Origin of the sequence: Pseudomonas fluorescens, from assembly GCF_001307155.1 — a bacterium.
Classification (GTDB): Bacteria; Pseudomonadota; Gammaproteobacteria; order Pseudomonadales; family Pseudomonadaceae; genus Aquipseudomonas; species Aquipseudomonas helvetica.
In genome coordinates this window covers 4,079,665-4,137,335 of sequence record NZ_CP012830.1, presented here as the reverse complement: position 1 = coordinate 4,137,335, position 57,671 = coordinate 4,079,665, and the positions used below count along the sequence as shown (strand labels likewise).

Below are 57,671 nucleotides of genomic sequence, written 5' to 3'. Positions count from 1 at the left end.
CCAGTTGCGACGGATCACCCAGGTTGCCCATCACATGAATCAGGCCCATGACCGCACCGATGATACCGATGGTCGGCGCATAGCCGCCCATGCTTTCAAAGACTTTGGCGGCTTCGATGTCACGGCTTTCCTGGGTGTAGAAATCCACTTCGAGGATGCTGCGAATCGACTCGGGTTCAGCGCCGTCGACCAGCAACTGCAAGCCTTTGCGCGAGTAGCTGTCGGGTTCGCTGTCCGCTACCCCTTCAAGCCCGAGCAAACCTTCCTTGCGCGCGGTGAGGCTCCAGTTGACCACACGGTCGATACCACCGGCGAGGTCGACGCGAGGCGGAAAGAGGATCCAGCGAAGAATCTGCATGGCGCGCTTGAAGGCACTCATCGGCGACTGCAACAACGCAGCGCCAATGGTCCCGCCGAGCACGATCAGTGCCGCCGGGCCATTGGCCAAGGCACCGAGATGCCCGCCTTCCAGGTAGTTGCCACCAATAATGGCGATGAACGCCATGATGATCCCGATGAGGCTTAAAACATCCATCAGATGCACGCCTCGGCCAGGTGCTTGCCGATATCGTCGAGGCCGTAGATCGCGTCAGCCAGATCGGCTTTGACGATCGCCATCGGCATGCCGTAGATCACGCAACTGGCTTCATCCTGGGCCCAGACCGCGCTGCCGCCCTGCTTGAGCAGACGCGCGCCTTCGCGACCGTCGGCGCCCATGCCGGTAAGGACTACCGCCAGAACTTTGTCACCGTAGGACTTGGCCGCTGAACCGAAGGTGATGTCCACGCACGGCTTGTAGTTCAGACGCTCGTCACCCGGGAGGATTTTCACCGCGCCACGGCCGTCGATCATCATTTGCTTGCCACCCGGTGCCAGCAAGGCCAGGCCCGGACGCAGGATGTCACCATCCTCGGCTTCCTTGACGCTGATCCGGCAGAGCTTGTCCAAACGCTCGGCGAAAGCCTTGGTGAAGGCCGCCGGCATGTGCTGGATCAGCACGATCGGCGCCGGGAAGTTTGCCGGCAGCTGTGTCAGCACCCGTTGTAACGCAACCGGGCCGCCGGTTGAGGTACCAATGGCAACCAGCTTGTAGGCTTTGCGTTTCGGGGCCGGCGACGATGCGCTGGCAACCGGCGCACGCGCAGGAATCGGCGTCGGGGCCGGACGCACAGGCGCAGGCGCACTGCTGCCGAAACTCGAAGGTGCCGGTGCCGGGGCTGGCGCGGCGGCTGGAGCCGGGGCGCTGTAGGCGCTGAAACGACGGTTACTGCGCGAAATGCTGTGGACCTTTTCGCACAGCAGTTGCTTGACCTTCTCGGGATTGCGCGAGATGTCTTCGAAATTCTTCGGCAGGAAGTCCACCGCGCCGGCATCCAGTGCATCGAGAGTGACCCGAGCGCCTTCGTGCGTCAGCGAGGAGAACATCAAAACCGGGGTAGGACAGCGCTGCATGATGTGCCGCACCGCCGTGATGCCATCCATCATCGGCATCTCGTAGTCCATGGTGATCACGTCTGGCTTGAGGGCCAGGGCCTGATCGATCGCCTCTTTACCGTTGGTCGCCGTACCGACAACCTGGATACTCGGATCTGCTGAAAGAATTTCCGAGACGCGGCGGCGGAAAAAACCAGAATCATCCACCACCAGGACTTTGACTGCCATAAACACTCCGTTAGACGGAGCGAGGCTCAGTCGCCCCGCTCCGCCAGAATCAAATACGCCGTGCGGCGTAACGCTTGAGCATGCTCGGAACATCGAGAATCAAGGCGATGCGACCGTCACCGGTAATGGTGGCGCCGGACATGCCCGGGGTTCCCTGAAGCATTTTGCCCAATGGCTTGATGACCACTTCTTCCTGGCCCACCAGCTGATCGACGACGAAGCCAATCCGCTGAGTGCCCACTGAAAGGATCACCACATGGCCTTCACGCTGCTCTTCGTGAGCGGCGGAGCTGACCAGCCAGCGTTTGAGGTAGAACAGTGGCAGCGCCTTGTCCCGTACGATCACCACTTCCTGACCGTCGACCACGTTGGTGCGCGACAGGTCGAGATGGAAAATCTCGTTGACGTTGACCAGCGGGAAAGCAAAGGCCTGGTTGCCGAGCATGACCATCAGCGTCGGCATGATCGCCAGGGTCAACGGGACCTTGATGACGATCTTCGAGCCTTTGCCCTTGGTCGAGTAGATATTGATGGTGCCGTTGAGCTGGGCGATCTTGGTTTTCACCACGTCCATGCCCACGCCACGACCGGACACGTCGGAGATCTCGGTTTTGGTCGAGAAACCCGGCGCGAAGATCAGGTTGAAGCAGTCGGACTCGCTGAGACGGTCCGCCGCATCCTTGTCCATCAAGCCTTTCTTCACGGCGATACCGCGCAGAACATCAGCGTCCATGCCCTTGCCATCATCAGAGATGGACAGCAGGATGTGATCGCCTTCCTGCTCTGCGGACAGAATCACTTTGCCGCTGCGAGGCTTGCCCATCGCCTCACGATCAGCCGGTTCTTCGATACCGTGGTCGACCGAGTTACGCACCAAGTGGACCAGCGGGTCGGCCAGAGCCTCGACAAGGTTCTTGTCGAGGTCGGTTTCTTCACCGACCAGCTCCAGGTTGATCTCTTTCTTCAACTGGCGCGCGAGGTCGCGAACCAGGCGCGGGAAGCGCCCGAAGACTTTCTTGATCGGCTGCATCCGGGTCTTCATCACTGCGGTCTGCAAGTCGGCCGTGACCACGTCGAGGTTCGACACGGCCTTGGACATGGCTTCGTCGCCGCTGTTGAGCCCCAGACGGACCAAGCGGTTACGCACCAGTACCAGTTCGCCGACCATGTTCATGATTTCGTCGAGACGTGCGGTATCCACACGTACGGTGGTCTCGGCTTCACTGGCCGGTTTTTCCGGTGGCGGTGACGCCGCTGCGCGGGCGGGAGCCGGTGCAGCAGCGGCAGCAGGCTTCGGCGTTTCAGCCTTTGGCTCGGGCGCTTTAGCCACAGGTGCTGGCGCTGCAGCCTTGGCAACTGGTGCCGCCACAGAAGCAGCAGAACCCGTGCCAACCTCCGTGAACTTGCCTTTGCCATGCAATTCGTCGAGCAGCGATTCGAACTCGTGATCGGAGATCAGATCGCTACCAACGGCTGCAGCCACAGGTGCCGCAGGTGCCGGAACGGCAGCAATTGCCGATTCCAGGGCATCAACGGCGAAGTTGCCTTTGCCATGCAACTGATCGAGCAGTGCTTCGAATTCGTCGTCGGTAATGTCGGAGCTGTCGCCTGCCGCTTTCGGGGCAGCCGGTGCGGCAGGCGCTGCCGCCACTGCATCAGGGGCGAACTGGCCTTTGCCGTGCAATTGGTCGAGCAACGACTCGAACTCGGCATCGGTGATTTCATCGCTGCCGGCAGCCGCTTCAGGTGCCGGGGCTACAGGCGCCCCCGACTCAGCTTGCGCCTTGACCGCGTTCAGCGAGTCCAGCAGCAGTTCGAATTCATTGTCGGTGATGTCGCCCGATTCGCTTTCAGCGGCGGGTGCTTCAACCACCTCTGCAACTGGTTGCGCCACATCGGCTGTTTGAGGCTCGGCCAGGCGGGCCAGAGCCGCCAGCAGTTCCGGTGTAGCCGCAGTGATCGGTGCTCGTTCGCGGACTTCGCTGAACATGCTGTTCACGGCGTCCAGCGCTTCGAGAACCACGTCCATCAGTTCCGAGTCGACGCGACGCTCACCCTTGCGCAGGATGTCGAACACGTTCTCGGCGATGTGACAGCACTCCACCAGCTCATTGAGCTGGAGGAAGCCGGCGCCCCCTTTTACAGTGTGAAAACCGCGAAAAATTGCATTGAGCAAATCCGCATCATCGGGTCGGCTTTCCAGCTCGACCAGCTGTTCGGACAGTTGCTCTAGAATCTCGCCGGCCTCAACCAGGAAATCCTGAAGGATCTCTTCATCGGCGCCGAAGCTCATTAAGGGGGTGCTCCTAAAGGTCTAAAAACCTAAAAAACCTAAAATCCAAGACTGGATAGCAAATCGTCCACATCGTCCTGACCGGACACAACGTCTTCTCTTTTATCGGCATGAATCTGCGGACCTTCACCCTGAGAGAGATGTTTTTGCGGATCTTTTTCAGCCAGCATCGCTTCATGGTCATGTTCGATGCCCGCAAAGCGGTCTACCTGACTGGCCATGAGCACGAGCTTGAGCAGGTTGCTTTCGACTTCAGTGACCAGTTGAGTCACGCGCTTGATCACCTGACCGGTTAGATCCTGGTAATCCTGAGCCAGCAGAATATCGTTGAGGTTGCCCGAGACGACCTGGCTCTCCTCGACGCTACGCGTCAGGAAACCGTCGACACGCCGGGCCAGTTCGCGGAACTCTTCGGCACCGACTTCGCGGCGCATGAAACGTCCCCAGTCGGCGCTCAAGGCCTGGGCGTCAGTGCTCAGGCCATTGACCAGCGGAGTACTGTTCTCGACCAGATCCATGGTCCGGTTCGCGGCCGCTTCGGTCAGCTTGACCACATAGGACAGGCGCTCGGTGGCGTCTGTGATCTGTGAGACTTCCTCGGCTTGCGGCATGTTCGGGTCAATCTGAAAATTGACGATCGCGCTATGCAGCTCGCGAGTGAGCTTGCCCACCTCCTGGTACAGGCCGCGGTCACGGGTCTGATTGAGCTCATGGATCAGTTGCACAGCGTCACCGAACCTGCCCTTTTCAAGGCTTTCGACCAGTTCGTGAGCGTGTTTTTTCAGGGTCGATTCGAAATCGCCCTGTGAAGATTCTCTTTGCTCCATAGCTCCCCCCGTGGCGCAGTGGCTCCGCGCATCAACCGATGCGTTCGAATATTTTTTCGATCTTCTCTTTCAACGCCTGGGCCGTGAAGGGTTTGACCACATAGCCGTTTACACCGGCTTGAGCGGCTTCGATGATCTGCTCGCGCTTGGCTTCGGCAGTGACCATCAGCACCGGCAGGTGCTTGAGCTTTTCATCGGCGCGCACGTGGCGCAGCAAATCGATACCGGTCATGCCAGGCATGTTCCAGTCCGTTACCAGAAAGTCGATGCTCCCGCTGTTGAGGACGGGAATGGCGGTAATACCGTCGTCCGCCTCGACCGTGTTGGTGAACCCAAGGTCACGCAACAGGTTTTTTATGATCCGCCGCATCGTTGAGAAGTCATCAACGATGAGGATTTTCATGTTCTTGTCCAATTCGACCTCCAAGCAGTCTTAAACGCGTTCAGCACCTGAACACGCCATTCAATCAATTCGGCAGAGCACTCGACGACTGTCTGGAGCACAACGGATGAAGACCGGCACAGCGTTACGCCCTGCCTGTTTCGTTCGCAGTGTCCCCACACTGCTGTCAGCGCGCTCGCCACTCCCCCAAACGCCCCCGCAAACGGGCCGCGCACTGGCTGTGTAACTGGCTGACCCGCGATTCACTGACCCCCAGGACCTCACCGATTTCCTTGAGATTCAGCTCTTCGTCGTAGTACAGCGCCAACACCAGTCGCTCACGCTCCGGCAAATTGGCAATCGCATCCGCCAGTGCTGCCTGGAAGCGTTCATCTTCCAGGTCGCGCGACGGTTCGAGATGAGCACTCGCGCCATCCTCGTGCAGCCCTTCATGCTCGCCGTCCTGCAACAGATCGTCGAAGCTGAACAGGCGACTGCCCAAGGTGTCATTCAAAATCCCGTAATAATCGTCGAGACTCAATTGGAGTTCGGCCGCAACCTCGTGATCTTTAGCGTCACGCCCGGTTTTAGCTTCAATTGAGCGAATCGCGTCACTCACCATCCGAGTATTGCGGTGTACCGAGCGTGGCGCCCAGTCACCCTTGCGGACTTCATCGAGCATCGCACCACGGATACGGATCCCCGCGTACGTCTCGAAACTCGCACCTTTGCTCGCGTCGTATTTGGTCGACACTTCAAGCAAACCGATCATGCCTGCCTGGATCAGGTCCTCGACCTGAACACTGGCCGGCAAGCGCGCCAACAGGTGATAGGCAATACGTTTTACCAGTGGCGCGTAACGCTCGATCAGTTCGTACTGCGCGTCACGCGCCGACTTCTTGTACAGGTTGTAACCGCTGGCTGTCATAGAACCGGACCCGCAGTTTGCTGCACCAGACGCTCGACGAAAAATTCCAAGTGCCCACGCGGGTTGGCAGGCAGCGGCCAGGTATCGACTTTCTGCGCGATGGCCTTGAATGCCAGCGCACACTTGGAACGAGGAAACGCTTCATACACGGCGCGCTGCTTCTGCACCGCCTTACGCACGCATTCGTCGTAAGGCACCGCACCGACGTATTGTAAGGCGACGTCGAGGAAGCGATCCGTGACCTTGGTCAACTTGGCGAACAGATTTCGCCCTTCCTGCGGGCTTTGCGCCATGTTGGCCAGCACGCGGAAGCGGTTCATGCCGTAATCGCGGTTGAGCAGTTTGATCAGCGCGTAGGCGTCAGTGATCGACGTCGGCTCGTCGCACACCACCAGCAATACTTCCTGGGCTGCGCGAACAAAACTGACGACCGACTCACCAATACCCGCCGCCGTGTCGATCACCAATACGTCGAGGTTATCGCCGATGTCGCTGAATGCCTGAATCAGGCCAGCATGCTGGGCCGGGCTCAGGTGAACCATGCTCTGGGTACCGGACGCTGCGGGAACAATGCGAATTCCGCCCGGCCCCTGAAGTAATACATCGCGCAGTTCACAGCGGCCTTCGATGACGTCGGCCAGCGTACGCTTGGGCGTGAGCCCCAGCAGGACGTCAACGTTCGCCAGCCCCAGATCGGCGTCCAGCAGCATGACGCGCCGGCCGAGCTCAGCAAGAGCCAGGGACAAGTTCACTGACACATTAGTCTTCCCGACGCCACCTTTGCCGCCGGTCACTGCGATCACCTGTACGGGATGCATGCTGCCCATGTTCGTTCTTTACCTTGTCTTGCTTAGACGCGGACTACATGACTGGCTGCGCGCTCACTTGTGAACAATGCATGGCAGGCCATCGATGTAGATACAAATCTATTCATTATTACCTCAGCCGACACGCTTGGCCGGGCTGTGGTAGAGGTCAGCGAACATATCAGCCATGGCTTCTTCGCTGGGTTCTTCCTGCATCTGCACGCTAACGGCGCGACTGACCAACTGATGCCGGCGCGGTAAATGTAGATCATCCGGGATCCGTGGCCCGTCGGTCAGATAAGCGACAGGTAATTCGTGGCTGATTGCCAGGCTCAACACCTCGCCCAGGCTCGCTGTTTCATCCAGTTTAGTCAGAATGCAGCCTGCTAGCCCGCACCGCTTGTAACTGTGATAAGCGGCAGTCAGCACCTGCTTTTGGCTGGTAGTGGCCAGCACCAGATAATTCTTCGACTTGATCCCGCGACCGGCCAGGCTTTCCAGCTGCATGCGCAACGCCGGATCACTGGCTTGCAGGCCGGCGGTGTCGATCAACACCACACGCTTGCGCAACAGCGGATCAAGGGCTTGCGCCAGGGACTGGCCTGGGTCGACGTGAGTCACCGAGACATTGAGGATACGCCCCAGGGTCTTGAGCTGTTCCTGGGCACCAATGCGGAAGCTGTCCATGCTCACCAACGCGATGTTCTGCGCGCCGTACTTGAGCACGTAACGCGCGGCCAGCTTGGCCAGTGTCGTGGTTTTACCCATGCCGGCAGGGCCGACCATGGCGATCACGCCACCTTCTTCCAGTGGTTCGATCTCGGGAGTCACGATCATCCGCGCCAGGTGCGCCAACAGCATGCGCCAGGCCTGGCGGGGCTCTTCAATTTCAGTAATCAGTTCCAGCAGGTCGCGCGACAACGGACCGGACAGGCCAATGCGTTGCAGGCGACGCCACAGGTTGGCTTGCTGCGGGCGACTGCCTTGCAGCTGGTTCCAGGCCAGCGAACCCAACTGCACTTCGAGTAACTCACGCAGGCCATTGAGTTCGAAACGCATCGAGTCGAAAGCCCGCGGATCGACCCCGGCAGAATGCACAGGCGCTGGAGCAGGACGCGGCCGCTCAGCAAAGGTCGGCTCGATCAAAGGTTCCGCAGCGGTCAGCGGCAGGCCGGCAAACAACTGGCGATTGGTGCTGGCGCTCGCATCACCTTCGCCGTCGCCACGCAGGCTCAATTCAGCCTGAGCCGTGACGATCCGCGACTGGGTCTTGCGCAACTCGTCTTCGAGTTCAATGTTCGATACACGCGGGGCCAGCGCCGACAGCTTGTAATCCAGGGCAGCCGTCAGCTCGACACCACCGGCGATCCGGCGATTACCGATAATGGCCGCATCAGCGCCCAGCTCATCGCGAACCAGCTTCATGGCCTGACGCATATCGGCGGCGAAAAAACGCTTAACTTGCATAAACCACTACCTCAGCCGTTGGGCCCTACTGTCGCAACGATGGTCACTTGCTTGTTGTCAGGGATTTCCTGATACGCCAACACATGCAACCCCGGCACTGCCAAACGTCCGAACCGCGAGAGCATCGCGCGTACCGGACCTGCTACCAGCAGAATCACCGGTTGACCTTGCATTTCCTGACGCTGCGCGGCGTCGATCAACGAACGTTGCAGCTTCTCTGCCATGCTTGGCTCCAGCAAAACGCCCTCTTCCGAGCCTTGTCCTGCCTTCTGAAGACTATTGAGCAATATTTGTTCCAACCTTGGTTCCAAGGTGATCACAGGCAGCTCGGACTCAGTGCCTACAATGCTTTGGACGATAGCGCGCGATACGCCGACGCGAACGGCCGCCACCAGAGCGGCAGTATCTTGACTCTTGGCGGCATTGTTCGCGATGGCTTCGGCAATGCTGCGAATGTCGCGAACCGGAACCTGTTCGGCCAACAAGGCCTGCAGTACTTTGAGCAACTGCGACAGCGAAACGACGCCCGGCACCAGCTCCTCGGCCAGTTTTGGCGAGCTTTTAGCCAGCAATTGCATGAGCTGCTGAACTTCTTCGTGGCCGATCAGCTCGCTGGAATGCTTGTACAAAATCTGGTTGAGGTGAGTCGCCACCACCGTACTGGCATCAACCACGGTGTACCCCAGGGATTGCGCCTGCGGACGCTGACTGATTTCGATCCAGACCGCCTCCAGGCCAAAGGCCGGATCTTTGGCGGTGATGCCATTGAGCGTGCCGTAGACCTGCCCGGGATTGATCGCCAGTTCGCGGTCCGGATAAATCTCCGCCTCGGCGAGGATCACCCCCATCAGGGTCAGGCGGTAGGCACTCGGCGCCAGATCGAGGTTGTCGCGAATGTGCACGGTCGGCATCAGGAAGCCCAGATCCTGGGAAAGCTTCTTGCGCACGCCCTTGATCCGCGCCAGCAACTGACCACCCTGGTTGCGATCCACCAGCGGGATCAGACGGTAGCCGACTTCCAGACCAATCATGTCGATCGGGGTCACGTCATCCCAGCCCAGCTCTTTGGTTTCCATGGCCCGTGCGGGCGACGGCAGCAGGTCCTGCTGGCGCTTGACCTCTTCCAGAGCCTGAACCTTGACGATGTTGTGTTTTTTCCAGAACAGATACGCGCCACCCGCTGCGACGGCGGCCATGCTGAGAAAGGAGAAGTGCGGCATGCCTGGCACCAGGCCCATGACCGCCATCAAACCGGCAGCTACCGCCAGCGCCTTGGGCGACGCGAACATTTGCCGATTGATCTGCTTGCCCATGTCTTCCGAACCGGAAGCACGGGTCACCATGATCGCCGCCGCGGTGGACAGCAGCAGTGATGGCAATTGCGCCACCAAACCGTCACCGATGGTCAACAATGCGTAGACCTTGCCGGCATCGCCGAAGCTCATGCCATGCTGGAAGATCCCGACCGCCATACCGCCAATCAGGTTGATAAACAGAATCAGCAGACCGGCGATGGCATCACCGCGCACGAACTTGCTGGCACCGTCCATCGAACCGTAGAACTCGGCCTCCTGGGCCACCTCCATACGGCGCAGTTTGGCTGCGGGCTGGTCGATCAGGCCGGCGTTCAGGTCGGCGTCGATGGCCATCTGCTTGCCCGGCATCGCATCCAGGGTAAACCGCGCACTGACCTCGGAAATCCGCCCGGCACCTTTGGTCACCACGACGAAGTTGATGATCATCAAAATCGCGAAGACCACAATACCGACCACGTAGTTACCGCCAATCACCACCTCGCCGAAGGCCTGAATCACCTTACCGGCGGCGGCATGGCCGTCCTGACCGTGGAGCATCACCACCCGGGTCGAGGCCACGTTCAATGCCAGTCGCAACAACGTGGCGACCAGCAGAATGGTCGGAAACACCGCGAAATCCAGCGGCCGCAAGGCGTAGACGCAGACCAGCAGCACGACAATCGACAGCGCAATGTTGAAGGTGAAGAACACGTCGAGCAGGAACGGCGGGACCGGCAACATCATCATCGCCAGCATGACCAACAGCAACAGCGGCACACCCAGATTGCCTCGACTGAGGTCTGCCAGGTTGCTGCGGGCACTGTTGATTAACTGAGAGCGATCCACCGGTATTCCCCGTTCCTTGAAGCAAACTTTTGACGCCTGAAGCGGGCGCAGGCCGGCTATTGCAAGAAGCCTTCCAACTTTTGCGGGGAGCTTGAAACAGCGGGGTTTATCGGGAGTTTTTCAGCGACCGGACAGACGCCATCGCGGGCAAGCCTTGCCCGCAAAGAGACCGGAATATTCAACGCCCATCCTGAGAATTCAGCCACAAATCTGGAAAACACCGGGATTTGTCCGACAGGCTTTCAAGGTGCCCCTCGGAAGTGGCATCGCTAGTCTTCGGTGGTCACTGCCAAATCAGCGACCAGGCCTGGAAACCCGATTGAGTAAACGAGGCCGCTCTAACCAGTAAACGAGAACCTCGCCATGAACAAATCTTCGCACCTCCACGATTAAAAAACCGCCAGCCTCACCCCCTTCTCCATCCACAACGATCAAGCCTCGTTCCGCGTCAACAGTGGCGTCTCGATCCACGAAGCCTTGCCCCACGTGTCCGACCTGCTCCACCTCTCCAAGATGCTGGCCGAAGATGCAGCGATGGAGCGCAAAACCGACCGCTGTGCCTGGGCCTCTCACTACTTGCAGGAGATGAGCAAAGCCGTCATCGATAACGCGGTGAAAGTCATAGCCGCATCGAACAACCATCAAAAAGCCGAACATTAACTCACCCACCGCGAATCGCTCCCACGCTCCTGCGCGGAAACGATCTAAAGCCGTTCACGCCCCAACCACTCAGGCCGGCCGGTAGGCCGCCGTGCTGTTGCTGTTGATCTTGATCCACCCGCCCCTATCGGGAGGCCGAGCGCAGGTGTTCATCAGGGGGTGGGCGCGCAGCGCCGTGCGGCGCAGCCGGACACATCGAGAGGAGGTCGTCGCGCAGCAGACCGTAGGCGATGCCCCCTGATGGACACCGGAGCAAGGGGACGCCGAGCCTAGGCGAGGTGCCGGACGCTTGGGGCGAAGACCTTTGCTTCCTTTGGGCTGGGCCGGCACTCCGGCGCTTGCCAAAGGGAGTCGCCGTCAGGGCGAAACCCTAAGTGGCCGTTACCGCAGAAATGGATATGTACACCTGCAAGAGATTGGTCGGCTGTCAGGCCGCCATCGCGGGCAAGCCCGGCTCCCACAGGGGATGGGGGTATATCTGAAAGAGACGGGTCGGCTGTCAGGCCGCCATCGCAGGCAAGCCAACCCGCACAATTTTGATCAGCGTAAGCCGGTCAGGAATCCCGCCGCAGATCCGGCGGAATCGGCAATTCATCCTTAAGCGGATCCGGGCGCTTACCCTTGCCCGCACGGTACTGACGGATCTGATAAACGTAAGCCAACACCTGAGCAACCGCCAAATAGAGCCCACCAGGAATTTCCTGATCAAGCTCCGTGGAATAGTAAATCGAACGCGCCAGAGCCGGCGACTCAAGCAGCAAGACCTCATTAGCCACCGCGATTTCGCGGATCTTCAGCGCCAGGAAGTCGCTGCCCTTGGCCACCAGCATCGGCGCCCCACCCTTCTCCGGATCGTACTTGAGCGCCACCGCGTAGTGGGTCGGGTTGGTAATGACCACATCGGCCTCAGGAATGGCCGCCATCATCCGCCGCTGGGACATCTCGCGCTGCAACTGGCGAATCCGCTGCTTGACCTCGGGGCGACCTTCCTGATCCTTGTGCTCGTCGCGCACTTCCTGCTTGGTCATCAGCAGTTTTTTGTGACTCTGGTAAAGCTGAACCGGCACATCGACCGCCGCGATCAGAATCAACCCGCACGCCATCCACAAGGTGCTCCAGCCCACCAGTTGCACACTGTGAATAATCGCCTGCTCCAGCGGCTCATGGGCGATTCGCAACAAGTCGTCAATGTCCGAGCGCAGCACGCTCAGCGCGACGAACAGTACCAGCAGGAATTTTGCCAGGGCCTTGAGCAGCTCGATCAGCGCCGTGGACGAAAACATCCGCTTGAGGCCGTTGGCCGGGTTCATTCGACTGAACTTGGGTGCCAGGCTACTGCCGGCGAACAGCCAGCCGCCCAGGGAAATCGGGCCGATGATCGCCGCCAGCAACAAGGTCAGCAGCACCGGTTGCACCGCGATAATCGCGATCTTGCCCGACTTCAGCAAATACAGGCCCATGGCGTCCGGAGTCAGCACCACTTCACGCGGCAGGGAGAAGTTCAGGCGCATGATTTCCAGCAGGTCCAGCGCCAGACCGCCGCCGTAGATCAGCAATCCGCCCGCACCGGCCAGCATCACCGCCAGAGTATTGAGCTCTTTGGAGCGCGCGATCTCGCCCTTTTCACGGGAGTCCTTCTTGCGCTTGTCCGTGGGGTCTTCTGTCTTGTCCTGACCGCTCTCGCTTTCAGCCATGACTCAGCGCGCCTGTGCCATATCACGCAACAACTGCAAGGCCTCGGTGGCCAGCGGTTGGTACTGGTTGAGAATGTCCCCCAGGCTGACCCAGAAAATCACCAGGCCCAGCACCAGGGTCAGCGGAAAACCGATAGAGAAGATATTCAGTTGCGGCGCCGCGCGAGTCATGACCCCGAAGGCAATGTTGACCACCAGCAGCGCGGTGATTGCCGGCAATACCAGTAGCATCGCCGCCCCCAGCACCCAGCCCATCTTGCCGGCCATTTCCCAGAAATGATTGACCAGCATGCCACTGCCCACCGGCAGGGTCGTGAAGCTTTCCGTGAGGACTTCAAACACCACCAGATGGCCATTCATCCCCAGAAACAGCAACGTCACCAGCATCGTCAAGAACTGCCCGATGACGGCCGCCGACACGCCGTTGGTGGGGTCGACCATGGACGCGAAGCCCATGCCCATCTGGATCGAAACAATCTGCCCGGCCACCACGAACGCCTGAAAGAACAACTGCAAGGAAAACCCCAGCAGCGCGCCAATCAGTATCTGTTCGGCAATCAGCAGCAGACCGCTCAAGTCCAGCGGATTGACCTGCGGCATCGGCGGCAGGCCCGGCGTGATAACCACCGTTATCGCCAGCGCGAAGTACAACCGAATACGCTTGGGCACCAGGGTCGTGCCGAAGACCGGCATGGTCGTCAGCACCGCGCCAACCCGAAATAGCGGCAGCATGAAGCTGGCCACCCAGGTACTGATTTGCGCATCGGTCAGCGCCAGCAATGACATGGTTTAGCCGATCAACTGCGGAATGCTGGTGTACAAGCGCAGGATGTATTCCATGAACGTTTGTATCAGCCACGGACCGGCAACGATCAGTGTGATCAGCATCACCAGCAAACGCGGGAGGAAGCTCAGGGTCTGTTCGTTGATCTGCGTGGCCGCCTGAAACATCGCGACCAGCAGGCCCACCAGCAAACTCGGAACGACCAATATGGCGACCATCATGGTGGTCAGCCAAAGCGCCTCACGGAACAGGTCTACCGCAACTTCAGGAGTCATATCGCCCTACCCGCCCACTTATGCCTAAACACCGCCGAAACTGCTCGCCAGCGTACCGATGATCAACGCCCAGCCATCCACCAGCACAAACAGCATGATCTTGAACGGCAGCGAAATGATCAGCGGCGAGAGCATCATCATGCCCATGGCCATCAGCACACTGGCAACGACCAGGTCGATGATCAGGAACGGAATGAAGATCATGAAGCCAATCTGGAACGCTGTTTTCAGCTCCGAGGTCACGAAGGCCGGCACCAGAATGGTCAGCGGCGCCTGATCCGGCGTTGCGATGTCGGTGCGCTTGGACAGGCGCATGAACAACTCAAGATCGCTGCTACGGGTCTGCGCCAGCATGAAGTCCTTGATCGGCACTTGCGCCTTGGCCACTGCATCCTGAGCCGTCAGCTTCTCGGCCAGATACGGCTGCAAGGCATCCTGATTCACCCGATCAAAGACCGGCGCCATGATGAACAGGGTCAGAAACAGCGCCATGCCGGTGAGAATCTGGTTCGATGGTGTCTGTTGCAAGCCCAGGGCCTGACGCAGGATCGAGAACACAATGATGATCCGGGTGAAACTGGTCATCAGCATGACAAACGCCGGGATGAAGCTCAGCGCGGTCATGATCAGCAGGATTTGCAGGCTGACCGAGTACTCCTGAGCGCCATTGGCGTTCGTGCCCAGGGTGATCGCCGGAATCGACAACGGGTCGGCGGCGAACGCCAACGGCGCGGCCAGCATCAGGACCAGTGTCAACAGGATGCGCAACGGCATTACTTCTTATCCTTATCTTTACCCAGCAACTCCATCAGGCGCTGGGCAAACTCGGGGGTCGCCTGCTCGGTGCTCGGCACTTGCACCGGTTCCTTGAGCACATGCAACGGGGTAATGGTGCCCGGGGTCAGCCCAAGCAGAATCTGCTCGTTACCGACTTGCACCAGCACCAGGCGATCACGCGGCCCGAGGGCGCGCGAGCCGATCAGCTCGATCACTTGCCCTTTGCCGGCAGGACCCGCCTGCTGGACGCGGCGCAACAACCAGGCGAGGAAGAAGATCAGGCCCAGCACCATCAGCAAACCCAGCACCAGCTGAGTCAACTGCCCGGCCACGCCGCTGCCGACCGCCGGGGTCGCGGCCGCCGCTACCGGTTCCGCTGCCCATGCACTGAGCGGCAAGGCCAGCAATACGCCGAGAAACGCCTTCACTCAGCGCAGCTTCTTGATGCGTTCGCTTGGGCTGATCACGTCGGTCAGGCGGATGCCGAACTTCTCGTTGACCACCACCACTTCGCCGTGAGCGATGAGCGTGCCATTGACCAGCACGTCCAGCGGTTCGCCGGCCAGACGGTCAAGTTCGATCACCGAGCCCTGGTTGAGCTGCAGCAGGTTACGAATGTTGATATCGGTGCTGCCGACTTCCATGGAAATCGACACCGGGATGTCCAGAATCACGTCCAGGTTAGGACCGTCGAGGGTCACTGGCTCGTGGTTCTTCGGCACACTGCCGAACTCTTCCATTGCCAGACGGCTGGAGGACGAGGAACTCGCCGCATCGGCGGCCAGCAAGGCGTCAATATCGTCCTGCCCGGCATCACCCGTTTCCTCGAGCGCCGCAGCCCATTCATCGGCCAGCGCCTGGTCGTCCTGGGTATTCATTTCGTCAGCCATCATTTGTCCTCAGCGGGCAACCAATCAATTGGAAACCGTCAATTAAAAGCGAATGTGTGCGAACGCAGATCAGCGTCGCTCGATCGGCTCGATCACTTGCAACGCCAGGTTGCCCTTGTGGGAGCCCATCTTGACCTTGAAGGCCGGCACGCCGTTGGCGCGCATGATCATCTCTTCCGGCATATCGACCGGGATCACGTCCCCCGGCTGCATGTGCAGGATGTCCCGCAGGCGCAACTGGCGACGGGCAACCGTGGCACCGATCGGCACGTCGACATCCAGCACGTCCTGACGCAGGGCGTTGACCCAACGCTCGTCCTGATCGTCGAGGTCCGACTGGAAGCCGGCATCGAGCATTTCGCGGACCGGCTCGATCATCGAGTACGGCATGGTCACGTGCAGGTCACCACCGCCGCCGTCGAGTTCGATGTGGAAGGTCGAGACCACCACCGCTTCGCTCGGCCCGACGATGTTGGCCATGGCCGGGTTCACTTCCGAGTTGATGTACTCGAAATTGACTTCCATGATCGCTTGCCAGGCTTCTTTCAAATCAACGAAGGCCTGCTCCAGCACCATGCGCACGACGCGCAATTCGGTCGGGGTGAATTCACGGCCTTCGATCTTGGCGTGACGACCGTCACCGCCAAAGAAGTTGTCTACCAGCTTGAACACCAGCTTGGCGTCGAGGATGAACAATGCGGTACCGCGCAACGGCTTGATCTTGACCAGGTTGAGACTGGTCGGTACGTACAGCGAGTGCACGTATTCGCCGAACTTCATCACCTGCACGCCACCGACAGCGACGTCCGCCGAACGCCGCAGCATGTTGAACATGCTGATGCGCGTGTAACGGGCAAACCGCTCGTTGATCATTTCCAGGGTCGGCATGCGTCCACGGACGATGCGATCCTGACTGGTCAGGTCATAGCTTTTGACACTGCCGGGTTCAGCAGCGTTGTCGGTCTGTACCAGACCATCGTCGACACCATGCAACAGCGCATCGATCTCATCCTGGGACAGCAGGTCCTGCACGGCCATGTCGTGTTCCTACTGCAGTACGAAATTGGTAAACAGCAACTGGTCGATAACGACTTTGCCGACTTCTTTCTGCGCGACTTCCTGCACACTGGCAGTGGCTTTCTGGCGCAGCATTTCCTGACCGACCGGAGTCGCCAGGGTGTCGAAACTCTGCGCGGAGAACAGCATGACCAGGTTGTTGCGAATCACCGGCATATGCACTTTCAGCGCATCCAGATCGGCCTGGTTACGCGCCTGCAGGGTAATGCTCACCTGCATGTAGCGCTGACGGCCATTCTGGTTGTAGTTGGCCACGAAGGCCGGAGCCATGGGTTCGTAAATCGCCGCAGGCTTGGCATTACTGGCGGTTTCGGCTGCAGGCGCAGGCTTGCTCTGAGCGCTGTGCATAAAGTACCAGGTCGCCCCCACGGACAGACCGATCGCCAGCAGCACGGCCAGCACAATCACGAGAATAAGCTTGAGTTTGCCTTTCCCGGCAGGGTCTTTCACTGCTGCTTCGCTCTTCGCCATGCCAATAATCCGTCACTATTCGAGTTTTCACAGGTGCACGGCAAGGCAAGAGCAAGTGTTATGCCAGAAGTGTCAGGAGGGGGAATGGTGTAGCGGTCGGCTAATGCCGATATCAAAAGATCGCAGCCTTCGGCAGCTCCTACAAAGGCGGGGCGTAGGAGCTGCCGAAGGCTGCGATCTGTTCGGGTTGCTGCAGCTTGTCAGGCGTAGTAATCGACTGCGCTGGAGCCGATGACGCTGGTCGTGCTGGCGGCCGCTTCAGCCACGTTTGCCGGCAGCTCTTCATCCGCCGAGCCCAGACGACCACCGCTGGCAGTCGCGCCTGCGCCCTGGCCTTGCTGGGCCTGCTGCTGCCCTTGCCCTTGCCAGCCGCGGGACTGGTCGGACACGTTGACATCGACTTGCCCCATGCCTTGCTGGGTAAACATGTCGCGCAAACGATGCATCTGGCTGTCCAGCGCCTCACGTACACCTACATGAGCACTCATGAAAGTCACTTGAGTCTGCTGATCGGGAACCATGTTCACCCGAATATCCAGGCGACCCAACTCCGCCGGCTGAAGCTGAATATCGGCCGCTTTGAGGTTGGCACTCGACAGGTACATGACCCGATTGACCACTTCCTCGGTCCAGCCGCTCTGATGCATGGCGATCGGCTGATTCACCGGCAACGCATTCGCAGTCTTGGGCGTGGCGGCCTGAGTCAGCGCTGCCAGGCGATTGGCGAAATCGTCAACGCGCGTGTCGCTGGTTGCCGATTTCAGGTCCTTGAGCCCGTCGTCGATCAACCCGCTGAAGGACTTTTCGCCTCCCTGGCTGGTGCTGTCCTTGCTGGTTTGCACATCAAGCATGCTCGCCATGCCATTGGCAAAGTTCTGCGCCACGGTGGGCTCGCTATCAGCCTGATCCGGCGTCGCTTTGGTCGGGGGCTGGCTGGAGGCCGACACGTGACCACTTTGCTCAAGTGCCAGGCGCACCGCTGGCATCGCGTCCAAAGGATCGGATGCAGGATCGAACGAAGGATCAGTCGCAACCAACGGCTGAGCCGGTGCAGGCGTCACTGTCGCCGTAAAAGCCGGATCGACCTGAGGCTGGGTCTGAACCTGAACCTGAGCGACCACTGGCGGTGTTTGTGGATCGGGTACCGGCACTGGCACCAGCGTCGGCATCGGCTGCACCGCCTGCGCCAATGCCGGATCGAGAGTTGGGTCTAGCGGAGTGCTATCAGCGACCGGGGCATCCTTGGCTGCTGCCGAGTCGCTCGCGCCGCTTACGTCGCTGGTGGCCTTGTCGCTGGTATCCGCCGGCTTGTCGGCGGGCAAGGATTTGCCGTTATCGGCAACGGTCGCCTGCGGGGCGGCAGACTTGTCGTCAGGCGCCACTTTTTTGCCGGTGCTGTCCGCCACTTTGTCGCGCACGTTTTTACCGGCCCCGTCAGCACTGGACGCCGGGGTAGCTTGCGCCTGTTTGGCGTAGACCTGAGAAAAGCTGGCGGCCTTATCCCGGGGCTCCGCAGGCGCTGCCGGCGCATTGACAGGCACGCTGGCAGACACGGACTGAGTCTTGGCCTGCGAGGCGGCCTGAAGAAGCGAATTCGGGGCGAGGGGCATAACGGTCTCCGCTGCACTGGGATCGTAGGTACAGTTGAGAAGCAAAGCTGCAAGGGTCGAGCCAGGTTTGCTCAGGTGCTGGAAAAACCTGCAACGTGGGTGCTTTCAACAATGAAAACGCTGGCGCTCTTCACTGTACAAGCGTCGGACGATGGCAAATTCGCCGTCGATTTCGCCGACCAGCTCTTCAATGCCCGCAAGGCTTTTTTGTTTCGCTCGCTGCTCCAGCTCATTGCACAGTTCAGCCAGGCGCGTAGCCCCCATGTTGCTGCTGCTGCCCTTGAAGCTGTGGGCGGCACTGAGCAACTGGTCGGGGTCCTGAGTTTCGCGAAGTTGGGTCAAGCGTGTTTCGGAGTCCTGAAGGAAAGTATCCAGAAGTATCGGGTACTCATCCTCCATGACTTCTTGCAGCGCACTCAGTACGTCGTGATCCAGATGAATGTCAGTCACTTGTTCGCTCCTTGATCAAGAATGCGCGGATTATGCCTGAGCCTCCCAGGAAAACTCCACGCGGGCACGTCGGCCATTGTCCGACCAACTGGCGCTGTGACTCAACTGACGAATCAGACTCACACCGCGACCCGACAAGCGGCCGCTGTCGACAGGTCGAGTCATGACCCGCTCTACGTCGAACCCTGCACCACTGTCTTCGACTTCCACCACCAGACAGCCTCCCGCACCTTGCGGCGACAGCTGCATATGCACCCGCAGGTAGCCATCCTCAAGCGCTTCCAGACGCGCATTGCGCTGCTCGTAATACCGCGCAAACCCGGAGGCATCGCGCTTGATACTCGAATCCAGGCCCAGTACACCATGCTCCAGTGCATTGGAATAGAGCTCGGCCAGCACACTGTAAAGCGCCCCGCTTTGCGCCCGCAACCCATGCACCTCAAGCAACAATTGCATCATATAAGGCAACGGATTGAAGCGCCTGAGCGAGTCTGCACGAAACTCAAAACTCACCGACCAATCCAGCGGGCAAGACACACTGCTGTCGGAATACACCATGGCCGGCGGCGTGAGTTGCGAGGCTTCGAGCAGGCGAACCTCGAGCATGCTGACATCGTCACGCGCCTCGCCACGGAAATCCCGCAGCGCCTGTTCGATCTCCTCGAACAATCGGTCTGGCTGGCGATTGTCGGCAAACACCTGCTGCAACCGCTCGACACCAAATAACTGGTCGTTGGCATCACAGGTATCGATCACGCCGTCCGACAACAGGAATACCCGGTCGCCGAGGGCCATCGGCAACACCTCGGTGCGATCATCAAAGGCTTGCGCACTCAACACTCCCAGCGGCAGATGCCGCGCCGGCAATACGGTGCGCTTGTCGTTGGCGATATCATGCAGATAACCATCCGGCATACCGCCGTTCCAGACCTCCACCGAACGACGCTGAAAACTCAGGCACAACAGGGTCGCGCAACAGAACATATCCACCGGCAGGATACGCTTGAGCTTGGCGTTCATCTCGCACAGCATTTCCGACAGGCCGTAACCCTTGGCGGTCATACCGTAGAACACTTCCGCCAGCGGCATGGCGCCGACTGCTGCCGGCAGGCCATGACCAGTGAAATCCCCGAGCAACACATGCATGTCACCGGCAGGCGTAAATGCCGCCAGCAACAGGTCGCCGTTGAACAGTGCATAGGGGGATTGCGAATAACGGATATTGGGAGCGCTCAGGCAACCGGAGTGAGCGACCTTGTCGAATACCGCCTTGGCCACCCGCTGCTCATTGAGCAGGTACTCATGATGCCTGGCGATCAGATCGCGCTGCTCCAGGACTGTCGCCTGCAAGCGCCGCAAACGATCCATCGCCTTGATCTTGGCGCTGAGGATCACCTGGTTATAAGGTTTTGCCAGAAAGTCGTCGCCACCCGCCTCCAGGCAGCGCGCCAAGGCTTCGCTTTCCGTCAGCGAGGTCAGGAAGATGATCGGCACCAGCGTTTCGCCAGCCAGCAGCTTGATCTGTCGCGCCGCTTCGAAACCGTCCATCACCGGCATCATCGCGTCCATCAACACCAGTTGCGGACGCTGCTGCTGGTACAGCTCAACCGCCTCGGCGCCGTTGGCCGCAGCCAACACCTCATGCCCCTGACGACGGACAATACTCGACAGCAGCAAGCGATCGGCCGCGCTGTCTTCAGCGATCAGCACGGTCAGCGGCTCGGGCAGCGTCGACATGACGGTCAACTGATGTCGAACAGCTTGTCGAAGTTGGAGATGGCGAGGATTTTCTTCACATCGGAACTGCTGTTGACCACGCGAATATCGGAATTGTCTCCGCCAGCGTGATCACGCAACAGCAGCAACATACCCAACGCCGAGCTGTCGAGGTAGGTTGCTTCCTTCAAGTCGACCACCACCGAGTTTGGCATTTGCCCGTCGGGGCGCTCGTAGGACTCGCGAAACTCCTGATGCTTGGCGAAATCGAACCGCCCCTTGACCGAAATCGTGAGTTTTTGCCCATCCGGCGATACTTCTGTAACGACTGACATGCTGCGGCTTCCCTGTCATTGGCAACGTGTAGAAGGTTTAGCACTTGCCGGGAGCATGAGCAAGGTCAAAAGATCGCTCAATACGGGTCGTGGCGCGGCAAACGCTGGGAAAGCTCATCGAGCAGTTTCTGCTCACGCCGGTCTTCGAGTTGGCGAGCCTCATCAATGTAACGCTGCACCAGCTTGCGCAGCCCTTCAACCCGGGCAAATGCCTGCTGCCAGGTGTCACGCGCCTTGTTCAGGTTGTTCTGATGCCAGGCCAGGCTTTGGCGCTGCTGATCGATCGCGGTACCCAGTTGCGCGAGAAAGCCCTGATACCCCAGCAACCATTGCCCCGAGACGCCACTGCTGCCGCGTACGATCCATTGTTCCTGGTACTCGAGGCGGAAGCTTTCGAGGTCGGCGAGCTTGCTTTCGGCCAATCGCACCTGGCCCTGAAAGTGACCCAGGCGCTGGGCAGCGGTCTTTTCGGCCTTTTCAGCCATATCGACCACGGGCGCCAGGCGCGCCGACCGGCTCTGGGCCATGAGGTGTTAGCCGCCAGCCGCCGGGGCAAAGATCGAGGCAAGGTATGCCTCGCTCTCGCCCAGGTTGATGCTGTCGTTCAGGCCCTGACGCAAGTACTTGGCCAACTGCGGCTGCAACGAGATCGCCAGATCGGTTTCCCGGTCGCCGCCCGCTACATAGGCGCCGACGCTGATCAGGTCGCGGCTTTGCTGATAACGCGACCAGAGCTGCTTGAAATACTGCGCACGGGTCATGTGCTCTGGGCTGACCACCGATGGCATGACCCGACTGATGGACGCTTCGATGTCGATCGCCGGGTAATGCCCCTCTTCCGCCAAGCGACGCGACAGGACGATGTGCCCGTCGAGTACGCCTCGAGCGGCATCGGCGATCGGATCCTGCTGGTCGTCACCCTCGGACAACACCGTATAAAATGCGGTGATCGAACCGCCGCCCGCCTCGGCATTACCGGCACGCTCCACCAGTTTCGGCAGTTTGGCGAATACCGATGGCGGATAACCCTTGGTCGCCGGTGGCTCACCGATGGCCAGGGCGATTTCCCGTTGCGCCTGAGCAAAACGGGTCAGCGAATCCATCAGCAACAGGACGTTCTTGCCCTTGTCGCGGAAATACTCGGCGATTCGCGTGCAGTACATCGCGGCGCGCAGACGCATCAGCGGCGCATCGTCCGCAGGCGACGCCACCACCACGGAACGCTTGAGCCCCTCCTCACCGAGGATGTGCTCGATGAATTCCTTGACCTCGCGACCCCGCTCGCCGATCAGCCCGACCACGATGATGTCGGCTTCGGTGAAGCGGGTCATCATGCCCAGCAACACACTCTTGCCGACGCCGGTGCCGGCGAAGAGGCCGAGGCGCTGACCGCGACCGACCGTCAATAATCCGTTGATGGAGCGAATACCCACGTCCAGCGGCTGGCTGATGGGATCGCGCTTGAGCGGGTTGATGGTGGGACCATCCATCGGCACCCAGTCTTCGGCTTTCATTCCGCCCTTGCCGTCCAGCGCACGGCCGGCGCCATCCAGTACCCGCCCGAGCATGCTCATGCCCATCGGCAAGCGCCCGGCATCGGCCAAGGGCACCACCCTGGCGCCCGGGGCGATGCCGGCGACACTGCCGACCGGCATCAGAAACACCTTGTTGCCAGAGAAGCCCATGACTTCAGCTTCGACCTGTACCGGGTGATAACTGTCGTCGTTGATCACCATGCAACGGCTGCCCATGGCGGCGCGCAGGCCCTCGGCTTCAAGCGTCAGGCCGACCATGCGCAGCAAGCGTCCTTCGAGGATCGGTTGGCCGGGCAACTCGGTGGCCTGTGCATAAGTGCTCAGGCGCTTGCCGAAGCTGGTGCGATCAAGGCGCATCAGCGATTTCCGGCTCTGGCTCAAGTGCTGCGGCAGACGGCTTTTCGCTGACGGGTAGCTCCAGCGTCAAATCCGCCTCGGCCGGATGCAGCGCCTGATCGTGCAATTGATCGAACAGCTTGGCCATGATCTGCGTGATACGGGTTTCTACGGTCGCGTCGATGCGGCTGTGCTCGGTCTCTACCCGGCATCCGCCCGGCAACATGGCTTCGTCTTCAACGATGCGCCAGGTCTCCTCATGGCGCTCACGCAATGCCTTGACCTGCTCGAAGTCCTGCGGGTTGATGTACAGACGCACATTCCCGACGCCTAGCGGCAGCAATTTCAGGGCTTCGCGCATGACGTGTTCGATTTGCGTCGAGTCGATGGCCAGTTCGCGCTGAATCACCTGTTTGGCAATGTGCTGAACCAGCCCGACCAGGGATTTCTCGATCTGCGTATCCTGCTCGGCAATCGGTTCGAACAGATTGCCCATCAGCAATTCAAGACTGGCGAGCTTCGCGCTCAGGGCCACGTCAGCTTCCTGACGAACCTTGAGCGTGGTGCTGTGAAAACCTTCTCGCTCACCGGTAGCGAAGCCTTCGTTGTAGGCTTCCTGACGAATGCTTTCGAGCTCTTCGAGGGTCAGTGGCTGGACTTCCTCCAGCGGCACTTCTTCCATCTCCGGCGGCTCGGGCTCAGGCTCGGGTTCAGGCTCCGGGACGTGCGGGTCGAAGCTGGGCAACGACCAGGTATCAAAACCGCGAACATCACGCGCACGGATCAGGTCGGTGGGCGACTCATCACTCTTGGATGCCATGGCGTTAAATCATTTCCTCGCCGCCCTTGCCGCCGAGAACGATTTCTCCGGCTTCGGCCATACGGCGGGCAATGGTGAGGATTTCTTTCTGTGCGGTTTCGACGTCGCTGACGCGTACCGGGCCCTTGGCCTCCAGGTCGTCGCGGAGCAATTCGGCCGCCCGCTTGGACATGTTCTTGAAGATCTTTTCCTTGACGCCTTCGTCCGAGCCCTTGAGGGCCAACACCAGCACATCCGAGGAGACTTCGCGCAGCAACGCCTGAATTCCGCGGTCGTCGACGTCGGACAGGTTGTTGAACACGAACATGAGGTCTTCGATCTGACCGGACAGGTCTTCGTCGACTTCGCGGATCGAGTCCATCAGCTGGCCTTCGATCGAGCTGTCGAGGAAGTTCATGATGTCGGCTGCACGCTTGATACCACCCAAGGTGGTGCGTGCGGCGTTGGAGTTGCCGGAGAATTGCTTCTCGAGAATCTGGTTGAGTTCTTTCAGCGCGGCAGGCTGTACGGTGTTCAGCGAAGACACGCGTAAAATAATGTCGAGGCGTACTTTATGGTCGAAGTTACCGAGTACTTCGCCGGCCTGATCCGGGTCGAGATACGCCACGACGATGGCCTGGATCTGCGGGTGCTCGTAACGGATCACGTCCGCCACGGCACGCGGTTCCATCCACTTCAGGCTGTCCAGGCCGCTGGTGTTGCCACCCAGCAGAATTCGGTCGATCAGGCCGTTGGCCTTGTCTTCGCCCAGCGCCTGGGTGAGCATCTTGCGCACATAGTCATCGGAGCCGACGCCGAGGCTGGTCTGATCGCCGACGATGTCGACGAACTCGCTCATCACCTGCTCGACCTGCTCACGGTGCACGTTGCCCATTTGCGCCATGGCCACACCCACACGCTGGACCTCTTTGGGCCCCATGTGACGCAGCACTTGCGCAGCATCGGTTGAACCCAGGGACAGCAGCAGAATCGCGGCTTTGTCGACCCGGCTGAGTTTGGCGATAGCGGCTCGGTTATCACTCATCTGCGTTAATCCACTCTTTCACGACCTGAGCCACACGACCCGGATCTTCGGCCACCAGGCTCTTGATTGCGTTCAACTGTGCGTCATAGCCTTCGCTCGGGCTAGGCAGCAGAATACTTTGCGGACCACCTAGGCTGACGCGGTCGTTGGCCAGTTCGCCGTCCAGGCCGCCCATGCCACCGAGCTCGACATCGCTGCCAAGACCCGCCAATTGCTTGCCTTTACCGCCGCCGGTAATGTTGTTGAGCACCGGACGCAGCACGCCGAACACCAGCACCAGGATGAACAACACGCCGAGAACCTGTTTCACCACATCCCAGAACCAGGGCTGCGAGTAGAACGGAATGTCAGCGATGACTTCGCCACGCTCGGCCGAGAACGGCACGTTGATCACGCTGACGCTGTCACCACGGCTGGCATCAAAACCGACGGCGTCCTGCACCAGACGTGTGAAGCGTGCCAATTCATCGGTGCTCCACGGCGCGCGGGTAGTTTCACCGTTGGCCGCATTGACCTTGACCTGATCATCCACAACGACCGCAACCGACAGGCGATTCAATCGGCCCTGTTGTTGCTTGGTGTGGCTGATGGAACGGTCGAGCTCGAAGTTCTTGGTGGATTGTTGACGCTTGTCCGCCGGGTACGGTGCCAGCATTGGCTGACCGGTTGCCGGGTCCATGATTTGCTGGCCGTTGGCATCCAGCAGCGGCTGACCTGGCTGCACCATGCCAGCGGAAGCGCTCGAGCCACCGGTGGTTTGTGGTGCTGAAGCCGGCGATGGCGGCTGGTTGCTCAGCGCACCGGGAACGCCTTGCGGGCCGTTGCTGGCGGTGCGCTGCTCGGACGTCGATTGCTCGCTGCGCAGGGCCGGCTGATCCGGATTGAACTGCTCCGAAGTCGACTCGACTGCACTGAAATCCACGTCGGCGGAGACTTCAGCCTTGTAGCGATCGTTACCCAGCACTGGCTGCAGAATATTGTGCACACGCTGTGTGAGCATGCTTTCCATGCGGCGGCTGTAATCGAATTGCTTGCCGGCCATGGTCAGTTCGGAGTTTTCCGCCTGATCGGAGAGCAAGGTGCCCTTCTGGTCGACGACGGTGATCTGCGACTTGCTCAACTCAGGAACGGCGGTCGACACCAGGTTGATGATGGCCATGACCTGGCCCGGTTCCAGCGAACGGCCTGAGTAAAGCTCGACCAGCACCGATGCGCTGGGCTTGCGTTCATCACGCACGAATACCGAGCTTTTCGGAATCGCCAGGTGCACTCGGGCGCCCTTGACGTTGTTCAGGCTGGAAATGGTCCGCGCCAGTTCACCCTCAAGGCCGCGACGATAACGGGTCGCCTCCATGAACTGACTGGTCCCCAGGCCCTGGTCCTTGTCGAGGATTTCAAAACCGATGTTGCCGTCGCTGGGAGTGACACCAGCAGCGGCGAGCTTGAGCCGCGCGCGCGCTACATCATCGGCCTTGACCAGCAAGGCACCGGAGTTGGGTTCAACGGTGTAGGGAATGTCGGCAGCGGCCAGGGTTTCCATGACCTGCTTGGCGTCCATACCGGCAAGGCTGCCGTACAGCGGCCGATAGTCGGGTTGCTGCGACCACAGCACCACGGCAAAACCAATCGCCACGCTCGCAGCCAGGCCAACCAACAGGCCTACCTGACGCAGCATGGTCATCTCGGAGAGGTTTTCCAGGAAGGACAGACCAAACAACGGCGGTTTGCCGTCTGCTGGCGTGACCTTGGCCGGAACGTTATCGGCGACTGCTTCTGCCATGACTCAATCTCGTCCTTAAACCGGCATCTGCATGATGTCTTGGTATGCCTGAACCAGCTTGTTACGCACTTGGGTCAACGCCTGGAAAGATACGCTGGCCTTTTGCGAGGAAATCATTACATCTGTCAGGTCGACGCCGCTTTTGCCAATTTCGAAAGCATTGGCCAGTTGGTTCGAAGCCTGTTGGGTGTCGTTGACCTTGTTGACGGCCTGACCGAGCATGTCGGAAAAGCTGCTGCCGCCCATTTCCGGCACTGCAACGGCGGCTTTCGGCTGAGCCATGGCGTCCATTTGCATGGACCGCATGTCCAACATCAACCGATTAAATTCAATACCCTGGCTCATGGTCTACTCTCTCTGACGACCCGCAATTTTTTGACACTCACTCGGCGGATAGAGTGGTGTTAGCAACAAGGGTGCCAGCTCCATGGCGACACTTCATAAAAGTCCGACACCGATCACCGCCCCTGTAGCAGCTGCCGAGCTTGCGAGGCTGCGTTCGAGGACGCAGTCCTCGCAGATCCTGCGTTCGCGTTTTTTCTGGAAAATCTCGTCGCCCGGTTTACGACTGCTTCGCCCGAACGCGGACCGAGCCGAACGCCGCCTCGCAAGCTCGACAGCTGCTACAGATACGGGTCAGGTCGCAAACAAGTAACCTTCGACGTCCATTCCCGCATCGCGCATTTGCGCAAGCTTGTAGCGCAAGGTCCGCGGGCTGATACCCAAGCGCTCGGCCGCCTCCTTACGCCGCCCGCGCTCGGAACGCAAGGTATCGATAATCATCTGAAACTCGCGACGCCGCAGGTCATCGCCCAGCGCGCCCGCTGAATCGCCTTGCGGTGCCTCGACTTCGAGCATGCGTGACGACATTGGAGCCGGTGTCAATGCTGGCAGTGGCGCGCAAGCGACCGGCCCCGCAAGGCAAAAGTCCTGCGGCTGAATCAAACCACCCTGCTGCAAAATCAGCGCCCGCTGAATGGCATTGTCCAGCTCACGTACGTTGCCCGGCCACGGATAACCGATCAGGCAAGCCTGAGCTTCCGGCGACAGCCTGGCAGCGGCATGCTTCATTTTATTGACGTGCTTGGCCAGCAGACGCTCGGCCAGCGGCAAGATATCGGCGGTGCGCTCACGCAACGGACGCCAGGCCAGCGGAAACACCGACAGGCGATAGTAAAGATCTTCGCGAAAGCGCCCCGCCGCCACTTCGCCCGCCAGATCGCGGTTCGTGGTTGCGACCACCCGGATATCCAGCGCAATCGGCTTGCGTGCACCCACGCGCTCGACTTCACGCTCCTGCAACACGCGCAGCAGCTTGGCCTGAAGCCCCAGGGGCATTTCGGAAATTTCATCGAGCAGAATGGTCCCGCCATCGGCCTGCTCGAACTTGCCGGCCTGAGCCGCAATAGCGCCGGTGAACGAACCTTTCTCATGCCCGAACAAGGTCGCCTCGAGCATGTTGTCCGGGATCGCCGCGCAATTGATTGCAATGAACGGCTGACTGGCGCGACGCGAGTGCTGGTGGATGTATCGCGCCAACACTTCTTTGCCGGTCCCCGACTCACCCGAGATCAACACCGTCGAATCACTGCGCGCCACACGAGCTGCCAGCTCAAGCAGCTGCGCACTGGCCGGTTCGAACGCTACCGGGCCTTCGCCCTCTGCGGCGCCGAGACAACCCAGGGCATGGCGCGCCACCAGATCCAGCAACGCCTTGGGCTCGAACGGCTTGACCAGATAGTCCGCCGCCCCCTGACGCATCGCATCGACAGCGCGCTCGACCGCGCCATGAGCGGTCATCAGCAAGACCGGCAACTGCGGCTGACGAATTCGCAACAACCCCAACAACTGATGACCATCCATGCCCGGCATGTTGACGTCACTGACCACCAGATTGAATGACTCGCTCGCCACGGCTTGCAGCGCATCTTCGGCCGAGCCCACTGCGGTGTAGTCGTGACCGGCCAGCAGCAGCGTATCCGTCAATGCTTCGCGCAGCGAGCGGTCATCTTCGACCAGTAAAACCTTGATTGCCATCAGTCTCTTTCCACTCCTTGAGCGCTGGAGAACAACGGCAAGACCACCACCGCACACGTGCCGCGGCCCGGCCGCGAGCGCAGTTGCAATTCTCCCTGATGAGCACGGGCCACCGCCTTGACTACGGTCAGGCCAAGGCCGGTACCGGTGGTTTTAGTCGTAAAAAACGGCTCACCCAGGCGCGCCAGCACAGTGGGGTCGATACCGCCGCCGTTATCGCTGACGCACAGCCGAAGGGTGTTTTCACGGGTGTAGAGATGGACCTTCAGACGGACATCGCCAGCACTGGCCTGAATCGCATTTTCAATCAGGTTCAGCAGCGCGCCGACCAGCGTGTCGCGATTACACAGCAACTCTCCGGCATGACTGTCGCACTGCCAGCGCACCGGATAATCCTGGACATGCGTCAATGCCGCCGCTTGCAGCGAGTGAAGGAGCGCCCCGGGTGTCAGGCGATCAGTCAACGGCAGTTCGCCGCGAGCGAACACCAGCATGTCCCGCACCTGATGCTCAAGCTCATGCAGGCGCTCTTTCAAACGTCCGGCAAACCGCTGCTGGGTAGCGACCGGCAGCTCTTGCTCAGTCAAATGACTGGCATACAGCAATGCTGCGGACAGCGGCGTGCGAATCTGATGCGCCAGGGAAGCGACCATCCGGCCGAGGGACGACAAGCGCTCATGGCGAGCCAATTGGTCCTGCAGGTGCCGGGTTTCGGTCAGGTCGTTAAGCAGCACCAACTGGCCCGGTTCGGCATCCAGCGAGCGCGTGGAAATCGACAGGCGTCGACCATCCTTCAGAGAAATTTCATGACCGTCGTCTTCGCGTGGAGCAAAGCAGCGGGCAATCACATGACGCCACAACTCGCCTTCAAGCGGTAGACCCAGCAGCTCGCAGGCCGCCGGATTGGCTTCGCGCACCATCCCCTGGGCATCGATGACGATGACGCCACCCGGCAACAAGTCGAGAAGGTTTTGCAGCCGGTTGGCCAGGCGTTCTTTTTCGGCCAGCTCTTGCATGCGCTGAGCACTGACCACTGCCAGTTCGCCCTTGAGCTCGGTGACCCGTGCTTCAAGCATGCTGTAGGAATCGGTCAGTTGGCTCGACATCTGACTGAACAGCGCGAACGCCTGCTCAAGGCCAAGCCGACTTGCCTGCTCTACAGAGGACGATTGCCCCGAGACTTCGGAGACAGGGGACATTTGGGCGGCGTGGGGCATCGTGCTCTCTCGCTTGGCTGACCGTCAGTTAAACGGAACGTTGCGAGGGACGTAGCAATACCCGTGCCTAAAAAAAACCGCCCATTATTCAGTGAGTTGAAAAACAGGCGTCAATCATCCGCCTGTTCATCACCTTCGCGACGGCTCATGCCGTACTTGCGCATCTTCTCGACCAGGGTGGTACGACGAATGCGCAGGCGTTCGGCAGCACGCGCCACGATGCCGTTGGCATCATCCAGCGCCTGCTGAATCAGGCCTTGCTCCAGACCACCGAGGTAGTCCTTGAGATCCAGCCCTTCTGGCGGCAGCATGGCGTTAGCGCTGAAGTCCGGGGTATGGCCATTGATGGCTACCCGCTCTTCAAGATCGCTGCGCAAGCTATCGACCAGTTGCTCGTCTTCGTCATCGACATAACGGAATTTCTTCGGCAACTCGACCACACCGATCACGCCGTACGGGTGCATGATCGCCATGCGCTCGACCAGGTTGGCCAGCTCACGGACGTTGCCCGGCCAGCCATGCCGGCACAGCGACATGATCGCTGCCGAGTTGAAGCGAATGGAACCGCGCTTCTCGTGCTCCATGCGCGAGATCAACTCGTTCATCAGCAACGGAATATCTTCAACGCGCTCACGCAGCGGCGCCATCTCGATCGGGAAAACATTGAGGCGGTAGTACAGATCCTCACGGAAGCTGCCGACCTCGATCATGCTTTCGAGATTTTTGTGGGTCGCGGCAATGATTCGCACGTCGACGCTTTGGGTCTTGTTGCTCCCCACGCGCTCGAAGGTGCGCTCCTGCAATACTCGCAACAGCTTGACCTGCATCGGCAATGGCATGTCGCCGATCTCGTCGAGAAACAGCGTACCGCCGTTGGCCAGCTCAAAACGCCCGGCACGGCTGGTGATGGCCCCGGTAAAGGCGCCCTTCTCATGGCCGAACAGTTCGCTTTCCAACAGCTCGGCCGGGATCGCACCGCAGTTGACCGGAACGAACGGCGCGTCGCGCCGCTTGGAGTGATAGTGCAGGTTGCGCGCGACCACTTCCTTGCCCGTACCGGACTCACCGAGGATCAGCACACTGGCATCGGTGTCGGCCACTTGCTGCATCATCTGGCGGACGTGCTGAATTGCCCGGCTGGTGCCGACAAGGCTACGGAAAAGGTTGGGTTCACGGTGACGACCGCGCTCGCGGGCCTGGTCGTACATCTCGCGATAAACCTGGGCGCGGTGCAGGGAGTCGAGCAACTTGCTGTAGCTGGGAGGCATTTCCAGCGTGGAAAGTACCCGGCGACGCTGGTCTTCCGGCAGGTCAATGGAAGAATTATCGCCCATTAACAAAACCGGAAGGAACTCATCCCAGGCAGCGAGTGTCTTTAACAGGCCCGGAAGTGAGCCAGGAGCATTTACAGTCCCGATAAGGACGCAAATAACTTCACGACTTGATGACAAAGAGCCGACAGCCTGCTGCCAATCATGGCTACCGCAGGGTAAATTTTCTTCGCCAAGAAAATTTAAAATCACCGCCAGGTCGCGGCGGCGGACGCTATCGTCATCAATCAGCAGAATTTTGGTTTCACGCCACATGCAATAGCAACTTCCCTAGTCAACTCAATGCCCGAAATAAGTGGGCAAGCTAGACGCTTGCAGGCACGTTAAGCCTGATAGACGCCTGAAATCTTCAAACAGCCACTAGTTAAGTCAAAAAACCGTACACAGTCAAATTTATGACGCACTACGATCGGATTAACTGAGGATTAACCGAACAGATGGTAAACCTTTGCCGCATTTTGCGCTTGGGTCATCTGTGACATCTCGTCGACTATCGCCTGACGCTCCTCCGTTGTCACTTCCAGCAACTGCCTATAGACCGCCAGCAGACTTTCCAGGTTCTCGCGCAGAACCTGCTCATCTACCGGAGCCTCACTGAGCACATCGTCAACACAGGCACGGCAAGCAGCGTCCAGTTTGCCGATGGCATCCCAATTGCGCGCAGCCAACGCATCAATGAGCGCTTCACGGGTTTCTTCAATCCGTTGCAGTGCATGGTTCATGATGTCTTCCTCAGACCCGCAGGCCTATTGCGGTGCAATTTCATCCCAGCCACTTTTCAGGGTAGCCAGCAAACCTGACACCTCATCGATCATCTCGGCGCTGTTCAGGCGATTAGCCTCCATCAGCCGGGTCATCATGTAAGCGTACAAGTTATCCAGTTGCTGGAGCGAAGCCGGATCGCTGGTTTTTTCGGGATTCAAGCCATCACGCAGGCCGATGATAATGTCGACCGCCTTGCCCACCATCAACCCCTTGAGCGCGATATCGCCACGAGCCATGGCGCCCTTGGCCTGAGCCATGCGGTCCAGCCCTCCCTCCATCAGCATCTGCACCAGACGATGAGGGCTGGCTTCAGATATCTGCGCATGGGAATTGACCTTCTGATACTGACGAAGGGCTCTCATGGGATTCATGCTTCTACCTCGTAACAGGTAACAACTAAAAAGGATTGGCTCTGATCTTTATGTCGACGCTGGCGCAAAAAACTTTAACACTGACTGGCGACTCAAGAAAAAACCCAGGTACCGCCTTACAGCTTGCCTGGGTTTTTTGCATTTCAATCCGAATCAGTTGCTGGATTTCGGATTATTGAGCGCATTGAGCGTACTCATGATGCTATCGCCCTGCGCCTTGAGCTTGGCCACCAGAGAATCCATCGCATTGTACTTGGCGCTCAAGCTGGCCTGCAGACCCGTTATGCGCGAGTCCAAAGCGTCCTGCTGTTTCTTCAAGTCGGTCAGACTGTCAGCCAGGCTCGCCGCACGACTCGCGAAGGTACCGGTCTTGCTCAGCGCGAAGCTGTCGGTCGCCGTTTTCATCCGCGCCAGCAAACCGTTGCCACCGGTGAAGATACCATTGATGTCTGCGGCATTGGTAAGCACTGCCGCGTCCCACTTCTTGTCATCGATCGACAGCATGCCGGTTTTCTGATCCGTCGTGATACCGAACTGTGCCAGCGCTTTCAACGAGCCGGTGCCCGACATCGAGTTCAACTCGTTACGCACCGAAGACAGCAGCGAACGCAGCGAAGCATCGCCGGTCAGCGCGCCAGAGGTGAGCGAACCATCAGGGTTTGTGGTCACCTGGGTTTCAGCATTGACCGCCTTGATCAAGGCGTTGTAGGTATCGACAAAGCCCTTGACCGAGGACTTCAGAGTCGTGCCGCTGGCGGTCACGGAAATGGTGGTTGGCGTAGGTTGCGCGACCGCAGGCGGAGTCACTGTCGGCACCGCCGAGGTCGACAGCAATTTGATGCTGACACCACTCACCGCATCGGAAACAGTGTTGCTCTTGGACGTCATCGAAATGCCGTCGATGGTGTAATTGGCGTTTTGAGGCGCAGTGATCACCGAGGTACCGACTTCCAGCCCGGAATTACCCGACAGGGTCAAATCCGTTCCCAGCCCGGTGGTGCTCGACGTCAATACCAGCCGAGAGCCGCTTGCGTCGCTCAAAATGTTGGCGCTCAGCCCTTGGTTGGCGTATTGCGAGTTGATCGAGTCACGCACCTGTTGCAACGTGGCACCTACAGGAATGCTGACATCATAATTGGTGCCCGCCTGCCCGATGGTCAGGGTTGTCGGGGTCGCGCCGCTGTTGACAACAGAAGACGCACCACCAGCAAAAACCGGTGTAGATATCTTCGAAGCCGCCGCCAGTTGAGTGACCACCAGCGAGAAATTGCCGGCAGCAGCACCGTTGCCGGTCGTGACCGTGGCGACCTTTTCATCTGAAGACGAACCGGCCAACCCGCTGAAACTGGCCGTCGTGCTCATCGTCGTCAAGGCACCACGAAAGGCATCCAGCGCCGCCTGGATCTTGCCGATGGACGACAGCGAGGTGGTGGCTTTCAGCGTCTGGCTGTTGATCTGTGTCTGCTTGGGAGCTCGCTCGGCATCCACCAAAGACTTCACAATTGCCTGGGTATCGATGTTCGAACCAATACCGCTAACCGTTGTACCCGCCATCGTTTCTCTCCTTATCCAGTGGCTGCCGCTTTCTTGACGAAGAGCGCCTCAAGCATCGACAGCAACAAAATTCATGCCAGCTCAGGCCTTGCCGTCAAACAGCAGACTGCTGGCGTCGTGTAGGCTTTGTGCCAACTTTAGTGCAGTTTCCGAAGGGATCTGGCGAATCACTTCACCGGTTTCGGTGGCAATGACCTTGACCACGATCTGGTGCGTAGAATCATCAATGGAAAAATCCAGTTTGCGCTGAGTAGCCTGGACGAAATCCCGAATATCGGTGACAGCCTTTTCCAGATCGGCGCGCTTAGGCTCCGATACCGCAGACACGCCGGCGTCAGCCTTGGGTTTTTCCGGGGAGCCAGCCACTGGTGGTGTTGCGCCCTGAGGGGCCACCGGGGGATAAGACAGGTTCAACTTGACGCTCATGTCCATGCTGATCTCCTCATCACGAAAAAGACGAAAGGGCACGTAACGCGCCCTTCCGTCAGTTACCAAGCGCCGATATTACTGAAGCAGCTTCAGTACAGCGGCTGGCAGCTGGTTGGCCTGAGCCAGGATTGCGGTCGAAGCCTGCTGCAGGGTGTTTTGCTTGGTCATCTGAGCACTTTCAGAAGCGAAGTCAACGTCCTGGATCACGCCACGGGCAGCAGTGGAGTTGTCCGAGATGCTGCGCAGGTTGGCCACGGTGCTGTCGAAACGGTTTTGTACCGCGCCGAGGTCAGCACGCTGGGAGTCGATGTTGCTGATGGCCTGGGTGATCACGTCAACAGCGTTTTGCGCGTTGGCAGCAGTGGTCACATCAGTGTTGCTGACAACGGTCTTGGCAGAGCTGGCAGAAGTGGCTGCACCAAACAGGCCGGTTACACCAGCGCCGCTCATCGAGTAGCTGTTGGTGGAGTTCAGCGAAACAGCGCCAGTCACCTGGATTGCACCTGCGGCAGCAGCAACTGGAGCGCCACTGTAGTTGCCTGCACCGTCTTTGGCGTCAACAGTGATACCAGCGATTGCACCGGCGTCGCCACTGTTCAGGGTGATGTTTTCACCGGTGTCGGATTTGATTTCCAGGTTGTTGGTGGTGGCGTTGAAATTAACGCTGATGCCCAGCTTGGCAGCGTTGGACTTCAGTTGGTCAGCCAGACCAGCAGTGTCGGTCACACCGACCATGCTGACAGCGGCGCCGGCGCCTACCTTGATGGTGAAGTTGGCGCTGCCGGTGGCGGAACCGGTGATGGCTGCAGTATTTACACCGAACTTGACTTCAGTGCTGGCAGTAGCCGACAGACCACCGATAGCGCCGTTCAACTGAGAAGCAGTGACCTTGGCCGACTGACCTGCACCGATGACGATGTTAGCGGTTTGGCCGCCACCGGTTACAGCGATAGCACCACCGGCAACGCCGGTCGCGCTTGGCGTGATGGCCAGGCTTTTCAGCTGCTGGGAGCCGATGTTGTTAGCCGAAACGTCACCCAAAGTCATGCCAATGGTTTCGTTGGCGTTAGCACCAACCTGGAAATTGGTAGTACCGAAAGAACCGTCCAGAATCTTGCGGCCACCGAAAGTAGTGGTGGTGGCGATACGGGTCAACTCGGAAGTCAGTGCAGAGTATTCAGCGTTGTTCGACTTGCGGTCTTCAGCGCTTGGCGAACCGTTCGCGGAAGCCAGAGCCAGGGTACGCATTTTCTGCAGGATGTTGGTGGATTCCTGCATTGCGCCTTCAGCTGTTTGCGCAATGGAGATACCGTCACCGGCGTTCTTGATGGCAGTGCCCAGGCCGTTGATCTGGCTGGTCAGACGGTTGGAGATCTGCAGGCCGGCCGCGTCGTCTTTTGCACTGTTGATACGCAGGCCGGAAGACAGGCGTTGCATCGAGGTTTGCAGGGAGCTGGAAGCTTTGTTCAGATTGTTCTGAACGGTCAGCGATGCAAGGTTGGTGTTTACGGTTAAAGCCATGACGAAATCCTCGTTGGATGGATACTGCGGCTTCCGGCCCTGACATCCGTCGGGTGTGGCCTAGAGAACCTTCGTAATAGTTATCGTCGTGAAAACACTTTGCTTGAGGGGTTTTTTGGAATTTTTTAGTGGCAGCGTGCCAGCCCTTTATTTTCAAGGGTTTGAAGCCAAAAACGTGGCGTCAACGAAACGCAAAACGCCCGAGAACTTTCGTTCCCGGGCGTTTTTACGATCGCTGCAAGGGCGGGTAATCAAGGACGATAGATAATCGCCGAGCCCCATGACAAGCCCACGCCAAAACCGCTGAGCGCCACGCGTTTCCACTTGGAATCGAACACATGGTTCTGCAACAGCAGCGGAATGCTCGACGAAACGGTATTACCGGTTTCAAGCATGTCCTTGATGAACTTCTCCGGTTCAGCCTCTTCAAAGCGGCGCGCAACGGCATCGACGATGGCCGCACTGCCCTGGTGAATGCAGAAGGCATCGATATCGCTGGCTTGCAGGTCAGACTCATCGAGCAGCTCATGCAAATGCGCCGGGACTTTCAGCAGCGCAAAGTTGAACACCTGACGACCGTTCATGAAGAACACGCCATCAGAGACCTTCAAGTGCGGCGCCCCCGAACCGTCAGTGCCGAACTTCGCCTTGCCGAGGCGCCAGGTCGGGTCTTCGCCCATCCAGGTTGCCGTCGCGGCATCACCGAACAACATGGTGGTATTGCGATCTTCCGGGTCAACGATCTTCGAATAGGGGTCGGCGGTCACCAGCAGGCCATTTTTCAGCCCTGTCGCCTCCATGAAGCCCTTGAGCGCATAGATGCCGTAAACATAACCGGAACAACCGAGGGAAATATCGAAGGCGGCAACGCTGGTCGGCAGCCCCAACTTGTCCTGAACGATTGCCGCAGTGTGCGGCAGGCCTTCCTCATCACCGTTCTGAGTGACAACGATCAAGGCATCAATGGATTCACGCTTGAGTTCAGGGTTGGCTGCAAACAGCGCATTGACTGCTTCGACGCACAGATCGGAGGTTTCCTGATCAGCGCCTTTGCGCGGCAAAAAGGCCGAGCCTATCTTGCCGAGAATGAAGGTTTCATCCTTGTCGAATTTTGCACCCTGGGCGTAGTTGTCAACCCCGGCTGCCGGCACGTAACTCGCTATACTTTTTATGCCAATCATTATGGCTTCCCAATAATAAACAGCTGAATATCACCACTCAGAAGGTCGAGGGTGTCGACAGTCAGGGGCTGCACCAGCCCAAACCGGTGGCAATGGCGGGAGTCGATGACGACATTGAACAGGCCCGCACCCTTCACCGCCCGCAGACAGGATACAGTGAAGATGCGCGTTTTGACTGACGGGTCACTCCGACTGCGAAGCTTTATGTATTTTTGCGACTAAAGCCACCCTGAAAATTCATTTTCGGCCTGACGGCAGAGCAAAAAAAACGGCCAGCCCTCGATTAAAAGGACTGGCCGCCAAGGCTTGACGCCCGATCAAAGCTTGTTGAACAGGCCCAGCTGGGAAATCTTCGAGAACGCCAGCTGCGCCGCCTGCAACATGGTTTGTTGCAAGGTCAGGCGGGTCAGCACTTCCGCAGGATCAGTGTTCTTGATATCCGATTGCGTAGAGGCATTGATCAAGCCGGCACTCTGATTCTGCTCGCTCTGCAGATCCATCACATTACCCCGGGCACCGATGGCTCCCCGAGTAAGGTCGACCTGATTCTTCGCGTTACCCAGGTTGGCAATCGCCGAGGCTATCGATTCCTTAAGATGACGTTGCGCCGTCGGGTTGCCCTGCACCGGCGTTTCGAGCGCCTGACGCAACTGGCTCACTGTATCGAGCACATTCTGGGTCTGGTGAGCATTAACCGATACGTCGAACTGATCATTGGCCGCAGGCGTACCGCTCATGGTGAAACTGATGCCGGCCGCCGTCGCGACACCGGCCGTCACCGTACCCGACGACACCGCCTGACTGCTGCTCGTCAATGGACTCGCGTACAGGTCAAACGTGGTTGCACTGGTGAACTTGAGTACCGCACCGCCGTCCGGGAAGAAACCCGCATAGTCCGCCGGGTTGGTGACCGTACTCTGACTGACCAGCGCGGTAGAGGGGTTACCCGGATTGCGTGTACTGGCAATGGTGTCCGGCTTGGTCGTCAGCTGAAAACTGTGGCCCGCGATCACCGCGTCCGCATTGATGGCCGTGTCGCCGCTTTGAAAGGTGACATCCAAGCCGAATGTCACGCCACGGAAATTGATATCGGAACCGCCCTTGGCATTCGGATCGAAGGTGCCACCCTGGGTCGCTTCGGCAGTGACGTCATTGCCTGCCCCATCCTTGATCTGAAACTGGGTGCTGCTCAGAAACGACAGCGTGTAAGGCTCACCGCTGCGAAAGCTGGAGTTGAAGGTCGGGCCGGAGCTCACCAACCCGGGCGACAGCGCCACGCGCCCGTCATCGACAGCCGGCGCGGTCATGGTGGTCTGGCTGCGGCTCGCGTTGACTGCCTGCTGGAAAACACTCCAGCCAGAATCGTTGAGCCCCAACGACATCGAATCACCGATTTTCAGCTGGAGCTGAGTCTGGTCACCCTTGTAGCTATAGGTGCCGTCCGCGTTGCGCGCAAAGGGGGCAGTATCATTACTGGCTCCGGAAAACAGGAAGTTGCCGTTGGCATCCTTGCTGTTCATCAGACTCAAAAGCTGCTGCTCGGACTGATCGAGTTCAGCAGCGATGGACTTGCGGTCATCGTCGTTCAACGAACCACCACCGGCACGCACTGCCAACTCACTGACTTTCTGCAGCACGTTGTTGACACTGTCGAGCACGCTCTCTTCCTGGGCCTGAGCAGTCTTGAGCGCGGTGATGTTGTTGGTGTACTGGCCCAGCATTGCGCTCTGCTGATCAAGCTGCAGCAAGCGAGCAGCACCTACCGGGTCATCGCCCGCCGTCTCGAGCTTGACGCCACTGCTGGCCTGATCGGCGGACTTGAGCAGGTTGTTGAAGTTGCGCTGATAGTTGGCCGCGGTATTTTGATAAAACTGTGCAGTAGAAATACGCATGATCTACGGCTCCTTAAAGGCTGTTGATCAGAGTGCTGAAAATTTCCTGCGCAGCCTTGATGATCTGCGAAGAAGCGCTGTAGTACTGCTGAAACTTGACCAGATGGCCGGTTTCCTCATCGAGGTCGACACCGGACAAGGAGTCGCGAGCCGCAGCAGCCCCCTTGAGGAGCGTGTCGTTGGCGGTGCCATCCATCTGGCCTTGCTTGGCCTTCGCGCCGACCTCGGAAACCAGACCGCCATAGGCATCCGAGAAGCTGACACCCGGACTGGTCGTGGTTGCACCCACTGTGGCCTTCGACTGAAGGCCCAGCAATGCCTGCGCGTTACGATTGTCAGTACTGCTGGCCGCGGTCATCGAGACATTGAAACTGTCACCCGAAACCGGATTACCGCTGACCGTCATTTCAAAGTTGAAGTTCTGGGCTGCCCCCAGCGAATCGGTGTAAGGCACCGGAATGCTCAGTTTGTTGCTTTGCCCAGGCACGATACTGCCCGTCCCCAGACTGTTGCCCTTGGCGTCCAGCACCTCGTAAGCGTTGGCAGACGTCATGAGCATGCGCACAGGCATCGCCGTCTTGATAGCGTTCTGCATATCCTGGCTCTGGACAGGGTTGTAGATATCCAGAGTGGAGGTCAACGTCGGCTGACTGACCGAGCCCGTGCCTTTGTTGCCCTGGGCAAGAGTCGAGGTCAACGGCGCGGAAGTCGACAGACGCTTGGTGTCGGTCATCACTGTCGAAAGGTCCCCGGCGCCGCTGCGGGTCGGGGTGATCTTGAAGTTGTCACCGGCGCTCACCCCGGCCGCACTGTTCAGGCTCAGAGAGAAGCCGTCGATCACCGGCGCCGGAGAGGCCCCCAGGGTAAAGCTGCCCATGTCGGTGTTGTCCGACAGGCGCTTGACGCTGTAACCCGTGGCGCTGGTGAAGGTCACCTGGTAATCGCTGGTACTTAACTTGCTGGTGTCCTGGATCGTGACATTAAGGTTGCCCGACGCGGGATTGTTGTTGCTACTGGCAATGCTGCGCTGACTGATGGCCGTTGCACTGTTGATATTGCTGAACAGGGCAGCACCGAACTCACCGTTCTGATCCAGGCCCTGCCCCAGCTGCCTGTTCACCTGATCGGAAACGACCATGGCGATACGCCCCAGCGCATTGGTCGCTGGCGCCAGCACGTCGTCGCGGTAACGCAGCAAACCACCCATCTCGCCGCCGGTCACGGCGGAAGTGATATCCAGCGTCGAGAAGCCGCGATTCATGATGATCGAACTGCGGGTCGGGTCGCTCTTGTCGGTAGAAACCTGAAGCGAGTTGGCGGTACTGCCCATGACCAGCGGTTGACCGCCCGTCATATAGATATCGTAGCTGCCATCGCGCTCGACAACTTGCGTGCCCACTAACTGAGAGAGCTGGCGAACCGTTTCGTTGCGCTGATCCATCAGGTCGTTTGGCGCGCTGCCAGTACCATTAGCTGCCGTGATCTTCTGGTTGTAGGTCGCAATGGTTGAGGCCAGTTTATTGACCTGATCCACCATCGAGCCCATCTGAGCATTGATGTAGGAGCCCTGCTGCTTAAGCTGATCGGACATGGCGTTGAAGCGACTGCTCAGACTCTGGGAGTTGGTCAGCAGTGCCTGACGCGCAGCGGCGTCATTCGGCGTCGAAGACAGCGTCTGCAAAGAAGAAAAGAACGACTGCATCACTTTGGTGATGCCGGTCCCGCTATCGGACAACAACTTGTCGACCTGCGTCACCTGGCTCAAGTAGGCCTGGGCATCGCTACTTAGCGAAGTGGTGAGCTGCAATTGCTTGTCCAGATAGGCGTTATACACCCGACGCACGTCCGCCAAGGTCGTGCCAGTGCCGATGAATACGTTGCCGTACTGAATCGAGGCCTTGCTGCTCTGCACGGTTTGCTGACGTGAATAGCCGGCCGTATCAACGTTGGCAATGTTGTTGCCGGTCACCGCCAAAGACGATGAGGCCGCACTCAACCCCGACATCCCGATATTGAGCAAACTCATGATTCAGACCTTATACCTTATGCCTATAAAGGCGTCGTGGAAGAGCCCGCCGCAGCGTAGTTCTGGTAACTCTTCATCTGCTTGGCTATCTGCGAAATCTTGCGGGCGTAGCCCGGGTCGGTTGCATACCCGGCCTTTTGCAACTCGCGTACAAACTGTTCTGGGTTATCGGCCGACTTCACAACATCTTGATAGCGATTATTGGTTTGCAGCAATGTCACAAGGTCATGGAAGCTGTCCTTGTAAGAGGCATAGGAACGGAACTCGGCCGTCTCCTTGACCATCTCGCCATTCCTGAATTCGCTGGTGATCGCCCGCGCCGAATCGCCCGTCCAACTGCTGCCAGCCTTGATGCCGAACAGGTTATGACTGCTGCTGCCATCCTGGGCACGCATGACCGATTTACCCCAACCGGTTTCCAGGGCCGCCTGGGCCACCAGATAACGCGGATCGACGCCAATGCGGTCGGCGGCTTCCTTGGCCATCGGCATCATCGTATTGACGAATTCGTCGGCAGAGCTGAAGGCTTTCTTCGCCGGCGCCAACGGAATTTGAGCCATGGCACGACCATAAATCTGCATCCGCCCGCTCGATCCCGAATCCGTTTGCGAAGCCAGCCAATCGCCATTGAACAGCGGACCGGAGCCGGTCTTCATGCCTTGAGGCGCCTGGATGTTGTTGAGCGCCGTTGCGCTGGTCGCAGCGGTCGTCGATGCCGACGGCACCAGGCCGGCGAGCAAGCGATCCGCGAGTTTCGGCGGCAGCGCCAGACGACGCTGGTTGAGCATCGCCACGTCATTGCGGTGCCCATCGAGCGATTGCTGCGGCGGATTGACCGCACGCGACGCCCACAACGGCCGCTGGCCATTGAGCCGAGACAACGGCCCGTCGGTGCCCACCGTACCGGCAGCCACCGGCGTTGATACTGCCGCTTTCGCTGCTTCCTGCTTGGCCGCAGACATTGCCGCCGCCTCGCCCGGCGCCAGCGGTTTGTTCTTCGACATCTGGCGCATCAGCACGTCGGCCAGACCGATACCATGACCCTGACGAGACATGGAAACCGCCAACTGCTGGTCGTACATTTCCTGGTACTGCTTGGCCGCAGGCGTGTTGAGCGGATTGTCCTTGCCCAGGGTCTCGGTGGCCGAGCGCATGGACTTGAGCATCTCGCCGAGGAACAGCGACTCGAACTCCTGCGCCACCTTGCGCATGTTCGCATCGCTGTTCTTGTCACCGACCTTGAGCTGGTTAAGCCGGTTCAGGTCCGAGTACGACCCCGAATCGCCGCTGCTGACCAACCCGCTCTTGTGAAGATCCATGTTCGCCATATCAGATCACGATCAGGTCGGCTTGCAGGGCGCCAGCCTGCTTCAATGCTTCAAGGATCGCCATCAAGTCACCCGGCGCCGCGCCGACCTGATTCACCGCACGGACAATCTCGTCCAGCGTGGTACCAGGGCCAAACTTGAACATCGGCTTGGCTTCCTGTTGAGCATTGACCCGGGAACGCGGCACGACGGCGGTCTGACCGTTGGACAAAGGTCCTGGCTGACTGACAATCGGGTCTTCGGTGATGGTTACGGTCAGGCTGCCATGAGTCACGGCGGCGGGTGAAACCTTGACGTTCTGGCCGATCACGATAGTGCCGGTCCGCGAGTTGATGATGACCTTGGCCACCGCCTGACCCGGATCGACTTCGAGGTTTTCCAGGATCGACAAGTAGTCGACGCGCTGGCTCGGATCGAGCGGCGCGGTGACGCGAATCGAACCGCCATCAATCGCCTGTGCAACACCAGGGCCGAGCATGTTGTTGATCTTGTCGACCACGCGCTTGGCGGTGGTGAAGTCGGAGCGATTGAGGTTCAGGGTCAGGCTGTTGCCCTGATTGAAACCGCTCGGCACCGAACGCTCGACCGAAGCACCACCCGGGATGCGACCGGCCGACGGAACGTTGACGGTAATCTTCGAACCGTCGCGACCTTCAGCGTCAAAACCACCGACCACCAGGTTGCCCTGGGCGATCGCATAGACGTTACCGTCGATACCCTTGAGCGGCGTCAGCAGCAAGGTGCCGCCACGCAGGCTCTTGGAGTTGCCGATCGAGGATACGGTGATGTCGACCTGCTGACCCGGCTTGGCAAACGCCGGCAAATCGGCACTGACCGACACTGCCGCGACGTTCTTCAACTGCACGTTGCCAGAGCCGGCCGGCACCTTGATGCCGAACTGCGAGAGCATGTTGTTGAAGGTCTGCAGAGTGAACGGGGTTTGCGTGGTCTGGTCACCCGTGCCGTTAAGCCCGACGACCAGGCCGTAGCCGATCAATTGGTTGGAACGCACGCCCGAAATACTGGCGATGTCCTTCAACCGCTCGGCCTGAACGCCGAGGGAGGTGGACAGCAACAACACGGCCGCCATCAGGTGCTTGAAATTAAACATGAGTCGTTTCATCACCTAGAAAGGGAACAGCGGGCTTAGGAAGAAACGGTCGAACCAGCCTGGCTGACTCGCGTCGGCAAACGAACCGGTGCCCGAATAGGTGATCCGTGCATCAGCGATACGCGTCGACGGCACCGTGTTATCGGTAGCAATATCGTCTGCCCGGACCAGACCGGCAATGCGCACCAGCTCATCACCGGTGTTGAGGGTCATCCACTTCTCGCCACGCACGGCAATGATGCCGTTGGGCAGCACGTCGGCAACGGTGACGGTGATCGAACCGACCAGGCTGTTGCCCTGCCCTGCCTTGCTGTCGCCCTTGGTCGCGCGGTCACCGTTGTAATTGGCACCCAGACTCAGCGGACTGTTGGCGGCCGGGGTGCCACCGAACAACGAGGTCAGACCGATTCCGGCCTTGCTGGTCTTGTCCACCTGGGAGTTGGCGTTTTTACTGGCCTGGGTCTTCTCGTTCAGGGTGATGGTGATGATGTCACCGACCCGGAACGCCTTGCGGTCGCTGTACAGGTTCTGCTCGAAACCGGCCTGATAGATCGAGCCGTTGTTCGCCGCTGCAGGCAGCGGTGTACGAGGCAACACGGGCGCGTAGTAGGGGTCATTGGGCTTCGGCGTCGGACCGACGCAGCCCGCGAGCACGGCGATCCCACTCAATGCGAGAACAGATACAAAGCGATTCATGACCCTACCTCACGGTGTTGCAGGCGGCTGCATGCCGCCTCATAGACTTGATTACAGATTCTGCGTTACGAACGAGAGCATCTGGTCGGCGGTAGAAATCACCTTGGAGTTCATCTCGTAAGCGCGTTGAGTGGTGATCATGTTGACCATCTCTTCAACGGTGCTGACGTTGGAGGTTTCCAGGGTGTTCTGCAGCGTGGTACCAAAACCGTTCAGGCCCGGCGTACCGATTTGCGGCGCGCCACTGGCGGCGGTTTCCTGGAACAGGTTGTTGCCCATCGCCTGCAGACCGGCCGGGTTGATGAAGTCGGCGGTTTGCAGGTTGCCGATCACTTGCGCGGCAGCAGCGCCCGGAACGGTGATCGACACGGTGCCGTCACGACCGACGGTGAAGGTCTGTGCATTGTTCGGAATGACGATGGCCGGTTCCAGGGCAAAGCCGCTGGCGTTGACGATCTGGCCATTGGAGTCCAGGTGGAACGTACCGTCACGGGTGTAGGCGGTGGTGCCATCCGGCTGCAGGATCTGGAAGAAACCGCGACCGTCGACCGCCATATCCAGCGGTTGGTCGGTGGTTTGCAGGCTACCGGCGGTGAAGTTTTTCTGAGTGCCGACAATGCGCACACCGGTACCCAATTGCAGACCCGACGGCAGTGCGCTGTCCTGGGTCGACTGGGCGCCTGGCTGACGCTTGATCTGGTACAACAAGTCCTGGAACTCGGCACGGTCACGCTTGAAACCCGTGGTCGATACGTTTGCCAGGTTGTTGGAAATAGTCGTCAGGTTGGTGTCCTGGGCGGACAGACCTGTTTTGGCAACCCATAGAGCCGGAAGCATTCAATTCTCCTCGTGCGCCTGTTTTACGGCGCGACGTTCTGATAATTAGCTGATCTGCAAGACCCGAGCCATGGCCTGGTCGTCGTCTTTGGCGGTGTTCATCATCTTGATGTGCAGCTCGAATTGCTTGGACAAGGCCAACACCGAGGTCATCTCTTCAACGGCATTGACGTTGCTCGACTCAAGGAAGCCCGACACCAGTTGCACATTGGCATCGACCGGTGCCGGCTTGCCGTCTGCGGTGTTGATCGAACCGTCCAGCCCCTTGGTCATGTTCTTGATGTCCGGGTTGACCAGCTTGATGCGGTCGATTTCTGCGATGACGCGCGGACCTTCACCCATTGACCGAATGCTGATGGTGCCGTCCTGACCGACTTCGATTTTCTGCTCGGGCGGCACGGCAATCGGGCCACCGTTGCCCATGACCGGCATGCCGTTGCCGGCGCGCAGCACGCCCAAGGCGTCGACATTCAGGCTGCCGGTGCGCACATAGCTTTCACCACCGTTCGGATTCTGTACGGCAATCCAGCCGCTGCCCTGAACCGCTACATCAAGGTCGCGACCGGTTTCAATCATCGCGCCTGGAGAGAAGTCGGTGGCCGGACGTTCGGACAGGGCAAACGCTCGCGCCGGAAAGCTGTCGCCAAACACCGGCATCGACCGCGCCTGCTCCAGGTCTTTCTGAAAACCGTTGGTGGAGATGTTCGCCAGGTTGTTGGCATGAGCCTTTTGCGCCAGTGCGTTCTGGCTGGCGCCGGTCATTGCCACATAAAGGTACTTGTCCACAGTCTTTCCTCTGCATGTCGGACGTTTGCCGCCCACCGCTGTACTGTTGAGCCTCAAGCAATTTGCAGACCAACTTTCACGCAGGGGTTCGAAGCCCTATAAACAAAGGACTTGAGAGGAATTGGAGGAGAATGGGCAATGGCATCAAAGACGAAAAACCGGCGCGGTTATGCCGCTTACGGCAAGTGTCGGCCTTTTACACGCGACACATTCACCGTGGCGAGGGAGCTTGCTCCCGCTGGGCTGCAAAGCAGCCCCAAAAACAACAATGAAGTTCCAGCAGGCATTACCCGCCGACGGAAGTTGCGGCCGCTTCGCGCCCGAGCGGGAGCAAGCTCCCTCGCCACAAAGAGCCCGTCCACCACAAGCTATGCGCCCGGTTCTTTACCGACTTCGTATTCACGCAGTTTGTTGGCGATGGTGGTATGAGAAACCCCGAGGCGCTTGCCCAGCAGGCGACTGCTCGGGTACTCGGAATACAGCTGCTCCAGCACCGCCTTTTCGAAACGCCCGACAATCTCGTCCAGCCCGCCTTCCAGCGAGAAATCCCCCAGAGGCTGGCGCACGCCGTAATCCGGCAGGCGAATATGCTCCGCCTTGACCGTGCCGCCGTCACACAGCGAAACCGCCTGAAACAGCACGTTCTCCAACTGCCGGACATTGCCCGGCCAGTGGTAATGACTGAGCCGCTCCATCGCCGCCGGTGCCAGCTTCGGTAGTGGACAACCAATCTGCCGACTGGCCTGATCGAGAAAGTGCTCGACCAGCGGCGTCAGACCGTCGAGGCATTCACGCAGCGGCGGGATGTGCAGCGAAAGCACATTCAATCGATGGTAGAGATCCTGACGGAATTCACCGCTGGCACACAGTTCAGACAAATCGACCTGGGTGGCGCAAATCACCCGCACATCCAGGTAAACCTCTTCATCGCTGCCGACCCGGCGGAAGCAACCGTCCTGCAAGAACCGCAGCAGTTTCACCTGCAAGCGCGGGCTCATTTCCCCGACTCCATCAAGAAACAACGTACCGCCCGCGGTCAATTCCAGCAGCCCGAGCTTGCCTTCGGCGCGCGCCCCTTCGAACGCACCCGGGCCATAACCGAACAGCTCGGTCTCGGCCATCGATTCTGGCAATCCGGCACAGTTGAGCGCCATCAACGGCGACTGCCCGCGCGGGCTGGCCAGGTGGCAGGCGCGCGCCAACAGTTCTTTACCGGTGCCGGTCTCGCCCTCGATCAGCAGCGGCGCATCCAGTGGCGCCATGCGCCGCGCTTCACGCACCACCGCGGCCATGACCTTCGAACTTTGGAAAATGCTATCGAAACCGCGCAACTCCTGCTTGCGCACGTTATAGATGCGTTCGCCGACCCGGTCCGCCCGGTGCAACGTCAGCACCGCACCAGCCATGGCCTCGCTGTCGTCATGCTCCGATTGCAACGGCGCGATATCGGCCAGGAACACGTCGCCCTTGACCTTGACCCGCAAGCCATTGATCCGCGATTTATTGGCGCGAACAAGCTCCGGCAGATCGAAGTCCTCGGCATACCGCGACAAGGGAATGCCCGGCACCTCGTCCACCCGCACCCCGAGCAATTGCGCGGCGGCACGGTTGGCCGCGACGATCGAGCCGCCCATGTCGATCGACAGCACCGGAAACTCCAGCGCGCCGAGCAAGGCGTTCAGCTCCATGTGCCGACGCTCGCTGGGCATCAGCCCTACGCGCTTGACGCCAAATACACCGGTGATGGCCTCGAACTTCGGACGCAGTGCCTGGAACTGAAGGTTGATCAGGTTCGGGCAATGCAGATAGATCGCGTTGCCATGCTCGCCGCCGACCTCACCCCGGGCGACGTTGATCCCGTACTCCACCAGCAGGTTGAGAATGTCGCGCAGGATACCGATGCGGTTCTGGCAGTGGACTTTGATACGCATATAAAGGCCCGAACGGTGGTAAATGAGGCGCATGGCGAGGATTTTTCTGCCGAGGCGCGAAGTTTGTTGTCAAGATTATGTGACAGCCAAGGGCCTTTTAAAACCCGAAAATCTCAATACCTACGCCACAGCCGCCCATCCGTAACGAATACTTTACGGAAATCAGGGAATTCTCCTACGCGCAACGCTCCAAACCTGCTGCAAGGTCGCACACTTCGGGTTATCTCTAGGTCCATAGGCAACAGACATAACAAGAACGTATCCCTTTGCAGGAGAGCAGCATGAAGCAGACGCAATACGTGGCCCGCGAGCCCGATGCGCAAGGTTTTATTCACTACACCGCTGAAGAACATGCAGTGTGGAACACGCTGATCACTCGCCAGCTGAAAGTGCTCGAGGGTCGTGCGTGTCAGGAATACATGGACGGTATCGAAAAACTCGGCCTGCCCCATGACCGCATTCCGCAACTCGACGAAATCAACAAAGTCCTCGGCGAGACCACTGGCTGGCAAGTTGCCCGGGTACCGGCGCTGATTCCATTCCAGACCTTCTTTGAATTACTGGCCAGCAAGCAGTTTCCGGTCGCGACCTTTATTCGTACTCGCGAAGAACTGGATTACCTGCAAGAGCCGGACATTTTCCACGAGATCTTTGGGCACTGCCCGCTGCTGACCAACCCTTGGTTCGCCGAATTCACCCACACCTACGGCAAACTCGGCCTACAGGCTTCCAAGGAAGAACGCGTTTATCTGGCGCGCCTGTACTGGATGACCATCGAGTTTGGCCTGGTCGACACCCCGCAAGGCAAACGCATCTACGGCGGCGGCATCCTCTCCTCGCCGAAAGAAACCGTGTACAGCCTGTCCGGCGAACCGGAGCATCAAGCCTTTGATCCGCTGGAGGCGATGCGCACACCGTATCGTATCGACATCCTGCAACCACTGTACTTTGTCCTGCCGAACCTCAAGCGCCTGTTCGATCTGGCCCACGAGGACATCATGGGCATGGTCCATCAAGGCATGCAGCTGGGTCTGCACGCACCCAAGTTTCCGCCTAAACCCAAGGCGGCCTGAGAGCGCCGCAGTCGCGGCAACCTTGCAAATGCCCGTAAAAAGTAACAACGTCTAACAAGAACTGAATTCAGGAATAAACCATGAACGCTCTGAACCAAGCCCATTGCGAAGCCTGCCGTGCCGATGCCCCACAAGTCAGCGACGAAGAACTGCCGGTACTGATCAAGCAGATCCCTGACTGGAACATCGAAGTTCGCGATGGCGTGATGCAGCTGGAAAAAGTCTTCCTGTTCAAGAATTTCAAATTCGCCCTGGCCTTTACCAACGCCGTGGGTGAAATCTCCGAGGCCGAAGGTCACCACCCAGGCCTGCTCACCGAGTGGGGCAAAGTCACCGTGACCTGGTGGAGCCACTCGATCAAAGGCTTGCACCGCAACGACTTCATCATGGCCGCGCGCACTGACGAAGTAGCCAAAGACGCCGAGGGCCGCAAATAATGCATTTCGACGCCATCGGCCGAGTACCCGGCGACCCGATTCTCGGCCTGATGGAGGCCTATGCGCAGGACAGCAATCCGTGCAAGTTCGACCTTGGCGTGGGCGTCTACAAGGACGCCCAGGGCCTGACCCCGATTCCGCAGTCGGTGAAACTCGCCGAACTGCGCCTGGTGGATCGTCAGACCACCAAGACCTACATCGGCGGTCACGGTGACCCGGCTTTCGGCAAAGTGATCAATGAGCTGGTGCTCGGCGCCGACTCCGCGCTGATCGCCGAGCAGCGCGTCGGCGCCACCCAGACTCCGGGCGGCACCGGCGCCTTGCGCTTGAGCGCCGACTTCATTGCGCACTGCCTGCCAGGGCGTGGCATCTGGCTGAGCAACCCGACGTGGCCGATTCACGAAACCATCTACGCCACTGCCGGCCTCAAGGTCAGCCACTATCCGTACGTGGGCAGCGACAATCGCCTCGATGTCGAAGCGATGCTGGCGACCCTGAACCTGATTCCCAAGGGCGATGTGGTGCTGCTGCACGCCTGCTGCCACAACCCGACCGGTTTCGACCTGTCCCACGATGACTGGCGCCGAGTGCTGGAGGTGGTTCGCAGCCGCGAACTGCTGCCACTGATCGACTTCGCTTATCAGGGTTTTGGCGATGGTCTGGAGCAGGACGCCTGGGCGGTGCGGTTGTTTGCCGCTGAGCTGCCCGAGCTACTGATCACCAGCTCCTGCTCGAAAAACTTCGGCCTGTACCGCGACCGCACCGGTGCACTGATCGTCTGCGCGAAGGATGCCGAAAAGCTGGTGGATATCCGCAGCCAATTGGCCAACATCGCCCGCAACCTGTGGTCGACACCACCGGATCACGGCGCTGCCGTGGTGGCAACCATCCTCGGCGACCCGGAGCTGAAACAGCTGTGGGCCGATGAAGTGGAAGCCATGCGTTTGCGCATCGCGCAGTTGCGCTCGGGCCTGGTGGAAGCGCTGGAGCCACACGGTTTGGGCGAACGCTTCGCGCATATCGGCGTGCAACGCGGGATGTTTTCCTACACTGGTTTGACGCCGGCGCAGGTGAAAAACCTGCGCGACCACCACAGCGTGTACATGGTCAGCTCCGGTCGTGCCAACGTCGCCGGGATTGATGCGACACGTCTGGATTTGCTGGCGCAAGCTTTCGCTGACGTCTGCAAGTAAATCCCTGGCAGGCTCCTTGTGGCGAGGGAGCTTGCTCCCGCTCGAGCACGCAGTGGTCGAAAAGCCTGCATTCGAGCTTTAACTGAACAAACTAATTACCTTACTTTTGGGGCTGCTCCGCAGCCCAGCGGGAGCAAGCTCCCTCGCCACAAATGCTTCAAAGCACGGGTACCGCATGCGGCCATCCGTCGCAACAACGGGAGATAAAAGTCTTTCTGTCATCTCCCCTGCTGTATCCTGCCCAGGCTTTTTAAAAGCGCGGATCTACACAGCGATTTAAAAACAGACCTTGCGAGGAGCAACCAACATGCACGAGATTCCTAATCTCCCCTTCCCAAGCCTGCACGAAACTGCGCAGACAACCCCGCAACAAGCCGGTGCCCATAAGCCCGAGCCGAAAGAAGCCACTGGCAGCCGCAAGGCCGACAGCGAAGACTGAAAAAAGCACTACCCAGACCGTGTGGAAAGCGCTAACTCATGCGCTTTCCACACAGCCTGAACCAAGGACCCGCACATGAGCGACACCTTCACCGAAAGCCAGGCCAGCGTACTGATCGGCACTGCCGAAAAGATGATCGATGTCTGGAACCGCCTGACACCCGAGAAGCAAGCCCTGCTCCTGACCCGCTTCGGCAGCCAGGAAAACGCCCTCGCCGCACTGGTAACCACGCAACTGGTCGCACCTGCCAAATCCTGATTCCGGCCAGGCAACACAACGATCGACACCCGGCACCAATTTCTCCCCCTCTGCGCATCCAACCACCGGTATCATAAGCAGCCTATCTATCCCGCTGTCCCGTGGACCCACTCCCATGCCAGATCCTCAGCGCCCCATGGCGGTCACGCTGCAAGTCGTTTCCATCGTCCTGTTTACCTTCATCGGCTATCTGAATATCGGCATCCCCTTGGCCGTGTTGCCGGGTTACGTGCACAGCGACCTGGGTTTTGGCGCGGTGATCGCGGGCCTGGTGATCAGCGTGCAATACCTCGCCACCCTGCTCAGCCGCCCGTACGCAGGACGGATCATCGACAACCAGGGAAGCAAACGCGCGGTAATGATCGGCCTGGCGGGGTGCGGCTTGAGCGGCGTGTTTATGCTGCTGTCGGCCTGGACGCAAAACCTGCCGACCTTGAGCCTGATCAGCCTGCTGATCGGCCGACTGGTGCTGGGCAGCGCCGAAAGCCTGGTCGGTTCGGGATCGATTGGCTGGGGCATCGGCCGGGTCGGCGCAGCGAATACCGCCAAGGTCATCTCCTGGAACGGCATCGCCAGTTATGGCGCATTGGCGGTCGGCGCACCGCTCGGCGTGCTGCTGGTGCATCACTTGGGGCTGTGGAGCATGGGCGTGAGCATTCTGCTGCTCGCAGCGTTGGGGCTGCTGCTGGCCTGGCCAAAAACCGCGGCGCCGATCGTTGCCGGCGAACGCCTGCCGTTCATGCATGTGCTGGGACGGGTGCTGCCCCACGGCTGTGGACTGGCGCTGGGCTCGATCGGCTTCGGCACCATCGCCACCTTCATCACCCTGTATTACGCCACCCGACACTGGGACAACGCCGTGCTCTGCTTGAGCCTGTTCGGCGCCTGCTTCATTGGCGCGCGCCTGTTGTTCGGTAACCTGATCAATCGCCTCGGCGGTTTTCGCGTGGCCATTGCCTGCCTGTCGGTCGAAACCCTTGGCCTGTTGCTGTTGTGGCTGGCCCCGGACGCACACTGGGCACTGGCAGGCGCGGCGTTGAGCGGGTTCGGCTTCTCGCTGGTGTTCCCGGCGCTGGGCGTGGAAGCGGTGAATCTGGTGCCCGCCTCCAGCCGTGGCGCGGCAGTTGGCGCTTACTCGCTGTTCATCGACTTGTCATTGGGGATCACCGGGCCGTTGGCGGGCGCCATCGCGGCCGGATTCGGCTTTGCCTCGATCTTCCTGTTCGCCGCCCTCGCCGCGCTGAGCGGTTTGATGCTCAGCTTCTACCTGTACCGGCAATCACCAAAGTATCGCGAAGAGCGCGAAGTGCCCTAGAAGTCGACTTTGCCGCGCCCGGCCTTGATCGAGCCGCGCTTGGTTTTTGACTCCAGCCGACGCTTCTTCGAACCCAGGGTCGGCTTGGTCGGACGACGCTTCTTTTCAACCTTGGTGGCGCTGAGGATCAACTCGGTCAGTCGCGCCAGCGCATCGGCGCGGTTGGCCTCCTGCGTGCGGTATTGCTGGGCCTTGATGATGATCACGCCGTCGCTGGTGATCCGACTGTCACGCAGCGCCAGCAAGCGCTCCTTGTAGAACTCCGGCAAGGATGACGCTGGAATATCGAAGCGCAGGTGCACCGCGCTGGAGACCTTGTTGACGTTCTGCCCACCCGCACCTTGCGCACGAATGGCGGTCAATTCGATCTCGGCATCCGGCAGATGCACGTTGTTGGAAATCACCAGCATGGAAAAGCGTATCCGCGTTAGGAGTGCATCAGGATACCCGAATAGCCTGAAGGAGATTACAGGCTCGTCCCCACAGAGTTTTGTATGAACCCTGAAAACAACAAACCCGGCACATGGCCGGGTTTGTCGTTTCTGCTTTCTGCGCTACTTCACCGCAGAAGCCGCAGCATTCAACGCGTGCTGAGCGCTGCGTTTGTTCTTGATGTTGTAGCAGACCCACATGAACAGGACCCACACCGGAATCGCGTAGACCGAGATCTGGATGCCCGGGATCATCAGCATGATGCACAGGATAAAGGCCACGAACGCCAGGCAGATGTAGTTGCCGTACGGGTACCACAGCGCCTTGAACAAGGGCGTTTGTTTGGTGCGGTTCATGTGCTGGCGGAACTTGAAGTGCGAGTAGCTGATCATCGCCCAGTTGATCACCAGCGTTGCAACCACCAGTGACATCAGCAGTTCCAGCGCGTGCTGCGGGATCAGGTAGTTCATCACCACCGCAACGAACGTTACCGCGGCCGAGGCCAGGATCGAACGCACCGGCACGCCGCGCTTGTCGATCTTCGCCAGGCCTTTCGGGGCGTCGCCCTGTTCAGCCATGCCCAGCAACATGCGGCTGTTGCAGTAGGTGCCGCTGTTGTACACCGACAGCGCAGCAGTCAGCACCACGAAGTTGAGGATGTGCGCCGCGGTCTTGCTGCCCAGCATCGAGAACACCTGAACGAACGGGCTGCCACTATAGGCATCGCCGGACGCATTCAGGCTCACCAGCAAGCTGTCCCACGGGGTCAGCGACAGCAGAACCACCAGGGCGCCGATGTAGAAAATCAGGATCCGGTAGATCACCTGATTAATGGCTTTCGGGATCACGGTTTTCGGCTTGTCGGCTTCTGCTGCGGTGAAACCGAGCATTTCCAGGCCCCCGAAGGAGAACATGATGATCGCCATGGCCATCACCAAACCACTGACGCCATTCGGGAAGAACCCACCGTGTTCCCACAGGTTGCTCACCGAGGCTTGCGGGCCGCCATGGCCGCTGACCAGCAGGTAGCTGCCCAGGGCAATCATGCCGACGATCGCCACGACCTTGATGATCGCAAACCAGAACTCCGCTTCGCCAAAGACTTTGACGTTAGCCAGGTTGATCGCATTGATCATCACGAAGAACACTGCAGCCGAAGCCCAGGTCGGGACATCCGGCCACCAGTAGTGCACGTATTTGCCGACCGCAGTCAGTTCCGACATGCCCACCAGGATGTACAGGATCCAGCAGTTCCAGCCCGACAGGAAGCCGGCGAAACCGCCCCAGTACTTGTGCGCAAAGTGGCTGAACGAGCCAGCCACCGGCTCTTCAACAATCATTTCGCCCAGTTGGCGCATGATCATGAAAGCGATGAAGCCACAGATTGCGTAACCGAGAATCATCGACGGGCCGGCCGATTTCAGCACACCGGCAGAGCCCAGGAACAATCCGGTACCGATCGCGCCACCGAGGGCGATCAGTTGAATATGGCGATTTTTCAGGCCGCGTTGAAGCGTACCTGAATGCGAGTTTTGTCCACTCATGAAAAGGGTCTCACGCAAGGTTTGATAATGTTCGTTAAGACGTTGCCGCTCGGATCAGGATCAAGCAGCGCGGATCAAACCCCAGCGCAGGCACCAGGAGTTCAGCGTTTTTTTACCGGTCATGCGTCACCTGTTTGTTTTTATCTGTGACGAAATCGAACCCGACACGCTTGTGGCGCGGCGGAGTTAACAAAGCGGATAGCCTTGAGTTTGCGCAGTTACGCAGGGAGGTCACAGTTAAAACGCGGCGCATTGTACACCTGTAACCCCCTGCTGCCAGACACCGCTGAATCAGCGTGTCGTTTGCCGGGATTGCCTGTGTCCGCCTCGGGGAGCCCGGACGGCTGCAAAAAAAGGCTCAGACCTTTGCGGGTCGTTGACGGGGACGATGGAAAAATCGCCCCTCGAAGAGAGATGGAGATGACTCACGGCGTTCATTGCGCCTCCTTCTTGTTATGCACCTGCACGACAGGCATGGGCGCATCTCACCGCTGAAACCGTCTTGAAACAAGCGGACCAGAGCCCTGCAAACCGTATGACCGAGCGCCAATCGGAAGCTTTTCCTTACAGCCCTCACTGCAACCCGAATCCATGGCGCAGAACGCGGCTTTTCGTAAAGCCTCCGTTACGAGGCGTAACGTATTTTTTCCACAACAGATCTTTCTGGAGGCCGACTGCAAATTGACAGCAGCCCCATTCCTGCCGATGAGACCGAGTTAGCGTTTTGTTTTTAATTGAAAAAACAGACAACAAAAAACGGAATAAAAATTTCACCGCAATTGAATTTAAATTTTAAATTGTATTTTAAAAAGTACTGGACTAGGTTTCCAACCACTTGCCAGACCGTGAAGTCCCGCAAGTAAGCGGCAGTTTTTTCAGTCGCAATGATTTATTCATGCACTGAAAAACAGCACCGTCATTCAACCTTAAAGCTATCAGGGAGATTCACTATGCAAGCAATGAATAAAGACCTGGAAACCGAACTGCAACTGGACGAGTGGTTTGAAGCGCCGACTCATGACGCTGCCGTTGAAATGATGCAAGCCGACGCGGTCGTTCCGTTCGGCACGGCGATGTGGCCTTTGTAAGATATCCAGGCAGGTACGCGCCGGCCGGTCGTACCTGCCACTATTGCTGACTGTCAGGGAGGATTCATGGATAGACTCCGCGCCATTTCGCATTTCCTTTACTACCTCGAACACCACCCTGCCCTCGTTGGCGTACGTCCGGCCAAGGTCTTGCTCGGGCATACGCAACCTTACGAGGCGTTGACCGGCGCAATCATCGAGCAAGCGGCCAACGAGCCATTCCACTTCAGTGCCATGCGCCTGGACCTCGAATCGACCCAAACCCTGGCGCAGGCGATTGCCGACTGCGATCTGTACATTTTCTTCTATGACTCGTCGACCCTGCCCAACCCGCGCCCGGACGGCCCCGACTTTGTTCGCGCCCTGCAAAGCGTCATGGCCGACCATTGGAAGAAGTCGCTGCTGTTCAAGGATTACGGCGATTACTTCTACGACACCTTCAGCGTCACGCCGCAACGTATCGCCGGGCTCAACGGCCATCTGATCCAGCGCATGTCCCAGGCCACCACCCTGAGCTTCAGTGATCGACATGGCTCTTACTTTGAAACACCGTTGAGCAGCATCAAGAAGTGGACCAATATCAACGGCGTCGGCAACTTCGACCTGGCGCCCGGCGAGATCGCCACCCACAGCGAAGCCATCAATGGCCAGGTAAAGTTCGTCGGTACCTTCCTCGGCACCATTCCTTTCGCCCGCAAATATGGTGTGCTCGAATCGCCGCTGGAATTGTGGATCGAGAACTCGACCATCAGCCGAATCGCCACGCAAGTGCCGGGGCTGGAACATGACTTCAACAAATACCTGGATGCCAATCCTTCCAACCGACGCATCGAGGAGTTGGGGATCGGCACCAACGAGGGCGTCAAGGACCTGTATGCGCGCAACGCCGGCTTCGAAGAGCGCCATTGCGGCCTCCACCTGGGGTTGGGCGGTGGCGCCAAGGGCAGCCATCACCTGGACCTGATCTTCGCCAGCGGCGTGTTGGCGCTGGATGACAAGCCGGTGTTTGATGGGCGGTTTGTGTTCTAAGCGAGTTCAGTGGTGACGCGGCTGACGTCATCGCGGGCAAGCCATGCTCCTACAGGTTTTGCGGTGATCTTGAAAATGGAGGTAAATCTGTAGGAGCAAGGCTTGCCCGCGATGCTCCAAAGAGGCAAAAAAAAACGCCAACCCGAGGGTTGGCGTTTTTTATGGAGCGCTTACCGATTATTCCGGCTTGCGACGACCAAAGCCAGGACGCTGACCGGAACCGGCCGGTGCGCCGCGACGCTTGCCCGATGGCGCATCACGGTCGACCAGGACGATGCCCGGACGCTTTTTCGGCGCAGGCTTGGCCGGGCGCTTGGTGTCGGACGGACGGTCTGCCACTGGCGTACCGCGACCCGACTCACCACGACCTGCCGGCGCACCGCGATCGCTGCGACCACCGGACGGAGCACCGCGGCCTTCGCCACGTTCAGTGCGACCGTTGGCCGGACGCGGAGTGCGTGGACCGCGCTCGCCGTCCTGACGTGGTGCCGGCTTGCGAGCCGGACGCTCGCCTTCGATCTGCGGCTCGCGCGCTGGACGCGGGCCAGCAGCCGCTGGAGCACCGGTCGCTGGACGCAGGGTCCGCACGCGCTCGCTCTTGCCGACCGGACGGGACGACTTGCGCTGCATACGCTCAAGCTTGTCTTTGCTCTTGGCGTTCATTTGCGGCATGGCCACCGGGGTCAAACCGACTTCAGCACTCAGTACGTCGACTTCGTACTGGCTCATTTCGCGCCAGCGGCCCATCGGCAGGTCAGAGTTGAGGAACACCGGACCGAAACGCACGCGCTTCAGACGGCTGACCACCAGCCCCTGGGATTCCCACAGACGTCGAACTTCACGGTTACGACCTTCCATCACCACGCAGTGGTACCAGTGGTTGAAACCTTCGCCACCTGGAGCCTGCTTGATGTCGGTGAACTTCGCCGGGCCGTCTTCGAGAACGACGCCAGCCTTCAGGCGCTCGATCATTTCGTCGTCGACTTCACCACGAACACGTACCGCGTACTCACGGTCCATTTCGTAGGATGGGTGCATCAGGCGGTTGGCCAGTTCACCGTCGGTGGTGAACATCAGCAAACCGGTGGTGTTGATGTCCAGACGACCGAT

55 protein-coding genes and 1 pseudogene (2 of these 56 only partly in view) are annotated in these 57,671 nt (G+C 59.3%); 9 read left to right on the top strand and 47 right to left on the bottom strand.

Features of this window, described 5'->3' with window-relative positions; translation table 11 throughout:
* From AO353_RS18810 to flhA, 9 genes are all read right to left on the bottom strand, one after another.
* Nucleotides 1–535, bottom strand: partial view of a flagellar motor protein gene (locus AO353_RS18810; RefSeq protein ID WP_054596304.1) — the 5' portion only. Its footprint begins 206 nt before the window's first position; the window shows 535 of its 741 coding nt (coding positions 1–535); the start codon lies at nt 533–535; the stop codon falls past the left edge of the window.
* Entirely contained in the window at nt 535–1,662 is a 1,128-nt protein-coding gene (locus tag AO353_RS18805; RefSeq protein WP_054596303.1) for a protein-glutamate methylesterase/protein-glutamine glutaminase, read from the bottom strand. Before AO353_RS18805 ends, AO353_RS18810 begins: the two co-directional genes overlap by 1 nt.
* Nucleotides 1,663–1,711: 49 nt before the next feature.
* Nucleotides 1,712–3,955 carry a chemotaxis protein CheA gene (locus AO353_RS18800; RefSeq protein ID WP_054596302.1) on the bottom strand — a complete coding sequence of 748 codons (2,244 nt, stop codon included), beginning with the start codon at nt 3,953–3,955 and terminating at the stop codon, nt 1,712–1,714.
* 38 nt (nt 3,956–3,993) lie between these two features.
* On the bottom strand, nt 3,994–4,782 hold the full coding sequence (locus tag AO353_RS18795) for a protein phosphatase CheZ (RefSeq protein WP_054596301.1): 789 nt from the start codon (nt 4,780–4,782) through the stop codon (nt 3,994–3,996).
* Nucleotides 4,783–4,813: 31 nt separating this feature from the next.
* Nucleotides 4,814–5,185 carry a chemotaxis response regulator CheY gene (locus AO353_RS18790; RefSeq protein WP_008006721.1) on the bottom strand — a complete coding sequence of 124 codons (372 nt, stop codon included), beginning with the start codon at nt 5,183–5,185 and terminating at the stop codon, nt 4,814–4,816.
* A 166-nt stretch (nt 5,186–5,351) separates the two neighbouring features.
* A complete protein-coding gene (gene fliA, locus AO353_RS18785) occupies nt 5,352–6,092 on the bottom strand; it encodes an RNA polymerase sigma factor FliA (protein WP_007894214.1) in 741 nt (246 codons plus the stop codon).
* Nucleotides 6,089–6,919, bottom strand: a complete 831-nt coding sequence (gene fleN / locus AO353_RS18780; RefSeq protein ID WP_019692370.1) for a flagellar synthesis regulator FleN — start codon at nt 6,917–6,919, stop codon at nt 6,089–6,091. The genes fliA and fleN overlap by 4 nt, the downstream gene beginning before the upstream one ends.
* A 114-nt stretch (nt 6,920–7,033) precedes the next feature.
* A complete protein-coding gene (gene flhF, locus AO353_RS18775; protein ID WP_054596300.1) occupies nt 7,034–8,365 on the bottom strand; it encodes a flagellar biosynthesis protein FlhF in 1,332 nt (443 codons plus the stop codon).
* Between the two features lie 11 nt (nt 8,366–8,376).
* Nucleotides 8,377–10,506, bottom strand: a complete 2,130-nt coding sequence (gene flhA, locus AO353_RS18770) for a flagellar biosynthesis protein FlhA (RefSeq protein ID WP_054596299.1) — start codon at nt 10,504–10,506, stop codon at nt 8,377–8,379.
* A gap of 396 nt (nt 10,507–10,902) precedes the next feature.
* Between flhA and AO353_RS18765 the strand changes: the two are divergent.
* Nucleotides 10,903–11,166: pseudogene (locus tag AO353_RS18765) on the top strand (DUF3077 domain-containing protein); the annotation flags it as partial.
* A gap of 554 nt (nt 11,167–11,720) precedes the next feature.
* Here AO353_RS18765 and flhB read toward each other — a convergent pair.
* The 35 genes from flhB to AO353_RS18590 all read right to left on the bottom strand — a co-directional run bounded on the left by flhB (nt 11,721) and on the right by AO353_RS18590 (nt 47,753).
* The gene (gene flhB / locus AO353_RS18760) at nt 11,721–12,860 is read right to left on the bottom strand and encodes a flagellar biosynthesis protein FlhB (protein WP_054596297.1); all 1,140 of its coding nucleotides are present in this window, start codon (nt 12,858–12,860) and stop codon (nt 11,721–11,723) included.
* A 3-nt stretch (nt 12,861–12,863) separates the two neighbouring features.
* Entirely contained in the window at nt 12,864–13,646 is a 783-nt protein-coding gene (gene fliR, locus AO353_RS18755; RefSeq protein ID WP_054596296.1) for a flagellar biosynthetic protein FliR, read from the bottom strand.
* Between the two features lie 3 nt (nt 13,647–13,649).
* Complete coding sequence (gene fliQ, locus AO353_RS18750) at nt 13,650–13,919, bottom strand: flagellar biosynthesis protein FliQ (protein WP_054596295.1); 270 nt, start codon at nt 13,917–13,919, stop codon at nt 13,650–13,652.
* Nucleotides 13,920–13,943: 24 nt separating this feature from the next.
* Nucleotides 13,944–14,693: a flagellar type III secretion system pore protein FliP gene (gene fliP / locus AO353_RS18745; RefSeq protein ID WP_054596294.1), complete on the bottom strand. Its 750-nt coding sequence runs from the start codon at nt 14,691–14,693 to the stop codon at nt 13,944–13,946.
* Nucleotides 14,693–15,124, bottom strand: a complete 432-nt coding sequence (gene fliO / locus AO353_RS18740; RefSeq protein ID WP_054596293.1) for a flagellar biosynthetic protein FliO — start codon at nt 15,122–15,124, stop codon at nt 14,693–14,695. The genes fliP and fliO overlap by 1 nt, the downstream gene beginning before the upstream one ends.
* A complete protein-coding gene (fliN, locus tag AO353_RS18735) occupies nt 15,125–15,586 on the bottom strand; it encodes a flagellar motor switch protein FliN (RefSeq protein ID WP_054598271.1) in 462 nt (153 codons plus the stop codon). It abuts the gene before it with no gap.
* A gap of 69 nt (nt 15,587–15,655) precedes the next feature.
* On the bottom strand, nt 15,656–16,624 hold the full coding sequence (gene fliM, locus AO353_RS18730) for a flagellar motor switch protein FliM (RefSeq protein WP_054596292.1): 969 nt from the start codon (nt 16,622–16,624) through the stop codon (nt 15,656–15,658).
* Between the two features lie 9 nt (nt 16,625–16,633).
* Complete coding sequence (gene fliL / locus AO353_RS18725; protein WP_054596291.1) at nt 16,634–17,134, bottom strand: flagellar basal body-associated protein FliL; 501 nt, start codon at nt 17,132–17,134, stop codon at nt 16,634–16,636.
* Between the two features lie 200 nt (nt 17,135–17,334).
* Nucleotides 17,335–18,744 carry a flagellar hook-length control protein FliK gene (locus tag AO353_RS18720; protein ID WP_054596290.1) on the bottom strand — a complete coding sequence of 470 codons (1,410 nt, stop codon included), beginning with the start codon at nt 18,742–18,744 and terminating at the stop codon, nt 17,335–17,337.
* A gap of 105 nt (nt 18,745–18,849) precedes the next feature.
* Complete coding sequence (locus tag AO353_RS18715) at nt 18,850–19,194, bottom strand: Hpt domain-containing protein (RefSeq protein WP_054596289.1); 345 nt, start codon at nt 19,192–19,194, stop codon at nt 18,850–18,852.
* A gap of 30 nt (nt 19,195–19,224) precedes the next feature.
* Nucleotides 19,225–20,931: an ATP-binding SpoIIE family protein phosphatase gene (locus AO353_RS18710; protein WP_054596288.1), complete on the bottom strand. Its 1,707-nt coding sequence runs from the start codon at nt 20,929–20,931 to the stop codon at nt 19,225–19,227.
* Between the two features lie 5 nt (nt 20,932–20,936).
* Nucleotides 20,937–21,245, bottom strand: coding sequence for an STAS domain-containing protein (locus tag AO353_RS18705; protein WP_019692386.1), 309 nt, complete (start codon nt 21,243–21,245; stop codon nt 20,937–20,939).
* A gap of 77 nt (nt 21,246–21,322) precedes the next feature.
* A complete protein-coding gene (fliJ, locus tag AO353_RS18700; protein ID WP_054596287.1) occupies nt 21,323–21,772 on the bottom strand; it encodes a flagellar export protein FliJ in 450 nt (149 codons plus the stop codon).
* 6 nt (nt 21,773–21,778) lie between these two features.
* Nucleotides 21,779–23,137 (bottom strand): flagellar protein export ATPase FliI, encoded by a 1,359-nt coding sequence (gene fliI / locus AO353_RS18695; protein ID WP_054596286.1) that lies wholly within the window; start codon nt 23,135–23,137, stop codon nt 21,779–21,781.
* Nucleotides 23,127–23,936: a flagellar assembly protein FliH gene (gene fliH, locus AO353_RS18690; protein ID WP_054596285.1), complete on the bottom strand. Its 810-nt coding sequence runs from the start codon at nt 23,934–23,936 to the stop codon at nt 23,127–23,129. The genes fliI and fliH overlap by 11 nt, the downstream gene beginning before the upstream one ends.
* A gap of 4 nt (nt 23,937–23,940) precedes the next feature.
* On the bottom strand, nt 23,941–24,960 hold the full coding sequence (gene fliG, locus AO353_RS18685) for a flagellar motor switch protein FliG (protein WP_019692390.1): 1,020 nt from the start codon (nt 24,958–24,960) through the stop codon (nt 23,941–23,943).
* On the bottom strand, nt 24,953–26,740 hold the full coding sequence (gene fliF, locus AO353_RS18680; RefSeq protein WP_054596284.1) for a flagellar basal-body MS-ring/collar protein FliF: 1,788 nt from the start codon (nt 26,738–26,740) through the stop codon (nt 24,953–24,955). The genes fliG and fliF overlap by 8 nt, the downstream gene beginning before the upstream one ends.
* Before the next feature lie 15 nt (nt 26,741–26,755).
* Nucleotides 26,756–27,085, bottom strand: coding sequence for a flagellar hook-basal body complex protein FliE (gene fliE, locus AO353_RS18675; protein ID WP_019692392.1), 330 nt, complete (start codon nt 27,083–27,085; stop codon nt 26,756–26,758).
* 291 nt (nt 27,086–27,376) lie between these two features.
* Complete coding sequence (locus AO353_RS18670; RefSeq protein WP_054596283.1) at nt 27,377–28,777, bottom strand: sigma-54-dependent transcriptional regulator; 1,401 nt, start codon at nt 28,775–28,777, stop codon at nt 27,377–27,379.
* Entirely contained in the window at nt 28,777–29,976 is a 1,200-nt protein-coding gene (locus AO353_RS18665; RefSeq protein WP_162491286.1) for a sensor histidine kinase, read from the bottom strand. Before AO353_RS18665 ends, AO353_RS18670 begins: the two co-directional genes overlap by 1 nt.
* Nucleotides 29,977–30,104: 128 nt before the next feature.
* Entirely contained in the window at nt 30,105–31,580 is a 1,476-nt protein-coding gene (locus AO353_RS18660; protein WP_054596281.1) for a sigma-54 dependent transcriptional regulator, read from the bottom strand.
* 170 nt (nt 31,581–31,750) lie between these two features.
* On the bottom strand, nt 31,751–32,047 hold the full coding sequence (gene fliT, locus AO353_RS18655) for a flagellar protein FliT (RefSeq protein WP_054596280.1): 297 nt from the start codon (nt 32,045–32,047) through the stop codon (nt 31,751–31,753).
* A gap of 24 nt (nt 32,048–32,071) precedes the next feature.
* Nucleotides 32,072–32,461, bottom strand: a complete 390-nt coding sequence (gene fliS / locus AO353_RS18650) for a flagellar export chaperone FliS (protein ID WP_054596279.1) — start codon at nt 32,459–32,461, stop codon at nt 32,072–32,074.
* Between the two features lie 153 nt (nt 32,462–32,614).
* A complete protein-coding gene (gene fliD / locus AO353_RS18645; protein WP_054596278.1) occupies nt 32,615–34,015 on the bottom strand; it encodes a flagellar filament capping protein FliD in 1,401 nt (466 codons plus the stop codon).
* Nucleotides 34,016–34,096: 81 nt separating this feature from the next.
* Nucleotides 34,097–34,447, bottom strand: coding sequence for a flagellar protein FlaG (locus tag AO353_RS18640; protein ID WP_054596277.1), 351 nt, complete (start codon nt 34,445–34,447; stop codon nt 34,097–34,099).
* Nucleotides 34,448–34,519: 72 nt separating this feature from the next.
* Nucleotides 34,520–35,965 (bottom strand): flagellin, encoded by a 1,446-nt coding sequence (locus AO353_RS18635; protein ID WP_054596276.1) that lies wholly within the window; start codon nt 35,963–35,965, stop codon nt 34,520–34,522.
* A gap of 251 nt (nt 35,966–36,216) precedes the next feature.
* Nucleotides 36,217–37,146: a ketoacyl-ACP synthase III gene (locus tag AO353_RS18630; protein ID WP_054596275.1), complete on the bottom strand. Its 930-nt coding sequence runs from the start codon at nt 37,144–37,146 to the stop codon at nt 36,217–36,219.
* 317 nt (nt 37,147–37,463) lie between these two features.
* Nucleotides 37,464–39,038, bottom strand: coding sequence for a flagellar hook-associated protein 3 (locus AO353_RS18625; RefSeq protein ID WP_054596274.1), 1,575 nt, complete (start codon nt 39,036–39,038; stop codon nt 37,464–37,466).
* Nucleotides 39,039–39,051: 13 nt separating this feature from the next.
* Entirely contained in the window at nt 39,052–41,064 is a 2,013-nt protein-coding gene (flgK, locus tag AO353_RS18620) for a flagellar hook-associated protein FlgK (RefSeq protein WP_054596273.1), read from the bottom strand.
* A 23-nt stretch (nt 41,065–41,087) separates the two neighbouring features.
* Entirely contained in the window at nt 41,088–42,383 is a 1,296-nt protein-coding gene (gene flgJ, locus AO353_RS18615) for a flagellar assembly peptidoglycan hydrolase FlgJ (protein WP_054598270.1), read from the bottom strand.
* Between the two features lie 10 nt (nt 42,384–42,393).
* Nucleotides 42,394–43,503 carry a flagellar basal body P-ring protein FlgI gene (locus tag AO353_RS18610; protein WP_054596272.1) on the bottom strand — a complete coding sequence of 370 codons (1,110 nt, stop codon included), beginning with the start codon at nt 43,501–43,503 and terminating at the stop codon, nt 42,394–42,396.
* A gap of 15 nt (nt 43,504–43,518) precedes the next feature.
* Nucleotides 43,519–44,199: a flagellar basal body L-ring protein FlgH gene (gene flgH, locus AO353_RS18605; RefSeq protein ID WP_054596271.1), complete on the bottom strand. Its 681-nt coding sequence runs from the start codon at nt 44,197–44,199 to the stop codon at nt 43,519–43,521.
* A 51-nt stretch (nt 44,200–44,250) separates the two neighbouring features.
* Nucleotides 44,251–45,036 carry a flagellar basal-body rod protein FlgG gene (gene flgG, locus AO353_RS18600; protein ID WP_054596270.1) on the bottom strand — a complete coding sequence of 262 codons (786 nt, stop codon included), beginning with the start codon at nt 45,034–45,036 and terminating at the stop codon, nt 44,251–44,253.
* 45 nt (nt 45,037–45,081) lie between these two features.
* On the bottom strand, nt 45,082–45,822 hold the full coding sequence (locus AO353_RS18595; protein ID WP_054596269.1) for a flagellar basal body rod protein FlgF: 741 nt from the start codon (nt 45,820–45,822) through the stop codon (nt 45,082–45,084).
* A gap of 368 nt (nt 45,823–46,190) precedes the next feature.
* The gene (locus AO353_RS18590; protein ID WP_054598269.1) at nt 46,191–47,753 is read right to left on the bottom strand and encodes a sigma-54-dependent transcriptional regulator; all 1,563 of its coding nucleotides are present in this window, start codon (nt 47,751–47,753) and stop codon (nt 46,191–46,193) included.
* A 281-nt stretch (nt 47,754–48,034) separates the two neighbouring features.
* Here AO353_RS18590 and phhA point away from each other — a divergent pair, with 281 nt between their 5' ends.
* The 6 genes from phhA (at nt 48,035) to AO353_RS18565 (ending at nt 52,468) form a co-directional block, all read left to right on the top strand.
* Nucleotides 48,035–48,826, top strand: a complete 792-nt coding sequence (phhA, locus tag AO353_RS18585; RefSeq protein WP_054596268.1) for a phenylalanine 4-monooxygenase — start codon at nt 48,035–48,037, stop codon at nt 48,824–48,826.
* A gap of 80 nt (nt 48,827–48,906) precedes the next feature.
* On the top strand, nt 48,907–49,263 hold the full coding sequence (locus AO353_RS18580; protein WP_019692410.1) for a 4a-hydroxytetrahydrobiopterin dehydratase: 357 nt from the start codon (nt 48,907–48,909) through the stop codon (nt 49,261–49,263).
* A complete protein-coding gene (locus AO353_RS18575; protein WP_054596267.1) occupies nt 49,263–50,456 on the top strand; it encodes an amino acid aminotransferase in 1,194 nt (397 codons plus the stop codon). The genes AO353_RS18580 and AO353_RS18575 overlap by 1 nt, the downstream gene beginning before the upstream one ends.
* 307 nt (nt 50,457–50,763) lie before the next feature.
* On the top strand, nt 50,764–50,895 hold the full coding sequence (locus AO353_RS31870) for a hypothetical protein (protein ID WP_256583854.1): 132 nt from the start codon (nt 50,764–50,766) through the stop codon (nt 50,893–50,895).
* 75 nt (nt 50,896–50,970) lie between these two features.
* Complete coding sequence (locus AO353_RS18570) at nt 50,971–51,153, top strand: hypothetical protein (protein ID WP_019692413.1); 183 nt, start codon at nt 50,971–50,973, stop codon at nt 51,151–51,153.
* Nucleotides 51,154–51,268: 115 nt separating this feature from the next.
* Nucleotides 51,269–52,468 carry an MFS transporter gene (locus AO353_RS18565; RefSeq protein ID WP_054596266.1) on the top strand — a complete coding sequence of 400 codons (1,200 nt, stop codon included), beginning with the start codon at nt 51,269–51,271 and terminating at the stop codon, nt 52,466–52,468.
* Here AO353_RS18565 and arfB read toward each other — a convergent pair.
* Together arfB and AO353_RS18555 are read right to left on the bottom strand one after the other, a co-directional pair.
* Entirely contained in the window at nt 52,465–52,878 is a 414-nt protein-coding gene (arfB, locus tag AO353_RS18560; RefSeq protein ID WP_019692415.1) for an alternative ribosome rescue aminoacyl-tRNA hydrolase ArfB, read from the bottom strand. The two genes, AO353_RS18565 and arfB, sit on opposite strands and share 4 nt — an antisense overlap.
* Nucleotides 52,879–53,022: 144 nt before the next feature.
* The gene (locus AO353_RS18555) at nt 53,023–54,444 is read right to left on the bottom strand and encodes an amino acid permease (protein ID WP_054596265.1); all 1,422 of its coding nucleotides are present in this window, start codon (nt 54,442–54,444) and stop codon (nt 53,023–53,025) included.
* A 950-nt stretch (nt 54,445–55,394) separates the two neighbouring features.
* Here AO353_RS18555 and AO353_RS31390 point away from each other — a divergent pair.
* Nucleotides 55,395–55,532, top strand: a complete 138-nt coding sequence (locus AO353_RS31390) for a hypothetical protein (RefSeq protein WP_054596264.1) — start codon at nt 55,395–55,397, stop codon at nt 55,530–55,532.
* A 66-nt stretch (nt 55,533–55,598) separates the two neighbouring features.
* The gene (locus AO353_RS18545) at nt 55,599–56,561 is read left to right on the top strand and encodes a hypothetical protein (RefSeq protein WP_054596263.1); all 963 of its coding nucleotides are present in this window, start codon (nt 55,599–55,601) and stop codon (nt 56,559–56,561) included.
* Between the two features lie 177 nt (nt 56,562–56,738).
* On the opposite strand, the gene rluB is transcribed toward AO353_RS18545, so the two are convergent.
* Nucleotides 56,739–57,671 carry the 3' portion of a 23S rRNA pseudouridine(2605) synthase RluB gene (gene rluB, locus AO353_RS18540; RefSeq protein ID WP_054596262.1) on the bottom strand. 351 nt of this gene lie beyond the right edge of the window, so only the last 933 of its 1,284 coding nucleotides appear in the window; the start codon falls outside the window, past its right edge; the stop codon is at nt 56,739–56,741.

Bases quoted from the DNA above. Each gene is read 5' to 3' on its own strand.
- AO353_RS18805 (WP_054596303.1), bottom strand. From the start codon at position 1,662: ATGGCAGTCAAAGTCCTGGTGGTGGATGATTCTGGTTTTTTCCGCCGC.
- AO353_RS18800 (WP_054596302.1), bottom strand. From the start codon at position 3,955: ATGAGCTTCGGCGCCGATGAAGAGATCCTTCAGGATTTCCTGGTTGAG.
- AO353_RS18795 (WP_054596301.1), bottom strand. From the start codon at position 4,782: ATGGAGCAAAGAGAATCTTCACAGGGCGATTTCGAATCGACCCTGAAA.
- AO353_RS18790 (WP_008006721.1), bottom strand. From the start codon at position 5,185: ATGAAAATCCTCATCGTTGATGACTTCTCAACGATGCGGCGGATCATA.
- fliA (WP_007894214.1), bottom strand. From the start codon at position 6,092: ATGACAGCCAGCGGTTACAACCTGTACAAGAAGTCGGCGCGTGACGCG.
- fleN (WP_019692370.1), bottom strand. From the start codon at position 6,919: ATGGGCAGCATGCATCCCGTACAGGTGATCGCAGTGACCGGCGGCAAA.
- flhF (WP_054596300.1), bottom strand. From the start codon at position 8,365: ATGCAAGTTAAGCGTTTTTTCGCCGCCGATATGCGTCAGGCCATGAAG.
- flhB (WP_054596297.1), bottom strand. From the start codon at position 12,860: ATGGCTGAAAGCGAGAGCGGTCAGGACAAGACAGAAGACCCCACGGAC.
- fliR (WP_054596296.1), bottom strand. From the start codon at position 13,646: ATGTCATTGCTGGCGCTGACCGATGCGCAAATCAGTACCTGGGTGGCC.
- fliQ (WP_054596295.1), bottom strand. From the start codon at position 13,919: ATGACTCCTGAAGTTGCGGTAGACCTGTTCCGTGAGGCGCTTTGGCTG.
- fliP (WP_054596294.1), bottom strand. From the start codon at position 14,693: ATGCCGTTGCGCATCCTGTTGACACTGGTCCTGATGCTGGCCGCGCCG.
- fliN (WP_054598271.1), bottom strand. From the start codon at position 15,586: ATGGCTGACGAAATGAATACCCAGGACGACCAGGCGCTGGCCGATGAA.
- fliM (WP_054596292.1), bottom strand. From the start codon at position 16,624: ATGGCCGTGCAGGACCTGCTGTCCCAGGATGAGATCGATGCGCTGTTG.
- fliL (WP_054596291.1), bottom strand. From the start codon at position 17,134: ATGGCGAAGAGCGAAGCAGCAGTGAAAGACCCTGCCGGGAAAGGCAAA.
- AO353_RS18720 (WP_054596290.1), bottom strand. From the start codon at position 18,744: ATGCCCCTCGCCCCGAATTCGCTTCTTCAGGCCGCCTCGCAGGCCAAG.
- AO353_RS18710 (WP_054596288.1), bottom strand. From the start codon at position 20,931: ATGTCGACGCTGCCCGAGCCGCTGACCGTGCTGATCGCTGAAGACAGC.
- AO353_RS18705 (WP_019692386.1), bottom strand. From the start codon at position 21,245: ATGTCAGTCGTTACAGAAGTATCGCCGGATGGGCAAAAACTCACGATT.
- fliJ (WP_054596287.1), bottom strand. From the start codon at position 21,772: ATGGCCCAGAGCCGGTCGGCGCGCCTGGCGCCCGTGGTCGATATGGCT.
- fliI (WP_054596286.1), bottom strand. From the start codon at position 23,137: ATGCGCCTTGATCGCACCAGCTTCGGCAAGCGCCTGAGCACTTATGCA.
- fliH (WP_054596285.1), bottom strand. From the start codon at position 23,936: ATGGCATCCAAGAGTGATGAGTCGCCCACCGACCTGATCCGTGCGCGT.
- fliG (WP_019692390.1), bottom strand. From the start codon at position 24,960: ATGAGTGATAACCGAGCCGCTATCGCCAAACTCAGCCGGGTCGACAAA.
- fliF (WP_054596284.1), bottom strand. From the start codon at position 26,740: ATGGCAGAAGCAGTCGCCGATAACGTTCCGGCCAAGGTCACGCCAGCA.
- fliE (WP_019692392.1), bottom strand. From the start codon at position 27,085: ATGAGCCAGGGTATTGAATTTAATCGGTTGATGTTGGACATGCGGTCC.
- AO353_RS18670 (WP_054596283.1), bottom strand. From the start codon at position 28,777: ATGGCAATCAAGGTTTTACTGGTCGAAGATGACCGCTCGCTGCGCGAA.
- AO353_RS18665 (WP_162491286.1), bottom strand. From the start codon at position 29,976: ATGTCCCCTGTCTCCGAAGTCTCGGGGCAATCGTCCTCTGTAGAGCAG.
- AO353_RS18660 (WP_054596281.1), bottom strand. From the start codon at position 31,580: ATGTGGCGTGAAACCAAAATTCTGCTGATTGATGACGATAGCGTCCGC.
- fliT (WP_054596280.1), bottom strand. From the start codon at position 32,047: ATGAACCATGCACTGCAACGGATTGAAGAAACCCGTGAAGCGCTCATT.
- fliS (WP_054596279.1), bottom strand. From the start codon at position 32,461: ATGAATCCCATGAGAGCCCTTCGTCAGTATCAGAAGGTCAATTCCCAT.
- fliD (WP_054596278.1), bottom strand. From the start codon at position 34,015: ATGGCGGGTACAACGGTTAGCGGTATTGGTTCGAACATCGATACCCAG.
- AO353_RS18640 (WP_054596277.1), bottom strand. From the start codon at position 34,447: ATGGACATGAGCGTCAAGTTGAACCTGTCTTATCCCCCGGTGGCCCCT.
- AO353_RS18635 (WP_054596276.1), bottom strand. From the start codon at position 35,965: ATGGCTTTAACCGTAAACACCAACCTTGCATCGCTGACCGTTCAGAAC.
- AO353_RS18630 (WP_054596275.1), bottom strand. From the start codon at position 37,146: ATGATTGGCATAAAAAGTATAGCGAGTTACGTGCCGGCAGCCGGGGTT.
- AO353_RS18625 (WP_054596274.1), bottom strand. From the start codon at position 39,038: ATGCGTATTTCTACTGCACAGTTTTATCAAAATACCGCGGCCAACTAT.
- flgK (WP_054596273.1), bottom strand. From the start codon at position 41,064: ATGAGTTTGCTCAATATCGGGATGTCGGGGTTGAGTGCGGCCTCATCG.
- flgJ (WP_054598270.1), bottom strand. From the start codon at position 42,383: ATGGATCTTCACAAGAGCGGGTTGGTCAGCAGCGGCGATTCGGGGTCG.
- AO353_RS18610 (WP_054596272.1), bottom strand. From the start codon at position 43,503: ATGTTTAATTTCAAGCACCTGATGGCGGCCGTGTTGTTGCTGTCCACC.
- flgH (WP_054596271.1), bottom strand. From the start codon at position 44,199: ATGAATCGCTTTGTATCTGTTCTCGCATTGAGTGGGATCGCCGTGCTC.
- flgG (WP_054596270.1), bottom strand. From the start codon at position 45,036: ATGCTTCCGGCTCTATGGGTTGCCAAAACAGGTCTGTCCGCCCAGGAC.
- AO353_RS18590 (WP_054598269.1), bottom strand. From the start codon at position 47,753: ATGCGTATCAAAGTCCACTGCCAGAACCGCATCGGTATCCTGCGCGAC.
- phhA (WP_054596268.1), top strand. From the start codon at position 48,035: ATGAAGCAGACGCAATACGTGGCCCGCGAGCCCGATGCGCAAGGTTTT.
- AO353_RS18580 (WP_019692410.1), top strand. From the start codon at position 48,907: ATGAACGCTCTGAACCAAGCCCATTGCGAAGCCTGCCGTGCCGATGCC.
- AO353_RS18575 (WP_054596267.1), top strand. From the start codon at position 49,263: ATGCATTTCGACGCCATCGGCCGAGTACCCGGCGACCCGATTCTCGGC.
- AO353_RS31870 (WP_256583854.1), top strand. From the start codon at position 50,764: ATGCACGAGATTCCTAATCTCCCCTTCCCAAGCCTGCACGAAACTGCG.
- AO353_RS18570 (WP_019692413.1), top strand. From the start codon at position 50,971: ATGAGCGACACCTTCACCGAAAGCCAGGCCAGCGTACTGATCGGCACT.
- AO353_RS18565 (WP_054596266.1), top strand. From the start codon at position 51,269: ATGCCAGATCCTCAGCGCCCCATGGCGGTCACGCTGCAAGTCGTTTCC.
- arfB (WP_019692415.1), bottom strand. From the start codon at position 52,878: ATGCTGGTGATTTCCAACAACGTGCATCTGCCGGATGCCGAGATCGAA.
- AO353_RS18555 (WP_054596265.1), bottom strand. From the start codon at position 54,444: ATGAGTGGACAAAACTCGCATTCAGGTACGCTTCAACGCGGCCTGAAA.
- AO353_RS31390 (WP_054596264.1), top strand. From the start codon at position 55,395: ATGCAAGCAATGAATAAAGACCTGGAAACCGAACTGCAACTGGACGAG.
- AO353_RS18545 (WP_054596263.1), top strand. From the start codon at position 55,599: ATGGATAGACTCCGCGCCATTTCGCATTTCCTTTACTACCTCGAACAC.